At 71.0% G+C, this 57,671-nt stretch carries 49 protein-coding genes (2 of these 49 cut by a window edge); 34 read left to right on the forward strand and 15 right to left on the reverse strand.

Features of this window, described 5'->3' with window-relative positions; translation table 11 throughout:
• A protein-coding gene (locus tag AW274_RS32865; RefSeq protein ID WP_198169525.1) for an MFS transporter crosses the window boundary here: on the forward strand, positions 1–609 show its 3' portion. The gene continues 582 nt to the left of window position 1, outside the view; 609 of the gene's 1,191 nt are visible here — the last part of the coding sequence; the start codon falls outside the window, past its left edge; its stop codon occupies positions 607–609.
• A gap of 146 nt (positions 610–755) precedes the next feature.
• Here the strand turns inward: AW274_RS32865 and AW274_RS43210 are convergent, their stop codons facing one another.
• Positions 756–1,163 (reverse strand): DUF8143 family protein, encoded by a 408-nt coding sequence (locus tag AW274_RS43210; RefSeq protein ID WP_500786078.1) that lies wholly within the window; start codon positions 1,161–1,163, stop codon positions 756–758.
• Between the two features lie 293 nt (positions 1,164–1,456).
• Here AW274_RS43210 and AW274_RS40785 point away from each other — a divergent pair, with 293 nt between their 5' ends.
• Positions 1,457–1,732, forward strand: coding sequence for a hypothetical protein (locus AW274_RS40785; protein ID WP_062440853.1), 276 nt, complete (start codon positions 1,457–1,459; stop codon positions 1,730–1,732).
• A 67-nt stretch (positions 1,733–1,799) separates the two neighbouring features.
• On the opposite strand, the gene AW274_RS32880 is transcribed toward AW274_RS40785, so the two are convergent.
• Positions 1,800–2,453, reverse strand: coding sequence for a DUF305 domain-containing protein (locus tag AW274_RS32880; RefSeq protein ID WP_062440857.1), 654 nt, complete (start codon positions 2,451–2,453; stop codon positions 1,800–1,802).
• Positions 2,454–2,628: 175 nt separating this feature from the next.
• On the opposite strand from AW274_RS32880, the gene AW274_RS32885 reads away from it, so the two are divergent.
• Both AW274_RS32885 and AW274_RS32890 read left to right on the forward strand, forming a co-directional pair.
• Positions 2,629–4,392, forward strand: a complete 1,764-nt coding sequence (locus AW274_RS32885; RefSeq protein WP_083975228.1) for an LVIVD repeat-containing protein — start codon at positions 2,629–2,631, stop codon at positions 4,390–4,392.
• A 105-nt stretch (positions 4,393–4,497) separates the two neighbouring features.
• A complete protein-coding gene (locus tag AW274_RS32890) occupies positions 4,498–5,835 on the forward strand; it encodes a cytochrome P450 (protein ID WP_198169526.1) in 1,338 nt (445 codons plus the stop codon).
• Here the strand turns inward: AW274_RS32890 and AW274_RS32895 are convergent.
• The 5 genes from AW274_RS32895 to AW274_RS32910 all read right to left on the reverse strand — a co-directional run bounded on the left by AW274_RS32895 (position 5,832) and on the right by AW274_RS32910 (position 11,192).
• Positions 5,832–6,983 carry an acyl-CoA dehydrogenase family protein gene (locus tag AW274_RS32895; RefSeq protein ID WP_062440864.1) on the reverse strand — a complete coding sequence of 384 codons (1,152 nt, stop codon included), beginning with the start codon at positions 6,981–6,983 and terminating at the stop codon, positions 5,832–5,834. The genes AW274_RS32890 and AW274_RS32895 overlap by 4 nt on opposite strands.
• 39 nt (positions 6,984–7,022) lie before the next feature.
• Positions 7,023–7,187 carry a DUF5999 family protein gene (locus AW274_RS41585; protein WP_169806334.1) on the reverse strand — a complete coding sequence of 55 codons (165 nt, stop codon included), beginning with the start codon at positions 7,185–7,187 and terminating at the stop codon, positions 7,023–7,025.
• A 437-nt stretch (positions 7,188–7,624) separates the two neighbouring features.
• Positions 7,625–8,344 carry a phytanoyl-CoA dioxygenase family protein gene (locus AW274_RS32900; RefSeq protein ID WP_062440867.1) on the reverse strand — a complete coding sequence of 240 codons (720 nt, stop codon included), beginning with the start codon at positions 8,342–8,344 and terminating at the stop codon, positions 7,625–7,627.
• Entirely contained in the window at positions 8,341–10,392 is a 2,052-nt protein-coding gene (locus AW274_RS32905) for a spermine/spermidine synthase domain-containing protein (RefSeq protein WP_062441479.1), read from the reverse strand. Before AW274_RS32905 ends, AW274_RS32900 begins: the two co-directional genes overlap by 4 nt.
• 113 nt (positions 10,393–10,505) lie before the next feature.
• Positions 10,506–11,192 (reverse strand): RNA-guided endonuclease InsQ/TnpB family protein, encoded by a 687-nt coding sequence (locus AW274_RS32910; RefSeq protein ID WP_369408687.1) that lies wholly within the window; start codon positions 11,190–11,192, stop codon positions 10,506–10,508.
• Positions 11,193–11,697: 505 nt separating this feature from the next.
• Between AW274_RS32910 and AW274_RS43070 the strand changes: the two genes are divergently transcribed.
• On the forward strand, positions 11,698–12,699 hold the full coding sequence (locus tag AW274_RS43070; RefSeq protein ID WP_369408686.1) for a lytic polysaccharide monooxygenase auxiliary activity family 9 protein: 1,002 nt from the start codon (positions 11,698–11,700) through the stop codon (positions 12,697–12,699).
• 64 nt (positions 12,700–12,763) lie between these two features.
• On the opposite strand, the gene AW274_RS32920 is transcribed toward AW274_RS43070, so the two are convergent.
• Entirely contained in the window at positions 12,764–14,119 is a 1,356-nt protein-coding gene (locus AW274_RS32920) for an aldehyde dehydrogenase family protein (protein ID WP_062440873.1), read from the reverse strand.
• A 95-nt stretch (positions 14,120–14,214) separates the two neighbouring features.
• Between AW274_RS32920 and AW274_RS32925 the strand changes: the two genes are divergently transcribed.
• From AW274_RS32925 to AW274_RS32940, 4 genes are all read left to right on the forward strand, one after another.
• Positions 14,215–15,039, forward strand: a complete 825-nt coding sequence (locus AW274_RS32925) for a helix-turn-helix transcriptional regulator (RefSeq protein ID WP_062440876.1) — start codon at positions 14,215–14,217, stop codon at positions 15,037–15,039.
• Between the two features lie 196 nt (positions 15,040–15,235).
• A complete protein-coding gene (locus AW274_RS32930) occupies positions 15,236–16,501 on the forward strand; it encodes an ROK family transcriptional regulator (RefSeq protein WP_232320593.1) in 1,266 nt (421 codons plus the stop codon).
• 246 nt (positions 16,502–16,747) lie between these two features.
• The gene (locus tag AW274_RS38720) at positions 16,748–22,426 is read left to right on the forward strand and encodes a ThuA domain-containing protein (protein ID WP_063813813.1); all 5,679 of its coding nucleotides are present in this window, start codon (positions 16,748–16,750) and stop codon (positions 22,424–22,426) included.
• 102 nt (positions 22,427–22,528) lie between these two features.
• Entirely contained in the window at positions 22,529–23,086 is a 558-nt protein-coding gene (locus AW274_RS32940; protein WP_062440882.1) for a hypothetical protein, read from the forward strand.
• Between the two features lie 84 nt (positions 23,087–23,170).
• Here the strand turns inward: AW274_RS32940 and AW274_RS42805 are convergent, their stop codons facing one another.
• A complete protein-coding gene (locus AW274_RS42805) occupies positions 23,171–23,305 on the reverse strand; it encodes a hypothetical protein (RefSeq protein WP_269750641.1) in 135 nt (44 codons plus the stop codon).
• 144 nt (positions 23,306–23,449) lie between these two features.
• Between AW274_RS42805 and AW274_RS32945 the strand changes: the two genes are divergently transcribed.
• On the forward strand, positions 23,450–24,097 hold the full coding sequence (locus tag AW274_RS32945; protein ID WP_062440885.1) for a hypothetical protein: 648 nt from the start codon (positions 23,450–23,452) through the stop codon (positions 24,095–24,097).
• 23 nt (positions 24,098–24,120) lie between these two features.
• Entirely contained in the window at positions 24,121–27,135 is a 3,015-nt protein-coding gene (locus AW274_RS32950) for a CHAT domain-containing protein (protein WP_157520858.1), read from the forward strand.
• On the opposite strand, the gene AW274_RS32955 is transcribed toward AW274_RS32950, so the two are convergent.
• The 4 genes from AW274_RS32955 to AW274_RS32970 all read right to left on the reverse strand — a co-directional run bounded on the left by AW274_RS32955 (position 27,123) and on the right by AW274_RS32970 (position 31,812).
• Positions 27,123–28,493 (reverse strand): CATRA conflict system CASPASE/TPR repeat-associated protein, encoded by a 1,371-nt coding sequence (locus AW274_RS32955; RefSeq protein ID WP_157520859.1) that lies wholly within the window; start codon positions 28,491–28,493, stop codon positions 27,123–27,125. The two genes, AW274_RS32950 and AW274_RS32955, sit on opposite strands and share 13 nt — an antisense overlap.
• Positions 28,494–28,498: 5 nt before the next feature.
• Positions 28,499–28,774 carry a CATRA system-associated protein gene (locus tag AW274_RS40790; RefSeq protein ID WP_062440895.1) on the reverse strand — a complete coding sequence of 92 codons (276 nt, stop codon included), beginning with the start codon at positions 28,772–28,774 and terminating at the stop codon, positions 28,499–28,501.
• A 21-nt stretch (positions 28,775–28,795) separates the two neighbouring features.
• On the reverse strand, positions 28,796–29,824 hold the full coding sequence (locus AW274_RS32965; protein ID WP_062440899.1) for a COG1470 family protein: 1,029 nt from the start codon (positions 29,822–29,824) through the stop codon (positions 28,796–28,798).
• Between the two features lie 62 nt (positions 29,825–29,886).
• Positions 29,887–31,812, reverse strand: a complete 1,926-nt coding sequence (locus AW274_RS32970; protein ID WP_198169527.1) for a purple acid phosphatase family protein — start codon at positions 31,810–31,812, stop codon at positions 29,887–29,889.
• Positions 31,813–32,102: 290 nt separating this feature from the next.
• On the opposite strand from AW274_RS32970, the gene AW274_RS32975 reads away from it, so the two are divergent.
• From AW274_RS32975 to AW274_RS32995, 5 genes are all read left to right on the forward strand, one after another.
• Entirely contained in the window at positions 32,103–32,738 is a 636-nt protein-coding gene (locus tag AW274_RS32975) for a type 1 periplasmic-binding domain-containing protein (RefSeq protein WP_198169528.1), read from the forward strand.
• 279 nt (positions 32,739–33,017) lie between these two features.
• Positions 33,018–34,181, forward strand: a complete 1,164-nt coding sequence (locus tag AW274_RS32980) for a family 2 encapsulin nanocompartment cargo protein terpene cyclase (protein WP_062440908.1) — start codon at positions 33,018–33,020, stop codon at positions 34,179–34,181.
• A gap of 9 nt (positions 34,182–34,190) precedes the next feature.
• On the forward strand, positions 34,191–35,036 hold the full coding sequence (locus tag AW274_RS32985; RefSeq protein ID WP_062440911.1) for a geranyl diphosphate 2-C-methyltransferase: 846 nt from the start codon (positions 34,191–34,193) through the stop codon (positions 35,034–35,036).
• Between the two features lie 65 nt (positions 35,037–35,101).
• Positions 35,102–36,139 (forward strand): hypothetical protein, encoded by a 1,038-nt coding sequence (locus AW274_RS32990; protein WP_062440914.1) that lies wholly within the window; start codon positions 35,102–35,104, stop codon positions 36,137–36,139.
• A 40-nt stretch (positions 36,140–36,179) separates the two neighbouring features.
• On the forward strand, positions 36,180–36,488 hold the full coding sequence (locus AW274_RS32995) for a hypothetical protein (RefSeq protein ID WP_062440918.1): 309 nt from the start codon (positions 36,180–36,182) through the stop codon (positions 36,486–36,488).
• Positions 36,489–36,575: 87 nt separating this feature from the next.
• Here the strand turns inward: AW274_RS32995 and AW274_RS33000 are convergent, their stop codons facing one another.
• Both AW274_RS33000 and ribB read right to left on the reverse strand, forming a co-directional pair.
• Positions 36,576–37,217: an HAD family hydrolase gene (locus tag AW274_RS33000; RefSeq protein ID WP_062440921.1), complete on the reverse strand. Its 642-nt coding sequence runs from the start codon at positions 37,215–37,217 to the stop codon at positions 36,576–36,578.
• A gap of 1 nt (position 37,218) precedes the next feature.
• The gene (gene ribB / locus AW274_RS33005; RefSeq protein ID WP_439648803.1) at positions 37,219–37,848 is read right to left on the reverse strand and encodes a 3,4-dihydroxy-2-butanone-4-phosphate synthase; all 630 of its coding nucleotides are present in this window, start codon (positions 37,846–37,848) and stop codon (positions 37,219–37,221) included.
• Positions 37,849–38,047: 199 nt separating this feature from the next.
• On the opposite strand from ribB, the gene AW274_RS33010 reads away from it, so the two are divergent.
• The 18 genes from AW274_RS33010 to AW274_RS33095 form a co-directional block, all read left to right on the forward strand.
• Complete coding sequence (locus AW274_RS33010; protein ID WP_062440929.1) at positions 38,048–38,374, forward strand: thiocillin family RiPP; 327 nt, start codon at positions 38,048–38,050, stop codon at positions 38,372–38,374.
• Positions 38,375–38,614: 240 nt separating this feature from the next.
• Positions 38,615–38,929: a thiocillin family RiPP gene (locus AW274_RS33015; RefSeq protein ID WP_062440932.1), complete on the forward strand. Its 315-nt coding sequence runs from the start codon at positions 38,615–38,617 to the stop codon at positions 38,927–38,929.
• A 136-nt stretch (positions 38,930–39,065) separates the two neighbouring features.
• Positions 39,066–39,782 carry a hypothetical protein gene (locus AW274_RS33020; RefSeq protein WP_157520861.1) on the forward strand — a complete coding sequence of 239 codons (717 nt, stop codon included), beginning with the start codon at positions 39,066–39,068 and terminating at the stop codon, positions 39,780–39,782.
• Positions 39,783–39,940: 158 nt separating this feature from the next.
• Positions 39,941–40,228, forward strand: coding sequence for a hypothetical protein (locus AW274_RS33025; RefSeq protein WP_062440939.1), 288 nt, complete (start codon positions 39,941–39,943; stop codon positions 40,226–40,228).
• A gap of 94 nt (positions 40,229–40,322) precedes the next feature.
• A complete protein-coding gene (locus tag AW274_RS33030; protein ID WP_062440944.1) occupies positions 40,323–40,601 on the forward strand; it encodes a hypothetical protein in 279 nt (92 codons plus the stop codon).
• Positions 40,598–41,311: an efflux RND transporter periplasmic adaptor subunit gene (locus AW274_RS33035; protein ID WP_062440948.1), complete on the forward strand. Its 714-nt coding sequence runs from the start codon at positions 40,598–40,600 to the stop codon at positions 41,309–41,311. The genes AW274_RS33030 and AW274_RS33035 overlap by 4 nt, the downstream gene beginning before the upstream one ends.
• Positions 41,304–43,463, forward strand: a complete 2,160-nt coding sequence (locus AW274_RS33040; RefSeq protein WP_157520862.1) for a cysteine peptidase family C39 domain-containing protein — start codon at positions 41,304–41,306, stop codon at positions 43,461–43,463. Before AW274_RS33035 ends, AW274_RS33040 begins: the two co-directional genes overlap by 8 nt.
• The gene (locus tag AW274_RS33045) at positions 43,460–45,979 is read left to right on the forward strand and encodes an ATP-binding cassette domain-containing protein (protein WP_062440956.1); all 2,520 of its coding nucleotides are present in this window, start codon (positions 43,460–43,462) and stop codon (positions 45,977–45,979) included. The genes AW274_RS33040 and AW274_RS33045 overlap by 4 nt, the downstream gene beginning before the upstream one ends.
• A gap of 1 nt (position 45,980) precedes the next feature.
• Positions 45,981–49,106, forward strand: a complete 3,126-nt coding sequence (lanM, locus tag AW274_RS33050) for a type 2 lanthipeptide synthetase LanM (RefSeq protein ID WP_062440959.1) — start codon at positions 45,981–45,983, stop codon at positions 49,104–49,106.
• Positions 49,107–49,116: 10 nt separating this feature from the next.
• Positions 49,117–51,357 (forward strand): TOMM precursor leader peptide-binding protein, encoded by a 2,241-nt coding sequence (locus tag AW274_RS33055; RefSeq protein ID WP_063813815.1) that lies wholly within the window; start codon positions 49,117–49,119, stop codon positions 51,355–51,357.
• Positions 51,354–52,679 carry a SagB/ThcOx family dehydrogenase gene (locus AW274_RS33060; RefSeq protein ID WP_062440963.1) on the forward strand — a complete coding sequence of 442 codons (1,326 nt, stop codon included), beginning with the start codon at positions 51,354–51,356 and terminating at the stop codon, positions 52,677–52,679. The genes AW274_RS33055 and AW274_RS33060 overlap by 4 nt, the downstream gene beginning before the upstream one ends.
• A 105-nt stretch (positions 52,680–52,784) precedes the next feature.
• Complete coding sequence (locus AW274_RS33065) at positions 52,785–53,096, forward strand: hypothetical protein (RefSeq protein WP_062440967.1); 312 nt, start codon at positions 52,785–52,787, stop codon at positions 53,094–53,096.
• 115 nt (positions 53,097–53,211) lie between these two features.
• Positions 53,212–53,508, forward strand: coding sequence for a hypothetical protein (locus AW274_RS33070; protein ID WP_062337268.1), 297 nt, complete (start codon positions 53,212–53,214; stop codon positions 53,506–53,508).
• On the forward strand, positions 53,505–54,422 hold the full coding sequence (locus AW274_RS33075; RefSeq protein ID WP_062440971.1) for an ABC transporter ATP-binding protein: 918 nt from the start codon (positions 53,505–53,507) through the stop codon (positions 54,420–54,422). The genes AW274_RS33070 and AW274_RS33075 overlap by 4 nt, the downstream gene beginning before the upstream one ends.
• Positions 54,419–55,150 (forward strand): ABC transporter permease, encoded by a 732-nt coding sequence (locus tag AW274_RS33080; protein ID WP_062440981.1) that lies wholly within the window; start codon positions 54,419–54,421, stop codon positions 55,148–55,150. Before AW274_RS33075 ends, AW274_RS33080 begins: the two co-directional genes overlap by 4 nt.
• Positions 55,129–56,319 (forward strand): sensor histidine kinase, encoded by a 1,191-nt coding sequence (locus tag AW274_RS33085; protein ID WP_062440984.1) that lies wholly within the window; start codon positions 55,129–55,131, stop codon positions 56,317–56,319. The genes AW274_RS33080 and AW274_RS33085 overlap by 22 nt, the downstream gene beginning before the upstream one ends.
• The gene (locus tag AW274_RS33090) at positions 56,316–56,957 is read left to right on the forward strand and encodes a response regulator transcription factor (protein ID WP_062337274.1); all 642 of its coding nucleotides are present in this window, start codon (positions 56,316–56,318) and stop codon (positions 56,955–56,957) included. Before AW274_RS33085 ends, AW274_RS33090 begins: the two co-directional genes overlap by 4 nt.
• Before the next feature lie 68 nt (positions 56,958–57,025).
• Positions 57,026–57,671: the 5' portion of a sensor histidine kinase gene (locus AW274_RS33095; protein WP_062440989.1), read on the forward strand. The gene runs 503 nt beyond the window's last position; 646 of the gene's 1,149 nt are visible here — the first part of the coding sequence; its start codon is at positions 57,026–57,028; the stop codon falls past the right edge of the window.

Below are 57,671 nucleotides of genomic sequence, written 5' to 3' on the forward strand. Positions count from 1 at the left end.
CCCTACCACCGCCTGATCGCCTCGGTGTTCTCGACGGTCCGCCGCGAGCGTGTGGTCCGCTGGACCCTCGCCCTCTCCTGCACCGGCTTCGCGATCTTCACCATGTTCTGGACGTCGCTCACCTTCCTGCTGAGCGCCCCGCCCTTCGACTACCCGGTCTCGGTGATCGGCCTGTTCGGCCTCGCGGGCCTGGCCGGCGCGGTGGCGGCCCAGCGCGCGGGCCGCCTGCACGACCGGGGCTGGTCGCTGCCCGCGACCGGGCTCGGGTGGGTGCTGGTCCTGCTGTCGTTCGGCCTGGCCGGGTTCGCCGGCCGGTCGGCGGCGCTGATCGTGCTGGTCGTGGTGCTGGTGGACGCGGGCATGCAGGGCCTCAACATCCTCAACCAGGCCCGGATCTTCGCGGTGTCGCACGATGCGCGCAGCCGGTTGAACACCGCGTTCGTGACCGGCAACTTCGTCGGCGGCGCGATCGGATCGGCGGCCGCCTCGGTGTTGTGGTCGGTCGGGCAGTGGCGGGCGGTGTGCCTGGCGGGCGTGGCCGCGTCGGCCGTCGCCCTGGCGATCTGGGCCGTCGGCCGGCGGGGCGCCCTCGTCGTTACCGAGGCGTGAGAGGCGAAGCCCCTGCGCCGCACCGGAATTCAGCGTTCCGTCCGGCGTTTCCCTCGCGTGCCCTTTTCAAGGGTCAGTGAAAGGCAATCTGGGACGCCCCCAGGGAAATCAAACCCAACATCGCACACAACCTGCGCAAACCACCGTCAAAACGGCACATATCGCTCGCTATCTCGGCCGAACAAGAAAAAGGTAGAAGAGTAAACCAACGTCGGGACGATCCAGAGGAGAAGCCCATGGACGGAAAGCGGCGAATCGCGATCACGGGGGCGGGGTTCCTCGGAGCGGCGGCCCTGATCCTGGCCCCGGTGTCGATGGCGTCGGCCGCCGAGGCCGCGACCCCGGCGACCACGACCGCGGCGAGCACATCGGCGAGCGTGTTCCCGGCCCACGACCGTTGGGGCGACGGCCACCGCCACCATCACCACAACAAGCATCACAACCACAATTACAACTACAACAACCACCATCACCACCACCACGGCCACAACCACGGCTGGTGGTACTGAGGGTCCCGTCCACCGCCCGGGTCGTCGCCCCGGGCGGTGGATCATGTCGGGGGAGGCCCGGCGGCATAAGGGCCGCGTAAGTCCTTTACCGGCCCGTGATGGGCGGGAGCGCCGCCGCCCGGGGGCTTCCGGGACATGATCCCCATTCGGCCCCAATCCATCCCCATAAAGGTCGCACTTGGACGTAGGCCAATAAGCCGTACATAAAAGCACCCCCTCAACCCGCTCCCAGGACCTCGCCCCGCTCCCGTCAAATGAGCACCACGCCCTCTCGCGCCGCTTGCCGGTCGTCGGAAAGCCTGGAGGGGCAAGCCAGGCGAATCCTAGGAGGAGAAGCCATGAACGGTAAGCGAGTCGCGACGGTGGGGGCGGGGGTCCTCGGTGCGGCGGCCCTGGTCCTGGGGCCCATCTCAGCGGCGGATGCCGAGACGGCCACCACCGCGACCACTACCGCGGTGAGCACGGTCACCCAGCCGGCGTCCACGACCTACGACGACTGGGACTGGGACGACGACTACTACTACGACGATTACTACTACGACGACTACTACTACGACGACTGGGACGACTGGGACGACGAGTACATCGTCGAGGAGTACTACTACTGGGACTAGCCCCTAGCGGCTCCCGCCTCCACCGCCCGGGTGACCACCCGGGCGGTGCAGGTTTCTCCGGGGCCTCCTACTGGAGCGGGCCGCCCATGCGGGCCAGCAGCTGCTGCATCCGGTCGATCTCGATGCGCTGGTCGGAGTCGACGTGGGTGGCGAACACGTAGGTCTCGGTCTCCTGGCCGCCGCCGGCGGCGAACAGCTTCTCCACCATCTCCAGGGCGCCCATGTGGTGGCCGATCATGAACTGGGTGAAGAGCCGGTCGAACTCGCCGTCCTTCGCCTTCTCCAGCCGGTCGAACTGGTCCTCGGTGAGCATGCCGGGCATCAGCTCGCCGGCCCCGTGCCCGTGTTCGGCCGACGGCGCCTCCTGCCCCCGGGAGGTCAGCCACTTGCGCATCTGGGTCATCTCGTCCTCCTGCGTGGACGAGATGCGCTGCGCGATCAGGGTCACGTCCCGGTTCTTCGTCCGGGTGGGCACGAGCGAGGTCATCCGGAGCGCCTGGCCGTGGTGCGGGATCATCCCCTGGAAGAACAGGACGTCGGCGGCGGTGAACGGGGCCGCGCTGACGGAGGGCACCGCGGTGCCCGTGAGCGTCTTGGCGGCCTGCCCGGGGGCGCCCGGCTGGACGACCACCGGCGCGTTCGGCGCCGCGGGCGGGGGCTCCTCGCTGCACCCGGCGATGACCAGGCCGGAGACCAGTAGTGACGCGCTCAGTCGGCGCATGTGGCTCATGGTGTGGGGGCTGCTTCCGCTGTACCGTCGGCATCTGTCCGGAAAAGTAGATATGTCTACGTATAGAACATCAAGACCCTTTCGGTTACGGTACGCGGTGAAATACCACATAGGACCGCCCCCCTGAAACCCGGGGCGGGCGGTTCCGACCTGAAGGGACGGCCCCTTGCGACTACGCACTCTCGGGGTCATCGCCGCTGCCGGAGCGTTAGTGGCGGGCTTCCTGCCCACCGCCGCTCAGGCCGCCGATGATCCGCGTGTCGGGCTCGGAGCCGGCTGGCTGGACGCACAGTCCGCCGCCAGCGGCCTCGAACTGACCAAACACAACGACAAGCCCGCCGGGTTCGTCAACCCCGACAGCCCGGGCAGCGCCTCGTTCGCCAACTCCGACCTGGCGTTCAGCGGCGACTACGCCTTCGCGGGCAACTACCACGGGTTCAACATCTACGACCTCAGCACCGGCGCCGATCCGGTCCTGAAGACGTCGGTGGTGTGCCCGGGTGGCCAGGGCGACCTCTCCGTCTACGGCAACCTGCTGTTCATGTCGGTGGAGGAGACCCGCGGCCGGATCGACTGCGGCACGCAGGGCGCCACCGGAACCGTGAACGCCGAGAGGTTCCGCGGTGTCCGCGTCTTCGACATCAGCGACATCAACGCCCCCCGTCAGGTGGCGGCCGTGCAGACCTGCCGCGGTTCGCACACCCACACGGTCGTGACCAGCCCCAAGGACAAGAAGAACGTCTTCGTCTACGTTCAGGGCACCTCCAGTGTCCGGTCCGGTGACGAGCTGGCCGGGTGCGCCAACACCGCCGCGACCGACCCCAACACGTCGTTGTGGCGCATCGAGGTCATCAAGGTCCCGCTGAAGAACCCGGAGACCGCGGCGGTCGTGGCCCAGCCTCGGCTGTTCGCCAACCCGGAGACCGGCGCGATCGACGGCCTGCAGAACACCCCGCCGACGGCGACCCACCCGTCGGGCACCAACTGGTCGCCCCGCCCCGTGACCAGCGCGTGCCACGACATCACCGCCTACCCGGAGATCGGCCTGGCCGCCGGCGCCTGCTCGGGCAACGGCATCCTGCTCGACATCAAGGACCCCGAGAACCCCAAGCGTCTGGACGCGGTCTCCGACCCGAACTACGCCTACTGGCACTCGGCGACCTTCAACAACGACGGCACCAAGGTCGTCTTCACCGACGAGTGGGGCGGCGGCTCCAGCGCCCGCTGCCGTGACACCGACCAGCCGTCGTGGGGCGCCAACTCCATCTACAACATCGTGAACGGCAAGCTGGTGTTCCAGAGCTACTACAAGCTCCCGGCGCCCCAGACGACGGCCGAGAACTGCGTGGCCCACAACGGCTCGCTGGTCCCGATCCCCGGTCGCGACATCATGGTCCAGGCGTGGTACCAGGGCGGCATCTCGCTCTGGGACTTCACCGACTCGGCCAACCCGAAGGAGCTCGGCTACTTCGACCGCGGCCCGGTGAACGCCTCGGCGCTCGTCCTCGGCGGCTTCTGGTCGGCGTACTGGTACAACGGCCAGATCTACGGCACCGAGATCGCGCGTGGTTTCGACGCCTTCAAGCTGGTCCCGACCGCCGCCGTGGCCAAGGAGGAGATCGACGCCGCGAAGACCGTCAAGCTGAACCTGTTCAACGCGCAGGGTCAGCCGAGGGTGTCGTGGGAGTCGAGCTTCGAGCTCGTCCGCGCCTACCAGGTGCAGGCCGAGCGCAGCGGTCTGGGCAAGGTCCAGGCCAAGGCCGTCGACGCCCTGATCGACGAGGCCAAGCGGCTGAAGGACCGGAACCAGAAGCTGCTGGCTTCGGTGGCCCTGAAGACCGCCGCCGCCCTGCTGAAGAAGTCCGACCCCGCCCAGGCCCGTCTCCAGACGGCCCTGGTCGACCTGTCGAAGACCGTCCTGCGTAAGTGAGTAGGCGGGCGGGTCCTTCCGGGGGCCCGCCCGTTCACACGAAGTTTTCTTGATCGGGCCTCGGTGCGCGCATACGCTCCGCGTGAGCGGATGGAAGTGTGCGGCATGGCTAAGATGTTCGACACCTCGCTGCGCATCGACGCGGCCGGGCCACGTGGGATCCCGATCGTCAACAACCTCCGGTTCCTCCGGCACAACGCCTGGTACACCCTCGACCACCTGGCCGCCCACCCCGGCCCCGTCATCCCGCTGACCGGCGGGAACGGGTCGGCCGTGCTGCTGCGCGGGGAAGAAGGCGCACGCGTCTACTTCACCGAGAACGAGGTGTTCGAGCGGCTCGCCGACGGCATCTTCGCCCTGCCGGAGGGCCGCCCCTGGTCGAAGATGTTCGACGCGGTCATCACCTTCAACGGCGAACGGCACCGCCGGGCCCGCCGCCTGCTGATGCCGATCACCCACAAGAGCGCGATGGACCACTACGGAACGGTCTTCGCCGAGACGTTCAAACGTTCCCGCTTCGCGCGGCCGGACGGCGAGCCGTTCGACATGGTGGCCGAGTTCCTCGACGTCACCCGCGCCAACATGCTGGTCTGCCTGCTCGGCATCGACGTCGACGACGCCAACGTCCGGCTCGCCGACGACGTCGCCCGCCTGCTCCGGGCCTTCCAGAACCCGCTGGTCCTGCTGTTCCGCAGCGAGGCCGCCTGGACGCCGCACGGCCGCTGGTTACGCGACCTCGCCTCGGTCTACGAGCGGCTGGAACTGCTCATCGAGCGCAAACGCGCCGACGACCCGCGAAGCGACGCCCTGTCGATCCTCTGCCACACCGTCGACGAACACGGCGACCGGCTCAGCACCCCGGAGATCGCCGGCGAGCTGCACGGCCTGTTCGCGGCCGGGTTCGAGACCACCGCCATGTCGATGACCTGGGCGCTGCTGACCGTCCTCGGCACCCCGGGCCCCCGTCCGGACACCGAGGCCGGCCTCGACGCGGCCGTCCGCGAGTCGCAGCGGCTGCTGCCGACCGTGCCGTTCAGCCTCCCGCGCCGGGTCGCCCGCGACATCAGGGTCGGCCCCACCGTGATCCCGAAGGGCGCGCTCGCGTTCGCCGCGCCGCTGCTGGAGCACCACGACCCGGCGTCCTACCCCGACCCGCACGTCTACCGCCCGGACCGCTGGACCGGCGCGAAGGTCGGCCCCTACGCGTTCCTGCCCTACGGCGTGGGCCAGCGCCGCTGCCTGGGCGCGTCCTTCGCCGACCTCCAGATCCGCACCACCCTCGGCCTGATGCGATGGCCGTCGCTGCTCACCACCGAGGTCGACTACGTCATCAGGTCGGGCGCGACCGCGTTCCCCGGCAGACCCGTCTATGTACGAACCGGCCCGCCCGCCCCCGCCCCCGGCCCGGTGACCGGGAGCGTGCGGCGTCTCTGGGCGGCCTAGACGAAGGCGCCCTCGCCCGTGATGGCCCGTCCGACGATGAGGGTGTTGATCTCCCGGGTGCCCTCGTAGCTGTAGATGGCCTCGGAGTCGGCGACGAACCGGCCCATGCCGTAGTCGAGCACGATCCCGTTCCCGGCCATGATCTCCCGCCCCCAGCCGACCGCCTCGCGCATGCGGGCCGTGCAGAACGCCTTGGCAAGCGCCGAGTGCTCGTCGCGGTAGACGCCGTCGTCCTGGAGTTGCGCCAGGCGTACCACCATGCCGAGAGAGCTGGTCACGTTGCCGAGCATGCGCACCAGCAGATCCTGCACGAGCTGGAACGACGCGATGGGCCGCCCGAACTGCTCACGTTCCTTCGAGTACGCCAGCGCCCGCTCGTAGGCGCCGATCATGCACCCGACGGCCTGCCAGGCGACGCCGCCCCGCGTCTGCCGCAGGATCGTCGCGGTGTCCTTGAACGAGGAGGCCCCGGCCAGCCGGTTCTCCTCCGGCACGAGCACGTTCTCCAGCGTGATGTCGGCGTTCTGGACGGTCCGCAGCGCGATCTTGTTCTCGATCTTCGTGGCGGTGAAGCCGGGGGAGCCCCGGTCGACCACGAACCCCTTGACCTGTCCGTCGCCCTCGTCCTTGGCCCAGACGACCACGTAGTCGGCGAACGTCGCGTTGCCGATCCAGCGTTTGGCCCCGTTGAGCACCCACGTGCCGCCCTCACGGCGGGCGGTGGTGCGGAGTCCGGCGGCGACGTCGGATCCGCCGGTCGGTTCGGTGAGCGCGAAGGCGCCGATCTTCTCCATCGCGGCCATCCGCGGCAACCAGCGCTCGCGCTGCTCCTCGGAGCCCAGCCGGGCGACGCTGCCCATGGCCAGGCCCGCGTGCACCCCGAAGAAGGTGCCCCACGAGGGGTCGACCCGGTTCATCTCCAGAACCACGAAACCGGTCAGCAGGCTGCGTGCGCCCCGGAAGGCGAGGCCCGCGACGTCGAGCTTGGCGAACTCGGGCACGAGCTGGTGTGGGAACTCGGCCCTGGTCCACTGGTCGTCGGCGATCGGCGCGACCCGATCGGCCATGAACTCGCGTACCCGCTCGATGACCTGCTGTTCATCCCCGTCGAGCAGGTCGGCGTACGCGTAGAGATCCCCGTTCGTCATGCCTCAACCCTGCCCGGGAGGCATGGAGCGTAACGAGGGTCAGCGCGCGGCGCTGCCGTCGGGGAGCAGCAGGCCGAGGTCCTCGAACAACACGACGCCGTTGCACAGCAGGCTCCAGCCCTGTTCCGGGTGGGCCGCCACGACGTGGGCGGAAACGCGGTCGGAGGCGTCGGGGGACGGACATTGGGGCTGATGCTGACACATCATCTCGACCTCTCAGGTGGGCTCCTGGATCATCAAACGAACGAATCTGCGGATTTGCGCCCGCTCTTCCTACTTTGGACACCTAAAGAGTGACCTAAGCCACTATCACTCTGCTTTCCGTCCGCTGTACGCGGATTGCAAGCTCCACCCGGGGCAGTTGCGCGCATCATGACGCGCGTCGTGGCGTCGCCATGGGGGTCTGGGGCCTCGACCGGGGCTCGATGTGGCAGGACGAGGCGACCACCTTCGCCCTCGCCGACCGCTCGCTCGAACGTGGACGCCGTCCACGGCCTCTACTGCCTGATCGTGCACGTCGTGCCGCTGCTTCCGGGCACGGAGGTGCTGATCCGGCTGCCGTGGTGCTCGCCACCGGCCTGGCCGCGCTCGCCGTCGCCGGAGCCGCCCGGCGAATGGGCGGCAGCGGCCTCGCGATCCGGCTATACGTGCGGCGCGAAGCCGCGCAGCATCATGCCCTGGCCCCGTGACCGGTGCACGTCGTCGGCCGGTTCGTCCTCCGGGTCGCGGAACTGCACCAGGAACGTGGTGCGGTCGTCGCCGGAGGTGTTCACCCCCGACCCGTGCACCAGCAGGTAGCTGAGGAACAGCACGTCACCGGCTTCCGCCTCGACGGGCACGGCCGACGACAGCGGCCACTCGTCGAGCGGCAGGTGCCAGCCCCCCTCCTCGACGTGGGGGAGCGGGCCGCCGAGGTGGCTGCCGGGAACCACCCGTACACAGCCCTTCTCCTCGGGGGCGTCGTCGAAGTGGAAGATGGCGGCGGCCATCGTGTGGCGGGTGTGCGGGAAGTGCGCCGCGTCCTGGTGCATCGGGAACGGCGAACCGCGCTCGGCCGGCTTGATGAAGATCTTCGTATGGTGCAGCTGGACGTTGGGCGAGCCCACGACCTCGGCGGCGACGTCGGTGAACCGGGGGTCGACGATCAGCCGCGAGAACGCGCCGGCGTGGAACTGCGCGTCGTGGCAGTGCCGCAGCTCGGTGTGCCGCTCGGTCAGCCTGCGGGCCACCGCCCACGTGGGGTCGACGGCCCGCAGCCGGGAGATCAGCTCATGGGTCTCCCGGCGGTAGGCCGCCGCCTCATCGGGGGTGAGCAACCCCTTGACCAGCGCGTATCCGTTCTCGCGATAGAAATCGATCATGTGAGCGCGCGGGCCGTGCGCGGCAGCAGCACGAACGCCCCCAGGTAGAGCAGGCCCGCCACGATCAGCAGCGAGTTGTAGCCGAGCACCAGGGCGGCGTACTCCAGGCACCCGCCGACCATCGCGCCCAGCAGGTTGGCGCCGAAGGCGGTCGTCGAGTCGTCGGTCTCGGTGAACCGCTTCGCGAACACCACGTTGGCCGCGAAGATCGGCAGGAACGCGATGGCCACCGCCACCGGGATGCGCAGCGCCAGCGGCAACGACAACAACCACGAGTTCGGCACGAGCCACCCCACGACCAGGCCGACGGCGATCACGCCGTACATGACCGGAAGGGACGGGGTGCGGAACCGGCGCGTCACCTCGACCGCGGCGAGCACCGCGACCAGGACGCCCGCGAAGACGATCGCGTTCACCACCCAGGTGGTGCCGAAGAGCAGCGCGAAGCCGGTGATGCTCTTGGTCTCCAGCAGCATGAAGCCGACGCCCAGCAGGAACAGGTCGGCGTAGGGCCGCATCTGCCGGAACGGCCCCGCGACCATCCGCACCGCGAAGACGCTGACCAGCAGGATCAGCCCCAGCGCGAAGATGTAGAGCGACGGGATCGAGCCGGTGCTCAGGTAGAGGAACGGCCGGTCGTCGCTGGTCGGCGCGGGCGTGCCCGCCGCGGCTCCGCCCCACTCGCCGGCGCACGCCTGGTCGGCGGGGGTGAGCCCGGCGGTGATGACGGCCTGGCCGCCCCAGCCGGTGAAGTCGACGCACGGCTTGTGCCCGAACGCCGCCTGCGCGGTCGACGCGAGCCGGTCGATCAGCCAGGTCTCGCGGTAGTAGTTGTACATCGAGAAGGCGCCGCCCGGCTTCAGGTGCTCCTTCGCCGCCTGCATCGCCTGCTCGGTGAACAGGTAGCTCTCCAGCCGCAGCGAGCTCGCGCCCGACACCAGGGTCAGCGAGTCGGGCAGCGCGAACAGGATCAGGTCGTACTTCTTGTCGGTCCGCTCCAGGAACGCCCGGCCGTCGTTGATGTGCGTGGTCACCCGGGGGTCGCTGTAGGGCTTGTCGGGGTGGGACCGGCCGCCGATCTCCCGCAGCTTCGGGTCGATCTCGACGGCGTCGACGCTCTTGGCGCCCTTCAGCAACGAGATCGCCACGTCGGTGCCGCTGCCCGCGCCGACGATCAGCACGTCGTCGAGCCGCTGGCTCCCGGCCGCGACCGAACGCTGGTAGGGCATGCCGTACTGCTGCTCCCACTCCAGCCGCTTGGCCGCCGGGATCGCCTGCTGGTGGGGGATGCCGTTCACCTGGATGTCCAGGACGGGCACCCCCTGGTTCTGGAACGCCTCGGTGGTGACCTTGTAGTAGGGCGACCAGAGGGCCCCGGCCGAGAACGTCTCGAATGCCAGCGCCCCGATGACCAGCAACGACGGAACCGCCAGCAGCACCCCGCCGAGCACCCGCCGCGGCCGCATCACCACGAAGTAGCCGATCGCGACCACGAGCCCCCACACCAGCGGCGGCGCGCTCAGGAACGACAGCAGCGTGAACAGCCCGATCCCGCACAACGACCCGACGAGGTCCCACCGGTAGGCCTCAAGCCGGTCGAGCTTCGGGAAACACTGACCGACCAGCTCGGCCGGCCCCATCAGCACCAGCGCGACCACCACGAAGATGATCGGCAGGATCAGCCAGGCCGGCGGCCCGCTCGTCTCCAGGCTGGTGAAGTAGAGGATCCCGGACGCCTCCCGGTTGACGTGCACCGGGAAGAAGCTGATGACCAGCACCAGCACGGCCAGCAGGACCGGCGAGTAGTAGGGCTGCCGCTTGGTGCGCCCCACCCGCAGGAACCCGAGCCCGATGCCGAGGAACGACCCCAGCAGGACGAAGTTGGTGAAATAACTCAGATGGACGACGTTGGATCCGGTCCACCGGATGAGCGACAACTCCAGGAAGAGCATCAACCCACTGGCCACCACGAGGCGGGGCCGCACCGAGAGCCAGTGGCGGGGTTCGTTGTCGTCCTGACGGGCGGGAGCTTCCTGCTGGACAGTCACCTGGGGCACGTTAGCGAACCGGTCAAAGTGTGACCAGGGTCTGTCAACTGAACGATCGGGACGACCGAGCTTGCAGCTCCGGACCGTCGATGGCGTCGACGATTCGGGCCGCGTCAGGCAGCGTGACTCACTGCCCAACCCATGGCACCGCGTGAGGCGATGTCGCGGGCGGCATTGACGTCCGCATGCTCAGCGAAGCCGCAGGACGTGCAGGAGAAGGTGGCCTGATCCGGCCGGTTCTTGATGTCCACGTGCCCGCAGGTCGAGCATTCCCGGCTGGTACACGCCGGATCGACATGCACCAGAGGGACGCCCAGGCGGGCCGCTTTGTAGGCGATGAAACTTCCCAGTTGATGAAAGTTCCAGGAGTGCAAGGTGACCCGCTGGGGCTTTCGGAGCCGTACCCGTTCGCGGATCCCGCTCAGGTCTTCGAGAGAGATACCGCGCCCGGTGCGTTTCGCCTCGGTCACGATGCGATTGCTGATGACATGGTTGGTGTCGGTGGCGAAGCGGCTCTCTTTGCGGGAGCGGCGTTTCAGGAGTCGCTTCGCGGACTTGGTCTTCTTGGTCTGCAAGCGGCGGCGTAGTTCGCGATGACGGTGACGGACAGCCCTGAGGGTCTTACCGACGTAGAGGACGCCGTCGGAGGTGGTCGCTATGTTGGCGATGCCGAGGTCGACGCCGACGAACGCGACAGGGTTGACGACCTCGACGTCGGGCAGGTCGCAGGTGGCGTGCAGAAACCACATGCCGTCGCGGTGGATCAGGTCGGACTCGCCCTTGCGGTGCTCGCTGAGCATCTTCAACGTCGAGACGGAAGGTGATCGGTTTGGATTCGGCTCTGACCCGGCGGGGTGAGCCTTTCGGACCCAGGTTTCCCGCCCGGATGTCGCCGTTCAGGGTGGCGTAGGCGTCGACGACTTTCTTGATCACGTGCTGAGCGGCCTGCGCCGCGAGACCGAACTCCTCCCTAACGGTGCCGTAAGTGAGTTTTCTCAGGTCGTAGTGGCGACGTGTGTTCCGATTGAAGGCGACCCTCGACACGTGGTGAGCGGCCCGGTTGGCAATGTGCATGGTGGTGCCCAGGGCCGCCGCCTGCTCGGGCGTCGGCATCAATGGCGACGTGCTGGGAACGGCTGAACCGTTCAGCACGTTCGTCGTGAACTCACAGGTCGCGCATTCGCGGGTGGACATCACCGTTGTCCCTGACAACGAGTTAGGAGACGTTGGGCGCTCCCCCACACCTCTCCTAGGAGGAGCTCCGTGCACACGCTCTCCCGGACCTTATTCGCGGTATTGGGCGCCTTGGCGCTGCTCTCATCCGCCCTCGTCGTGACCGCGAACGCGCACGGCTCCGTCACCGACCCGCCGAGCCGCAACTACGGCTGCTGGCAGCGCTGGGGCGGCGACTTCCAGAACCCGGCGATGGCCCAGCAGGACCCGATGTGCTGGCAGGCCTGGCAGTACGACGTCCAGGCCATGTGGAACTGGAACGGCCTCTACCGCGAGCAGGTGGCCGGCAACCACCAGGGCGCCGTGCCCGACGGCCAGCTGTGCAGCGGCGGCCGGACCTTCAACGGCCGTTACAACGCCATGGACACCCTCGGCGCGTGGAAGACCGTCGACAAGCCCACCCGCTTCACGCTGAACATGTACGACCAGGCCATCCACGGCGCCGACTACATCCGGGTGTACGCCACCAAGCAGGGCTTCAACGCGCTGACGACGCCCCTGAAGTGGAGCGACCTCGAACTGGTCGGCCAGGTGGGCCGGGTGCCGACCGGCGCGACCACCCCCGTCGACGTCAACGCCGCGGGCCGTTCGGGCCGGCACATCCTGTTCACGGTCTGGCAGGCCAGCCACATGGACCAGTCGTACTACTTCTGCAGCGACGTGAACTTCACCGGCGGCTCCTCGACCCCGTCGCCGACCCCCACGCCGACCCCGACCCCCACCCCCACGCCGACGCCGACGCCCACCCCGACGCCCACGCCCACCCCGAACCCGGGCCAGGGCTGCTCGGCGGCGTACAAGGTGGCCTCGACGTGGGGCGGCGGCTTCCAGGCCGACGTGACGATCACGGCCGGCTCCGCGCCCATCACCGGCTGGCAGGCGACCTGGACGTGGCCGAGCGGCCAGTCGGTCACCCAGGCGTGGAGCGCCACGGTGACGAGCAGCGGGTCGAGCGTCACGGCCCGGCCCATGTCCTACAACAGTTCGCTGGGCGCGGGCGCGTCGACCACGTTCGGCTTCCTCGCCTCCGGCAACTCGGCCACCGCGCCCACGGTGACCTGCCGGACCGTCTGACCCCACGGTAGGGATCGATCGCCGCCGGCCTCCATGCGCGCATGGGCGCCGGCGGCGTCGTCTCTCAGAGCTGGATCGACTTGACCTCCAGGAACTCCTCCAGGCCGAAGCGGCCGAACTCGCGGCCGTTGCCCGACTGGCGGTAGCCGCCGAAGGGGGCCAGCGAGTTCCAGTGGCCGCCGTTCACGTCGACCTGGCCGGCCCTGATCCGCCGGGCGACCGCGCGGGCCTCGTCGTCGGGGCCGAAGACGCCGCTGGTCAGGCCGTAGCTGGTGCCGTTGGCGATGGCGACGGCCTCGTCGGCGTCGCGGTAGGGGATGATCGTCAGCACCGGGCCGAAGATCTCCTCCTGCGCGATGGCCGAGCCCGGGTCGACGTCGGCGAAGATCGTGGGGTTCACGTAGGCGCCGGTGCCGACGGGGCGTCCGGGGCCGCCGAAGACCAGGCGGGCGCCGTCGGCGACGCCGCGCTCGATGTAGCCGTGCACCTTGTCGCGGTGCTGCTCCGACGCCATCGGGCCGATCATCGTCGTCTCCAGCAGCGGGTCGCCGACGGTGTACGTCCCGGCGATCGCCACCGCCCGCGCGACGACCTCCTCCTGGAGGTGGGCGGGCACCAGCAGGCGGGGCCACGAGCCGCAGACCTGGCCGCCGTTGGTGAACGACATGGCCACGCCGTGGGCGACGGCCGCGTCGAGGTCGGCGCCGTCGAGGATCACGTTGGCGCCCTTGCCGCCCAGTTCCAGGGCGACCCGCTTGACCGTCTCGGCGGCGACCGCGCCGATGCGGCGGCCGGCCCGGGTCGAGCCGGTGAAGGAGATCATGTCGATGCCGGGGTGGGCGGAGATCGCTTCGCCGACGACGTCGCCGGTGCCGTACACGACGGTGAAGACGCCGGCCGGGAGGCCGGCCTCGGCGGTGATCTCGGCGAGCACCCGCGCGGTGAGCGGCGCGATCTCCGACGGCTTCCAGACCACCGTGTCGCCCGCGACCAGCGCGGGAGCGAGCTTGGAGACGATCTGCTGGAGGGGGAAGTTCCACGGGGTGATCGCGCCGACGACGCCGATCGGCTCCCGGACGATCAGCGAGGTGCCGATGGTCTCGGTCCAGGCGAAGTCCGCCGCGAGGGCGGCGAACGACTGGGCGACGGCCACCGGGAACTGGATCTGCGCCGTGCGCGCCAGGCTGATCGGGGCGCCCATCTCGGCGGTGATGAGGGCGGCGAGTTCGTCCGCGCGGGCGGCGATGCCCGCGCCGACGCGGCCCACGACCGCCGCCCTTTCGAGGGGATCGGTCGCGGCCCAGGCGGGGAGGGCGGCGCGGGCGGCGGCCACCGCCCTGTCGACGTCGGCGGCGGTGCCGGCGGGCACCTCGGCGACCACGTCGCCGGTGGCGGGGTTGAACACGGGGATGGTTGTCATGCGTCGAACCTGCCGGGCGCGGCGGCCCGCATCCAGGGACGAAGTGTCCGTGCCTGAGCGGAATCAGCGCAGGTCCGGGGCTTGTTGACCAGAACATGCAACGGGCCAGACTCGCCGACTTCCTGCGCACCCGGCGCGCGGCGCTCCAGCCCGAGGACGTGGGCCTCCCACGTGGCTCGCGGCGCCGGACGGGCGGGCTGCGCCGTGAGGAGGTCGCGGCCCTGTCGGCCATGTCGACCGACTACTACAGCCGGATCGAGCAGCAGCGCGGCCCGCAGCCGTCGGAGCAGCTGCTCGCCGCCCTCGCCCGTGCCCTGCGCCTCACCGACCAGGAGCGCGACCACCTGTTCCGGCTCGGCGGATACGCGGTCAAGCCGCGGGTGAAGACCGTCAGGGACGTCAATCCGGGGATGGCGCGGATCTTCGGCAACCTCCCGCCCGACGCCGCCGCGCTGGTCGTCACCGACCTGGGCGAGACGCTCCGCCAGACCCCGCTGGCCCGTGAGCTCCTCGGCGACGGCCTGGTGTACGAGGGCCTGTCGGCCAGCCTCCACTACCGCTGGTTCGACGATCCGGCCGTACGAAAGATTCATCCGGCCGACGATCACGCTACGGTGGGCCGGGAACTGGCCGCGGATCTCCTCCGGATCCACACGCGCGACGGCGAGTCGTCCCGCGCGGGCGAGATCGTGCGGGCGCTGCTCGGCCGCAGTGCCGAATTCGCCGCGCTCTGGCGTGCGCACCCGGTGCCCGGCCCGGTGTGCGCGCGGAAACGGTTCGTGCACGTCACGGCGGGGCCGCTGGAACTCGACTGCCAGACGCTGGTCGATCCCGACCAGAGCCAGTCGCTGCTCGTCTACACCGCCACAGCAGGCTCACCGGCCGCAGAGAAGCTCAGGCGGATTGGTTTGCACGGGTAGCCAAACTAAAGGGTTGCGCTCGACCCGCCGATGCACGCCTCATTTTGTAACGGTCCAGTTACGCGGAGCACAAGCCTGTGACCTGCGACTTTTCGTCGATGTCAACTCGTTATCCGTTCACACGGTGCGCTCCAGACACGTGCGTGTTACAAACCTCATTAATTGATTGCCGAGACAAATGAAAGGCGGTGACCGCGTGACGCATCCACACCGCAGCGCCCGCGCGGCCGGCACCGCCCTGCCGAGCAGCGCACCGATGCTCCGGCAGACCAACCTTTCGCTCGTCTTACGTCACCTGCGTGATCACCCGGCGCAATCCCGGGCCGACATCGCGGAGGCCACCGGTCTGCACCGGGCCACGGTCTCCAACCTGGTGGCCGAACTCCTCGACCGGCGGCTCGTCCGGGAGACCGGCACCGAGCACGCCGGCGCGATCGGCCGCCCCCGGCGGCCGGTGACGTTGCACGGCGCCCACGTCGGCGCGCTGGGTTTGGAGATAAATGTCGATTACATCTCCGCGCACGGGTCCGACCTCAGCGGCCAGGTCCTCGTCGAACGGCGGATCGCCTTCGACGCCATGGCCGGCGGTCCCGATCTCTCCCTGCGTCAGCTCGGCCGCGTGGCTCTGGAGGCCGTCGAGGCGATGAAGACGGCGGGGGCCACCCCCGCCGGACTGAGCGTGGCGGTCCCCGGCCTGGTCGACGTCGCGAACGGCGTCGTCACCCTCGCCCCGAACCTGGGCTGGCACGATCTTCCCCTGGCCGCACGGCTCTCGGCGGCCCTCGGACCTTGGCGCGTTCCCGTCACCGTCGACAACGACGCGAACCTCGCCGCACTGGCCGAACACACTTCCGGTGTCGCCGCAGGCACCTCCCACCTTGTTTACCTGACGGGCGAGGTAGGCGTGGGCGGCGGCATCGTTCTGGACGGGAAGCTGCTCCGCGGCGCGGACGGCTTCTCCGGCGAGATCGGCCACCTGCCGGTCGATCCGGGCGGCTCCCGCTGTGGTTGCGGGAGGCACGGTTGCCTGGAGACCAAGGTGGGACTCGCCGCCCTCATGAAAGCAGCACACCCTGAGACCTCGCTCCCGGCCTCCGATCCGGAGGAGCGGGCGATAGAGATCGCCAGAGGACTGACCGCGGGTGACAGCCGGATGGCTGAGGCGGTCGCCCAGGTGGGCAAATGGCTCGGGCTCGGCGGCTCGATCCTCGCCAACCTGTTCAACCCGCGCGTCATCGTCGTCGGCGGTTACTTCGCCACGCTCGCCGAATGGCTGCTGCCGCCCGCACAGACCGAACTGGAACGGCTGGTCGTCGCACGATCAGCCAGCCAGTGCCGGTTCGTCGCCTCCGACCTCGGCTTCGGCGCCGCCGCGCGTGGCGCCGCGAGCGTGGTCGTCAATCGGCTCATCGACCATCCGACGATGATCCCTGATCCGGTCCCCCGGCTGGCGCCTCACTGACGGCGCCGGTCCCCACAAGCCTGGAGGTGGCACCCTCCAGCCCGTGCAGTACCGCATCACCGCAACACCCCCCATGTAACACAAGTGGCACCAGCGAGGCGGCGCTCGCTTGCCTGACATCCCCAGTCAGGAAAGGGATTCCCCATGTCACCACGTTCTCGAACGTGGGCCAGGCTCTCCGAGATCCTGCCATTCAAGAGAAAAATCTCCCTGCGCCGGACCGTGGCGGTCGCGTCGGCAGCGCTCATGCTGCCCATGCCCGTCCTGGCCTTCTCCGCTGCTCCGGCCAGCGCGGCCGCCGACCCCGAGTTCAAGGTCCTCGTCTTCTCGAAGACGACCGGCTTCCGGCATGACGCGATCCCGGACGCGATCACGGCCATCCAGAAGCTGGGCACCGAGAACAACTTCGCGGTCGACGTGACCGAGGACAGCGCTCAGTTCACTGACGCCAACCTCGCGCAGTACCAGGCCGTCATCTTCAACTCGACCACCGGCGACCCGGTGAGCACGGCGGACCAGAAGGCCGCCTTCGAGCGTTACATCAAGGCCGGCGGCGGCTTCGTGGGCATCCACGCCGCCTCCGACGGTGGATACAGCTGGGACTGGTACCGCCAGCTCGTGGGCGCGTACTTCAAGTCGCACCCCGCGATCCAGCAGGCGACGGTCGTCACCGAGGACCAGGCGCACCCGTCGACCAAGCACCTGGCCACCTCGTGGACCCGGACCGACGAGTGGTACGACTTCCAGGCGAACCCGCGTAACAGCGTGCACGTCCTGCAGTCGATGAACCAGAAGTCCTACACCGGCTCCACCCAGGGCATCGACCACCCGATCTCCTGGTGTCAGGACTACGACGGCGGCCGTTCCTGGTACACCGGCCTCGGCCACACCAAGGAAAGCTACGTCGAGGCCAACTTCACCAAGATGCTGCTCGGTGGTATCCGTACCGCCGCCGGCGTCGAGAAGGCCGACTGCACCGCCTCCCTGACCGGGAGCTACGAGAAGGTCGCGCTCGACACCAACACGTCGAACCCGATGATGACCGACATCGCCAAGGACGGGCGGGTCTTCTACATCGACCGCCTGGGCGACGTCAAGATCATCAAGCCCTCTGGTGGCACCGTCACCGCCGGCAAGATGAACGTCTTCACGGCGAACGAGTCGGGTCTGCTCGGCATGGTGCTCGACAAGGACTTCGAGACCACCAACTGGATGTACCTGTTCTACTCGCCGGCCAACGGCGGCAACGTCGACCGGCTGAGCCGCTTCACCATCGTGGGCGACGCGATCGACTTCGCCTCCGAGAAGGTCATCCTCAACGTCCCGGTCCAGCGGGCCGAGTGCTGCCACCACGGCGGCGGCATGCTCATGGACCACAAGACGGGCGACCTGTGGCTGGGCACCGGTGACAACACCAACCCCTTCGCCTCCAACGGCTACACGCCGATCGACGAGGGCAGCGGCCGGTCCGCCTGGGACGCCCAGCGCTCCTCGGGCAACACCAACGACCTGAGCGGCAAGGTGCTGCGCATCACCCCGCAGCCCGATGGCACCTACACCATCCCCGCGGGCAACCTGTTCCCGGTGGGCACCGCGCAGACCAAGCCCGAGATCTACGGCATGGGCTTCCGCAACCCGTTCCGCATCGGCATCGACTCGAAGACCGGCAACGTCATGGTCGCCGACTACGGACCCGACGCCGGCTCCGCGAGCGCCACCCGTGGCCCGCGCGGCACGGTCGAGTGGAACGCGCTGTCGACCCCCGGCAACTACGGCTGGCCGTACTGCGTGGGCAACAACACGCCGTACATCGACTACAACTTCCAGACCTCGACTTCGGGCTCGGCGTTCAACTGCGCCGCGCCGGTCAACAACAGCCCGAACAACACCGGTCTGACCACGCTCCCGGCCGCCAAGGCCGCGAGCATCTGGTACACCAGCGCGGTCGACCAGAACAACTTCCCCGAGCTCAACGGCGGCGCGCCGATGGCCGGTCCGGTCTACCGCTACGACGAGGCGCTCGCCTCGCCGGTGAAGTGGCCGGCTTACTGGGATGGCAAGGCCATCTTCGGTGAGTGGAACAACAACACGCTGTTCTCGTTCCAGCTGAACGAGGCCGGCACCCAGCAGATCAAGATCAACCGGATCCTGCGCGACATGGGCTTCATCCGGCCCATGGACATCAAGTTCGGTTACGACGGCGCCATGTACCTGGTCGAGTGGGGCTCGGGCTTCGGCGGCGACAACGCCGACTCGGGCATCTACCGCATCGAGTACGTCAAGGGCTCCCGCCCGCCGATCGCCAAGATCACCGCTGACAAGACCGACGGCCCGGCTCCGCTGACCGTCAACTTCTCCAGCGAGGGCTCGCGCGACCCCGACGGCAACCCGATCACCATCGAGTGGGACTTCAACGACGACGGCACGGTCGACTCGACCGCCGCCAACCCCTCGTACACCTACACCACGGCCGGCAACTACAGCGCCGTCCTGACGGTGAAGAACGCCGAGGGCATCGCCGCGCACGCCAACGTCCCGATCGTGGTCGGCAACACCCGCCCGGTCGTGAACATCACCGTGCCCCCGCAGGGTGGTTTCTTCGAGTTCGGCGACCAGGTGAAGTACACCATCACGGTCGCCGACGCCGAGGACGGCACGATCGACTGCACCAAGGTGCAGCTGCAGGCCTACCTGGGCCACGACAGCCACGGTCACCCGCTCGACCAGAAGGCCGGTTGTGAGGGCACCATCCAGACGCTGTCCGACAGCGGCCACGGCATCGACGACAACCTGTACTACATCCTCGAGGCGACCTACGCCGACAAGGGCGGCCAGGGTGGCGCCGGTTCGCTGACCGGCCGTTCGGAGATCATCCTCCAGCCGAAGCGCAAGCAGGCCGAGCACTTCACCGAGACCGGCCGGGTTGAGGGTGGCACCGGCACCGACACCCCCGGTGTCGCGACCGAGACCACCACCGACCCGCTGGGCGGCAACCAGAACATCGGTTTCACCAACGACGGTGACTTCTGGGCCTACAACCCGGTGAACCTGTCGGGCATCGACTCGGTGAGCCTGCGCGTCTCGTCCGCCGGCCCCGGCGGCACGGTGCAGATCAAGGCCGGCAACCCCAACACGGGCACGCTGGTCGGTTCGGTCGACATCACCCCCACGGGTGGCTGGCAGACCTTCAAGGACGTCTCGGTCCCGCTGACGAACGTCCCGACGACCACCGCTCCGCTGTACTTCATCGTCCGCAAGCCGGCCTCCGCCGGTAACGGCGACTACCTGCTCAACTTCAACTGGGTCGACTTCGTCGGCAAGGGCGTCACCGACAACCAGCGTCCGACGGTCACCGCGACCGGCACCCCGCTGACCGGCACCGCGCCGCTCCAGGTGGCCTTCACCTCCACCGCGACCGACCCCGACGGCAACACCCCGCTCACGTACAAGTGGAACTTCGGCGTCACCGGCGCTCCGCAGCCCACCACCGCGAACGCGAGCTACACCTACAACGCGCCGGGCACCTACGTCGCCACCGTCACGGTGACCGACGCCAAGGGCTCGTCGAACTCCGCCTCGGTCACCGTCAAGGTCGAGTCGCCGAACGTCACCTGCTTCTCGGGCCGCTCGGACGACTTCCTCGGCAGCGACCTCAACCGCGACCGCTGGTCGGTTCTCCGTGAGAACCAGGACCTCAAGGTCGTGGACGGCTCGCTGGTCATCCCGACCTCGCTGACCGATATCTACGGCACCAACAACGACACGCCGGTGAACAACCTCGTGCTCCAGCCCCTCCCCTCGGGTGCCTGGACCGCGACCGCCAAGGTCACCATGCGCGCCGACCAGCAGTACCAGCAGGCCGGTCTGGTCGTGTACGGCGACGACGACAACTACGCCAAGATGGTCATCCAGGGTCGCGCCGCCAACGCCACGCCTGACCACGCGCAGCGTATCTTCCAGTTCATCCGCGAAGAGGCGGGCGTTCCCAACGAGGTCACCGCGAGCAACACCGCCAACCTCGGAGACGCCTTCCCTGACACGTTCTACGTCCGGTTCTCCAGCAACGGCAGCAACCTGAACGCCTCCTACTCGGCCGACGGCACCACCTTCACGGCGATGTCGGAGACCAAGCAGCTGGCCGGCATCACCAACCCGCGCATCGGCCTCGCGTCCTTCGCGAACACCGGCCAGCGCACGGTCGTGGACGCCAAGTTCGACTGGTTCAGCATCACGCCGGACGACACCGCCGGCAACATCGACCCGAACGACGACTTCAACGGCACCACGATCGACGCGTGCCGCTGGAACGCCATCGTCCGGCCCGACGCCGCCACCGCCAAGGTGACCGGCGGCAACCTGGAGCTCACCACCACCACCGGCGACATCTACGGCACCGGCAACTCCGGTCCGAAGAACTTCATCCTCCAGACCGCGCCCTCGGGCGACTGGACCCTGGAGACGAAGGTCGACGCCTCGACGCTGAGCGAGCAGTACCAGCAGGGCGGCCTGATGGTGTACACCGACGACGACAACTACGTGAAGTTCGACCTGCTCACCACCAACGCGCCTGGCGCGACCGTGGTGCGTGGCGTCGAGCTGCGTAGCGAGGTCGGCGGCACCGTTCAGAACCCGCAGCCCAACGCCAACCCGGGCACCGGTGTGGTCTGGCTGCGCCTGATCAAGACCGGCACGGTCTTCCAGGGTGCGTACTCGACCAACGGCACCACGTGGACCAACATGTCGGCGACCGTCAGCAACACCGCTGTCGGCACGCCGAAGGTCGGTGTCTACACCATCGGCACCAACCAGCAGGCTGCGAAGACGGTCAAGTTCGACTACTTCAAGCTGACCAAGGCCGGTGTCGCCGACACCACCGCTCCCACCACCACCGCCACGACCACCCCGACGGCTCCCAACGCCGCCGGTTGGTACACCTCCGCGGTTCTGGTCAACCTCGCCGCCACCGACAACTCGGGTGGCAGCGGCGTTGACAAGACCGAGTACCAGATCGACGGCGGCGCCTGGACCACGTACACCACCGCGTTCTCGGTCGCCGGCGACGGCAACCACACCGTGAACTACCGGTCGGTGGACAAGGCCGCCAACACCGAGACCGCCAAGTCGCTCGCGCTGAAGCTCGACGTGACCGCTCCCGTCACCACCGCGGACTTCCTCGCGGTCGGCCAGGGTTCGGTTCCGGTGGCTCTCGCGGCGACCGACGCCACCTCGGGTGTCGACAAGATCGAGTACGCCCTGGACGGCGGCGCGTGGACGACCTACACCGCGGCGGTCAACGTCACCGGTGTCGGCGACCACACCCTGCAGTACCGCGCCACCGACAAGGCGGGCAACGTCGAGGAGACCAAGGCCGCCACGATCAAGATCGAGGAGACTCCCACGGAGCCCACGATCCTGATCTCGGGCGTGTCCGAGGGCGCCTCGTACGGTGACAGCACCGACGTCACCGTGGCCTGGGAGGTGGCGGGCACCGGCATCAAGACGGTCGTCGGCACCCTCGACGGCCAGGAGATCGCCTCCGGCTCGGTCCAGCAGCTCTACCGTCTCGGCCTCGGCGAGCACACGCTCACCGTGACCGTCACCACCAACTCGGGTGGCACCTACTCGCAGTCCGTCAAGTTCAAGACGACCACCTCGACCGAGGACATCTCGGCCCTGATCTCGCGCTTCAAGGACGCCGGTCAGCTGACCGCGACCGCGGCCGCGAAGCTCCAGGACGACATCAACAAGGTCATGGTCTCTGAGGACAAGGGCCGCGAGCGGGACCAGAAGAAGATCGTCAAGAAGCTCACGCGCTTCATCGAGGCGGTCAACGACCCGAAGAACGTGACCAACGTCGTCGTGAAGGCCACGCTCATCCGTGACGCCAACGCGCTGATCGTTGAGAACGGCGGCAACCCGGTCTAACCGGTAGCCGCAGTACAACCTTGATAGAGGGTGCCCCGCGCGCCGTTGTGCGCGCGGGGCACCCGCTGTTTTCCCAGCTTTGCTTTGAAGGGACCCCCACGAATGAACAAGGCACTGAGGTACGCCCTGGCCGTCGTGCTGGCCGGTCTCGGCCTGCTGCTCGGCGCGCAGCAGGCCACGGCCGCGGCGGACGGCCCGATCAAGCTCCAGGTCGTCGGCGACGGCGGCCGTAACGTGAACGTGCTGGTGACCTGGAAGAAGGACGGCTCGCCCGTCACCGACGTGGTCGCCGCGACGCTGTTCGCGGAGAGCGCCGACGGGAGCCGCACGTTCGGCCCGGTGCCGCTGATGTCGGCGCCGGAGGGCCAGAACCTCTACAACCCGGCCGAGCTGCTGCCCGACGGGGAGTGGAAGGTCACCGTGAAGGCCACCAAGCCGAGCAAGGCCCAGGCCTCCGTAAAGGTGACCTCGGGCGAGGTCGCCAACGTGCCCACGACCGAACCGCTGACGACGGCCAAGATGGCCGAGCGCACGGTGGCGGCCGAGGAGAGCTCTTCGGGACTGCCGCTGCTCCAGATCGGCATCATCGGCGGCGCGGTCGTCGCCGCGGTCGTGGTGTTCTTCGTGCTGGTCCGAAGCCGGCGCGCCCCGGTTCGGTAGAACCGGGCGCAGATCGGCAAGTTTTCGGCGGAACCTCCGGATTGTGACGCTTCGTCTTCCAGACATGAGGCGTTACTCCGGAGGTCACGTCGTCGCGATCGGCGTGACCGTCATGACGCTCTGTCTGGGCGGCGCGCTCCTCGCGCTCGACCACGCGATCGCCCGGGAGCCCGCGTACTTCGGGATCACCGGCACGATCTCCCGCATCGGCCAGGACACCGGCCAGATCGACGTCGCCTACCGCGACGGACGGGGCGCACCGGCGTCCGTGCGCTTCACCGTCCGTGACCCGGCGCTGTTCAAGGCCGGCGACCGCTTCGGGCTCCTCCTCCTCGCCCCGGCGGCACGATCTATCCGGAGGAGGTGTACGGCCAGCACGTCACCGGCCATCCCCTTCCTCCGCCGCTCGACACGGCCCCGCGCGAGGTCAGGAGCGTGCTGCTCCCCGTCGCGATCTTCCTGCTGGCCTGCTGGGCGGTCCGCGCCTACTTCACCGCCTCGGCCACCGACGCCCCGGCGATCCGCGCCCGCGCCAGGAACCGCACCCCGATCGGCGACGAGGCCGCCGGGAACGGGAACCGGCTGCTCGGCCGCCATCTGGTCGAACTCGACACCCGGGACACCGGCCGGCACGTGACGCTGCTCCAGCCCGTGTTGTGGAGCCCCGACCTGCACCGGCTCGTCGACGGCACCGTCGTGCGCATCCGCCTCGGCCGGGGCCCGCTGCGCCGGGCCGTCATCGACCTCCCCGAGGGCGGCCGGTTGTGGCCGGCGGGCCGCGCCCGGCAGGTGGACGGCGGAGGGCGGGTCACGGCGGCGCCGCCCGAGTCGACGTGGCCGTCGTTGCTGCTCACGGTGGTGAGCCTGGGCTCGGGGGCGGCGCTGGCGTTCGTCCTCAAGGGGGCCCTCGGCCCGATGGCGATCCCGGTGGGCATGGCCGTGGGCGTCGGCCTCGGCGCGCACCTGTGGGCCTGGTCGGGCGGGTTCGCCGGACGCGTTCCCCATCCGTGATGCGCGCGGGTGAGAATCGAGCGATGTCGGCAGATCGGTTGAGCGAGATCGTCCGGTTGGTCACGGCGGGCGCGGCGGCGCGGGACGAAGGCCGCCTCGACGACGCCATTGGAGCGTTCCTGGACGCCTACGCCGCCGGCCCTCCCGACGCCCCCTGGCGGGAGTCGCTGGCGGAGGTCTACGCCGGGGTGCTCGACCAGGAGGAGGCCGCCGCGCAGTCGGCGCTGAGCGTGGTGTTCGCGATGCTCCACGAGGCCACGCTCGATCCCGCCCTGTTCGACCAGGCCCTCGCGCGGGCGCGGGCCGCCGTCGCCGCCGACGGCGCCGAGTTCAGGGTCCGGTGCCTGGCGAACCTGTCGCAACTCGCCCACCGCCGCTACGAGGTGTCGGGCGATCCGGCGGCGCTGGCCGAGGCGCTCGACGCGGCCCGGCGGGCGCTCGACGCCCTGCCGGGGCACGTGCGGCTGCGGCACGACTACGCCGTCATGCTGCGCAGCGCCTATCTCCGTGACGGCCTGGTCGAGACCCTTGAGGAGAACTGCGCGCTGCTGGCGGGCGTGGTGGCGGACGTACCGGACGAGCCTCTCTATCTGGTCAGCTGGGCGACCTCGCTGATGGAACGGCACCACGTCACCGGCGAGCTCGCCGACCTCGAGACGGCGGCGGGGGCGGCCGAGAAGGCGGTGGCCGGGGTCGATCCGGCCGACCCCCGGCTGGCCGCCTACCTGAACGTCGCGGGGGCGGCGCTGTTCGAGCTGGGGAAGGCGGCCTCCGACGAGGCGAAACTGCGCCGGGCGCTGGAGTACGGCCGGGCCTGCGTGGCCGCGACCCCGCCGGGCGCGCCCGAGCGGGCCGCCCACCTGAGCAATCTGGCCGCGCATCTCGGGCTGCTGCCCGACGCCGAGCTGCTCAGGGAGGCGGTGGTGACCCTGCAAGAGGCGTTCGGGCTGCTGCCCGACGGGCATCCGGCCCGCGCCGACGTGCTGGGCCGGATGACCGAGTGCCTGTTCGCCCTGTACGACCAGACCGGCGAGGCCCGCCTGCTCGACGAGGCCGAGGCGACCGGGCGCGAGACGGTCGCCCTGCTGCCCCCGGGCAGTCCGGTGCTCGGCGCGGTGCTCAACACGCTCAGCGTCGTCCTGCGGACGAAGAACAGGTTCGCCGAGGCCGTCGAGATGGGCCGGCGCGCGGTGGCGCAGCCGGGCGACGCGCCCGGTCTGGCCGTCCACCTCGACTCGCTGCGGCACTGCCTGTCCCGCCACGACGACGCGCTCGGCGGCGACGCCGGCGTGCGCCGGGAGATCGTCGAGGTCGCGCGGCGGACGGTGGAACTCTCGCCGGGGCACGCGCGGCGGCTCTCCTCGCTCTCGTGGGCGCTCTTACAGGCCGGCGACCTCGACGAGGCGGTGGAGACCGGGCGGCGGGCCGCCGCGTCGTCGGCCGACGCCGAGATCGCGTTCCGGGCCGGGTGCGCGCTGCTCGGCCGCGCGACCGAGGCCGACGCCCGGGAGGCCGTGGAGATCCTCACCCGGGGAGCCCGGGACGAGGGGTCGGCCCCGCAACACCGGATCGAGGCGTACCGGGCGCTCGCCTACGCCCACGCCGGGCTGGGCGACCACCCCGCCGCGCTCGACGCGATGGACCGGGCGGTCGCGCTGTTCCCCGCCGTCGCGCCGTGGCGGCTGGCGCGCGAGGGCCGGACCCGGGCGCTCGGCAGGCACGGCGAGCTGGCGTCGGAGGCCGCGGCGGCGGCGCTCGACGCCGGAGACCCGGGGCGGGCGCTGACCTACCTCGAACAGGCGCGGGTGCTGCTGCTCGGCGAGGCCCTGCGGATGCGGTCCGACCTGCACGACCTCGACCCCGGCGACGCGGCCGAGTTCCTCCGGATCCGCGACCTGCTCACCGCCGAGACCGAGGAGAAGCCGGGGCACCTGCCCCTGCTCGACTCGTCGGGGGAGCGGCTGCGGCTCTCGCGGGCGTTCGACGACCTGCTCGCCCGGATCCGGCGCGACCACCCTGGCTTTCTCGTCCCGCCGCGCCTCGACGGGCTGCTGGCACAGGCGGCTGAAGGGCCGATCGTGCTGGTCAGCGCCTCGGCCTGGCGCGGCGACGCGCTGATCGCGACCCCCGAGGGGGTGCGGCACGTGCCGCTGCCCGGCCTGCGCCACGACGACGCGGTCAGGTGGGCGCGGGGGCTCGACGCCGACTCCGCACCCGCCAACACGTTCCTGTTCCCGCTGCTGTCGTGGTTGTGGGACACCGTCGCCGGGCCCGTGCTGGCCGCGCTCGACCCGGCGCCCGGCTCGCGGTTGTGGTGGTGCCCGGCCGGGGCGCTGGCCTCACTGCCGCTGCACGCCGCCGGCCGTCACCTCGAAGGCGGGCCCCGCGTCGGCGACCGGGTGGTCTCGTCGTACACGGCGACGGTGCGGGCGCTCGGCCACGCGCGCACCCGCCGACCAGGTGTGGGCGGGGCGCTCATCGTCGCGGTGCCCGAGGCCGACGGCCACGTGCCGCTGCCCGGGACCGTGCGGGAGCTGGAGAAGGTGGCCGGCCATCTGGGCAGAGCCGGGATTCCGGTCGGTACGCCCACCCGCGCCGCCGCCATCCTCGAAGCGCTGCCGGCCAGTTCGGTCGTCCACGTCGCCGCGCACGCCTCGGCCGACGCGCAACCGTGGAACGGCGGAGTCCAGCTGGCCGGGGAACGGCTGACCGTCGGGGAGATCGCCCGGCTCGACCTGTCGGGCGCCGGGCTCGCCTACCTGTCGGCCTGCGAGACCGGCGTCACCCGCCTGGGCCTGGCCGACGAGGCCGTGCACCTCGCCGGGGCGTTCCAGGTCGCCGGGTTCCCCCAGGTGGTCGGCAGCCTGTGGCAGGTGAAGGACCGGATCGCCGCCAGGGTCGCCGACCGGGTCTACGACACCGCCCTGCCCGACCTCGGCCGCGTCCCGCACGCCCTGCACGCCGCCGTCGAGCGGATCCGGGAGGACTACCCGTCGTCTCCGGCGTTGTGGGCGGCGTTCACGCATCACGGCAGGTGAGGGCCGACTCCTCTCCGGTAGGACTCCTGGCCGCCGAAGTCGCCCGCCGTCAGCCAGTCGCCGCCCGACAGGTCGACCGGGCAGCCCGCCAGCTTGAGCCGGTGCGCCAGCCGGGTGCGGAACAGCACGTCGTCGGCGACGGTCACGAAGTTGCGGCCGTCGATGTCGCTGATCGGCCGCATCGCGCCGAACGTCAGCACGACCAGGTTCTTCGGCCGCAGCGCGAACGCCATGCCGAGCTCGATGAGCACGTTCGGCCGCGCCTGCGACACCTGGCGTTCGGGCCCGAAGTCGGGGTGCAGGTGGACCAGGTCGTCGGGCGTCATCAGCACCACGATCGCCTGCACGTGCGGCATCGTCTCCAGCAGCACGTCGCCGATGTACGGCCACGGATGCCCGCCCGTCCGCGCGACCAGCGTCTCCCACTCCAGTGGACGCAGGTCGAGCGCCCGCAGCAGCGTGAAGACGGCGTCGCGGGCCTGTAGATCGCGCCCGTGCACGACGAACACGTCCCGGCCGCCGCCCACCTCGGGCACGACGACGGCCGGGTCGATCGAGTCGTGCAGGTACCGCAGGTCGTCGTCGAGCCGTTCGGTCAGCGACCGCGCCAGGCCGGCGTCGTCGGCGAACGGGCCGCCCTGGAGCAGCAGCGCGGTCAGGTCGAACGACCGGAGCATGTTGTCGGCGGCGATGTCCACGGTGTGCCGCATCCGGCGGATGTCGCCGATGCGCCGCCCGGCGTCGAAGGTGCCGGGGATCGGCCGGCCGCCGCCGTCGCGCAACCAGACGCCCAGTTCGTAGCGCATCTTGGCGGCGTGCAGGAGGTAGCGGGCCAGCGGCGGGATCTCGGGGGTGCCCCGGCTCCAGACGAAGGCGCTGGCGACCGGGTCGTCCTCGAAGGCGATGAGGAACCGGCGGGTCCGGCGGTAGTCGACGTCGCCGCCGCGTTCCCAGATGGCCAGCCCGTCGGGGGTCGTCACCGGCCCGAGCCAGTGGGGCTCCGACTGGAGGCCGCCGCCGTGGGCGAGGAAGAGCCGGGCCTCGCCGAGGAAGTCGCGGTGCGCGACCACGGCCGACCAGGTGGCGTCCCAGGTCTGCCAGTCGCCGCCGGTCAGCCCCAGCGACAACACCAGCACGTCGTGGTGGACCCGTACGATCGCCTGGCAGTCGCCGCGCCCCGCGCCCGCGAGCGCCGCCTCGGCCCCGGCCGGATAGCCCCTCGACACGGGCACCTCGATGGGCAGGTCGAGGACCTTCTCGGTCAGGCCGAACGCCTTGCGGCACTCGGCCCAGAGTTGGCGGAAGGCGGGGGCCGCTTCGAGCACGGCGTACAGATGGACCACGAACTGCTGCTCCACGGCGCTCACTTCTTCGGGCCGGAGAGCGCGTGGACCAGCTGGTTCAGCCGATCGCGCACGGGCGGGGGCGGCGGCACGACCGGGGTGGCGCCGATCTTGGTGATCCGGCCCGGCCCTTCGTTCTCCAGCTCTTCGAGCACCGGCCGCAGCACCGCCGGTTCGCCGAGCGCCGCGGCGGCCAGTTCGAGCAGGCCGCCGATCTTCTCCCACTGCTCGGTGGGCACCCGCCACTGGACGATGTCGGCGGCGAGGTCGAGTAAGTCGTCGTGTGCGTCGGTCACAGTCTTTCGATCGGCGTGAGGCTACCCGGCGTTTCGCAGGGCCGCCTCGACCGCCTCCCGCACGCGGGCGTCCTCGCGCTCCCTGCGCCGCGTCTTACGGCCGCGCATCAGCACGAACCAGCCGGTCACGACGGCGATCAGCGCCACGAGGAGGGCGAGCTGGGTCCAGGGCAGCGCCCACGCGCCGGCGGTGGCCCGCACGGGGTCGAGCGAGGTCGTCGCGCCCGACGCGTCGGTCAGCAGCGGCATGACGACGGTCGTCGCGGCCAGCCGGAACGCCGGGGCCACGCTCTTCACCGGCACCGACATGCGCCAGCTCTCGCCCGGCAGCAGTTCCGGCGAGCCCGCGATGTCGCCCGCGTCGGACGGCAACCAGCCGAACGGCCCGGTCACCGACATGGTCTGCTTGGCCGACAGGACCGCGTTGCCGGTGTTGTGGAGCGTGTAGCTGATGGTGGCGTCGCCCGAGCCGAACGGGTTGACGGTGCCGGAGTAGTCCATCCGCACGTCCTCGACGGCCAGGGTGGGCTTGAGCGCGCCGCTGACGCGCAGCTTGATGCGGATGCCGAGCCGCCGGTCGACGTTGATGCCCTCGGCGGTGGCCGCCTGGGTCAGCGAGGTCAGGATGCCGCCGACGTAGTCGCCGGGCGGGGCGTTGCTGGGCACGTTCACCGAGAACGGGACCCGGGCCGACGCGCCGGGCCCGATCGTCACGGAGTCGCGGCCGGCGTGCACCCACGCGCCGATGCCGATCGACTTCTTGTCCTTGGCCAGCAGGTCGAGCTGTCCGGTGTCGGTGGTGTAGCCGTCGGCGGCGTACACGGTCAGGGTCAGCGGGGTCGTGCCCCGGTTGGCGACGAGGAGGGCGTCGTCCAGGCGGGCGCCCGGATTGATCGAGTAGGTGTAGCTGGAACGGTCGGCGCCGAAGGCGCCGGCGTCGGTCCGGACCGTCCAGGCGACGTCGCCGTCGTCGGCGAGCGCTTGGGCGGCCGGCAGCACGATGATCGCGCAGGCGGAGAACAGGGCCAGGGCGGTACGGAACAGGCGCATCTCGAATCCTCGGACGGAAAGACGGGGTGAGCGCCCGGCGGACGCCCACCCCGTGACTGCGACTAGCTGGACAACGCGGTGATGGTCAGGGTGGCGCGGTAGCCACCGTTCTCCACGTCGCCGGGGATCTTCAGGGTCAGGTCGGCGCCGAGCTTGGCGACTCCCTTCGGGTGGCCCTGGTCGGCCGAGCCGAGGCCGCGCGACTTCGCGAGGCCCTGGCCGTTGTCGTCGAACCCGGACACGACCGGGTTGCCGGCGCGGGCGCCCGCGCCCGCCTCGACGACCTTCGGGGTCCAGCCCAGGTAGGAGCCGGCGAAGGTCTTGGCGCCGTCGCTGAAGTCGCCGACGCTGGCCGAGATCGACCAGGGCGCCTGCGAGCGGCGGTTGTCGGAGACGACGATCGGGTTGATCGAACCGGCGGCCTCGAAGTGGTCGCCGTTCTTCTCCTCGGCGGTGCCGAGGTCGACCAGGCCGTTGTAGCCGTCGATGGTCCAGCCGAACTCACCCGGGGCGGCGTTCGGCACGTCGACCGAGAGGGCCTGGCCCTCGCCGTTGTAGGGGTGGACGGTGACCTTGTCGACGGTGGAGCCGACCGGCTTGGCGGCCGGGTCGTTGTCGCAGGACACGCCCTTCTCGACGGCCGCGTTCGGGGCCGCGCAGGTGCCGCTGCGGAGGTTCTCCACGACGAGCTTGTCCTTGCGGACGCCGACCTTGACGTAGGTCCGGACGTGCTCCTGGTTCTGCACGGAGTTGTACCAGTACGTCGAGGGGTTCAGCGGGTCGGGGCCGTTGCCGGCGCCGGAGCTGGGCTGGTCGGTCTTGGGCGCGGAGATGTCGTAGTACTTCGACCCGGAAGCGGAGTTCGAGGTGATGTACAGGACGCCGCCGGGACCGGCCGTGACGTCGGCCGCACCCGGCTGCTCGTCGGGGTTGGCCTTCTCGCTGTTCTTGATCAGGTACGACCGCGAGTAGCTGTGGTCGTGACCCTGCAGCACCAGGTCGACGCCGAGGCTGGAGAACGCGGTCGGGAAGTCGACCCGCCGCAGCTTGGCGTCTCCGTCCTGGGCGTGCGCGGCCGGCGAGTAGATCGCGTGGTGGAAGACGAGAACCTTCCACTTCGCCTCGTTGCCGTGCTGGTTGATGACGTCGGTCACGTACTTCACGTGGGCCGCGTCACCGCCGCCGCCCTGCGAGGTGGCGTAGCTGTTGCTGTTGATGTCGATGAACAGGACGTCCTTGTAGACGAACCAGTAGTTCCCGCCGGACGTGTTCGACGAGGGGTTGCCGTTGCCGTAGAGCGGGCCCGAACGGTCGGTGTTGGGCACGGTGAAGTGCTGCTCGTACGCCTTGCTGCCGACGTCGTGGTTGCCGATCGTGGCCACCCACGGGTACTGGCGCAGACCGTCGGGCGCGAGGAAGGCGTCCCACTGCGTCTCGGTGCCGGCGGTCTCGACCTGGTCGCCGCCCGAGACGAGGAGCTCGGCGTCGGGGTTGGCGGCGGTCGCGACGTTCACCGTGTCGACCCAGCCGGCCTGGTCCTTCGACGTGTCGCCGGAGGAGCCGATCTGCGGGTCGCCGAAGAACAGGAAGTCGTAGTCGCCCTCGAAGCTCTGCGTCTTGAACGCGTAGACGGGCGACCAGTTGTCGTCGGTGCCGACCCGGTAGGAGTAGGCGGTCGACTCCTTGAGGTTCGTGATGGTGGCGTGCCGGTTGAACTTGCCACCCGCGATGTTCGCCCCTCCGACGGCGTCGAAGGTGGCGGCGTCGGCCGGGAACTCGCCGTTGACGACCTGCTCGGTCGGCACGACCTGCACCTTCTGCGCAGTGTCGGCCGAGGAGTACCAGGTCACGGTCCGCTGGGCCTGGTCGGCGCCGACGCCCAGCACGATGCCGGTGAGCGTTGCGGCGTCCGCGGCGGCCGCGGGCACCGTGGCGCTGCTCAGGGCCACAGCCAGGCCCAGGAGCGCCGCGGTGGCGCCAGTGGCCACTCGTGTAACTAATGTCATCGCTTGTTCCTTATGTCGCAAAATGTTGCACAAGCGGCAAGAATGGTGGCCCTGTCCGGTTAACTGATCATGACGGGCGACTTGCGGGGTTATGGACTGTTCCAGAAGCTCCGCTCGACGGACCAGCTCAGCCGCTCCGTGCCGGGCGTGGGTGAACGGGAGCCGAACGGCTCGCTAAATCACCACAGAAACCCCCTGACAACCACAAAACGGAAAAACCGGGATAGCAGGATGTACGCGCACCACCCGCACCATCCCGGAGGACGATCGTCTTGCTCCGCACCGCCGCCCTGGCCGCCCTGCTGCTGCTCACCGGTTGCGGCGCAGACTGGTCCGAACCCCATCCCGCCCCCAGCGCGGTCGGCGCGCTGGCCCCAGGTTTCTTCGCCGCCCGCCCCCACCCCGAGGCGACCATCACGCCCGCGCCCGGCTCGTGGGACGCCGTCCGCCCCTCCGGCGGCTACCGCGTCGTCCTGGTCGCCGCCGGCTCCGACGCCCCGACCAAGAACCTGGTCGCCGCCGTCGAGGACTGGGCCGGCGAGGTGGACGCCGACCTGCGGACCGTCGCCATCACCCACCCGCACGACCTGGTCCCCGGCATCACCCGGGCGCTCGACTTGAAGCCCGACCTCATCGTCAGCGCCGGCAACGACCTCATCGACCCGATGGCCCTGGTGACCGCGAGCCACCTGTCGCAGCAGTTCCTCGTCGTCGGGGCCGAACTGGCCGAGCCGACCCACAACGTGACGGCGGTCGACTGGCCGGGGGCCTCGTTCCGGGGGGAGGGGCTCGGGACGTCGTCGGCGTACGACCCGGCGTCGTTCACGCCGCAGAGGTGCGCGGCGGCGATCAGGGCGGGCGTGGCGGCGGTGCTGAACGGGCTGACGGGAATCGTCGTCTGGCTCTGAAACCACATGGGGCGCCGGAGACATTCCACCCGCGCCGGCCCTCACCCGGCGTGGCGGCCGCCGAACCGGCCGATCTCGGCATCCGGCCGTGATGTCTATTAATGGTTTATATGGTGATATGGCGGGCGCGGTAATGACCATTGCGTGACCGTGGGGTGGCCTTTAGTATTGGCGGCGAGACGGGGGATCGCTTTTCTTTTCGGGGGCCTCATTGCGCATTCTCTTGCCTATGGAAGACGTGCCGAATAGAGAATTCGGCGAATTCCAGGAGGGGGCTTGATGCCTGAGACGAGCGAAACTCCATCGGTCCGGCTGCCGGGTCCCACCGGTCTCGGCACCTCCGCACTCCGCGTCCCCGCCGCCGCCGACCTGCCCGAGATCCCGGCGATCGTCGACGGGCACCAGCCGCCCTCGCCCTCGCTCGACCCGACCCTCGTCGTCCGGCGCGGGGTGACCCCGCTGCCCTACCGCGAGCGGGAGTGGGGCGACGGCAGCCACCCGCCGCTCTACGTGCCGGAGACCGTCCGGGTGAACGACGCCCTCGGCGACGAGGTCAACCGCCGGCTGGTCGCGTGGGCCGAGAGCGTCGGCCTCCACGAGGGCCGCATCGACACCTTCCGCGACACCGGGTTCGGCCGTCTCGCCACGCTGGCCCACGCCGACACCGACGAACCCGACCTGATCCTCATCGCCGCCCAGATGAACGCCGCCTGGTGGGCCGCCGACGACTACTACGCCGACGAGACCGACCTGGGGGCCACCCCGACCGAGCTGCCGCCCCGATTGGCGCTGGTCACCTCGGCGATGGACCCGCCGCCCCCGGCCGGGGCCTACACCGTCCAGCTCGAAGAGGCCATCGCGGCCGATCCGGTGCTGCGGGCGCTGCGGTCGGCCACGGCCCACCTGAGCCGCCACGCCACCCCGTCGCAGGTGATGCGGGCGTGCAACATCACCTCGCAGATGTTCGTGAGCTGGACCGCCTACGCCGCCTGGCGCTACTTCGAGGCGCCGCCTCCGGTGTGGCGCTACCTGGCGGCCCGGCAGCACGACAGCTTCTACACGTCGATGGTGCTCATCGACGTCGTGGGCGAATACCAGCTCCCCGCAGACCTCTTCGCCGACCGGCGGTTCCACACGGCGCTCATGCAGGCCGGCACCGCCAGCGTCCTCGTCAACGACCTCTACTCGGCGGAGAAGGAGGCCGCCGACGAACTGCCCGACTCCAACGTGGTGCTGCTCATCGCCGCCGAGGAGAAATGCTCCATCCGCGAGGCCACCGAACGGACCGTTGCCCTCCACAACGACTTCGTCCGGGGTTTCGAAGCCAGCCAGAAATCATTGGCCGCCGTTCCCTCCACGGAACTCCAGCGTTTCCTGCGCGGCGCCCAGGCATGGATGGCCGGCTGTCTCGAATGGCACGGATCCAGCGACAGGTACAGATAGCGAAAGGAAATTCGTTCGGTGACCATCACCCAAAGCGATTACCAGCGCTCCGTGGCTGATTATTGGAACACCGAGAAGAACCCAGTGAATCTCCGCCTGGGGGAGGTCGACGGCATCTACCACCATCACTACGGAATCGGCGACGTCGACTGGTCGGTCTTGGAGGGACCGAAGGAGACCCGCGAAGAGCGCATGACGAGGGAGCTCCACCGCCTGGAGTCGGCCCAGTCCGACTTCCTGCTGAGCCACCTCGGCGACATCAAGCCCCACCACCGACTCCTCGACGCCGGTTCGGGCCGCGGCGGTTCGTCGCTGGTCGCCAATCTCCGGTTCGGTTCCCACGTCGACGGCATCTCCATCTCCGAGTCCCAGGTCGAGTTCGCCAACGAACAGGCGAAGGTGCGCGGCGTCGACGACCGGGTGCGCTTCCACCTGCGCAACATGCTCGACACCGGCTTCGAGACGGGCTCCTACCAGGCGATCTGGAACAACGAGAGCACCATGTACGTCGAGCTCGCCCTCCTGTTCAAGGAGCACTCGCGCCTGCTGGCGCGCGGTGGGCGCTACGTCACCATCACCGGCTGCTACAACGACGCCTACGGCCTGCCCTCGAAGGCGATCAGCCAGATCAACGCCCACTACATCTGCGACATCCATCCGCGCAGCAACTACTTCAGAGAGATGGCCAACAACCGGCTGGTGCCGGTGAGCGTCGTCGACCTGACGGCGGCCACCATCCCCTACTGGGAGCTGCGGGCCAAGTCTCACCTGGTGACGGGGATCGAGGAGGCGTTCCTGAACGCGTACAAGAACGGCAGTTTCCAGTATCTGCTGATCGCCGCCGACCGCGTCTGACCTGCGTCTGACCTGAGGCGCCGAGGGCTCCGGATCCCCCTGCCGGAGCCCTTAGTGTTGCCCGGATGAACTCCTGGCGCGAGGCCCGCCGTCACCTCAACACGAACCGCCACACCCTGGCCCAGCGGGCCGACCTGCTCTATCCCGGCCTGGCCCGGGTGGGCTCGACCCGCCTGCTGACCCAACCCGCCTGGTCGTTGCCCGAGCCGCTCGACCTGCACGAGGTGGTGCTGCGCTGGACCGACGAGGCGCCGCCGGTGGCGACGCCCGAAGGGCCGGCCTACGCCGAGGCGATGCTCGCCCACGACAAGCCGAAGCTCTTCGAGAACCGCACCTGCTACCGCCTGCTCGACGTGACCTGGCCCGAGCTGACCTTCACGCGCGGCATGTACTTCGACGCGGTCAACGTGGGCGAGGCCATCGGCCACGAGTTCGCCGCCGCCGACCTCGCCGGGAGCGACGACCTGCCCCTGCGCGGGCGGGTGCCCGACCCGACCGACCTGCGGGCCCGCCCGGCCCATCCGGCGATCTCGATGCTGACCCTGCGCCACGACCGCGCGACCGGCGAGCTGACCTTCGTGCTCCACTGGCGCGACCCCGCGCTGGTCGCCCACGGGGGAGGGCTGTTCCAGGTGATGCCCGTCGGGGTGTTCCAGCCGTCGGAGGAGGACCCGCGGGCCGAGAGGGCCGACTTCGACCTGTGGAAGTGCGTGGTCCGCGAGTACGCCGAGGAGTTCCTCGGGCGCTCCGAGCACTACGGCCCGGACTTCGACTACGAGACCTGGCCGCTCTACCGGCGGCTGACCGACGCCCGTGAGAGCGGCGACCTGCGGTCGCTGGTGCTCGGCGTCGGCGTCGACCCGCTCACCTTCGCCACCGACCTGCTCGCCGTCACGGTCGTCGAGGCGCGCATCTTCGACGCCGTCTTCGGCGCGATGACCGGCGCGAACGACGAGGGGCACGCGACCAAGGGGGTTCCGTTCGACGCGGAGTCGGTCGACCGGTACGTCACCCGCGAGCCCATGCAGGCGGCCGGCGCGGCCGTGCTCGAACTCGCCTGGAATCAACTCTTGCGTGATTCCGTCACGCTGTTACGTTCATGACGTCAGTAGTTTTCGGCAGCACGCCAAGAAGGGAACAACGTTGCTGCGTAAGCGCATCGCCGCCGTGACGGGAGCGGTCGCGGCGGCCGCCGCCGTCCCGCTCATCCTGTTCGCCGGGCCGGCCCAGGCGAACCCGACCACCCCCTACATGTGCCCGTGGATGATCGTCGACGGCACCGACACCGCCCGCTACATCCACTCGTGGGTGCAGGGCTACGGCCAGATCATCTGCCACTACAACGCCACCGCGACCATCAGCTGCCGCTGGAACGCCTACAACGGCGACCAGTGGTGGGGCTGGACCAACCCGTCGTTCTGCCCGCCGCGCGCGATCCCGACCACGCCCTGACGGTCCGCGCCTGAGTGACGCTCCCGGACCGAGAGCGTCCCCGCCGGGGGGCCGGCGGCCGGTCCGGGCCCCGGGGAGGTCAGGACGTCACGGCACGACGGTGAAGGAGAGCAGCGAGAGCGCCTCCCGGGCGTTGCACGCCACGTGTGCGGCCAGCGCCGCGACGTCGGCCGGCAGCGGGTCGCCGTGGCGGGGGATCGCCAGCACCGTCAGCCCGGCGGCGTGCGCCGAGCGGATGCCGTGGGGCGAGTCCTCGACCGCCAGGCAGTCGGCGGCCTCGACGCCGAGTTCCTGGACCGCCAGCAGGTAGGGGTCGGGCGCGGGCTTGGGCCGGTCGACGTCCTCGCCGCACACGACCACCTGGAACCGGCAGGCCAGGCCGACGTGGACGAGCACCTTCTCGACGAACCGGCGCGGGCTGGCCGAGACGAGCGCCAGCGGGCCGAAGCGTTCCGCCTCCTCCGTCAGCTCGGCGGCCCCCGGCAGCAGTTCGATGCTCTCGATCAGGTCGAGCATGTTCGCGAGGCAGCCGTCGAGCACCCGCTCGACGGGCAGCCCGCCGCACAGGGCCGAGACGTAGGCCGTCCAGCCGCCGTTGCCGTGCAGGGCCGCCGAGTCGGCCGCCGTCCAGGCGTGACCGTGGGCGGCGGTGAAGGCGGCGCAGGCCGCCGACCAGGCGCCGCCGCTGTCGATGAGGGTGTCGTCGAGGTCGAAGACGGTCGCGCGCATGTCAGATCGCGGCCAGCTGCGGGATGGACACGAGCTTTAGATCGTGAATGTCGGCGAAGGCGCGCAGCTCGCGCAGCCGGGCCACCGACCCGTCGTCGTTGCAGACCTCGCTGAGCACGCCGACCGGCGACAACCCGGCCAGGCGCAGCAGGTCGACGGCGGCCTCGGTGTGCCCGCGCCGTTCGGCGATCCCCCCGGGACGGGCCCGCAGCGGGAACACGTGACCCGGGCGGACGAGCTGGTCGGGCCGGGTGGCGGGGTCGGCCAGCAGCCGCAGGGTGCGGGCGCGGTCGGCGGCGGAGATGCCCGACTCGATGCCCTCGCGGGCGTCGGCCGAGACCGTGTACGCCGTCTGCTCCGGATCGTCGCCGGCCGCCACCATCGGGGGCAGCTCCAGCCGCTCGGCCACCTCGGCCGCCATCGGCGCGCAGATCAGGCCGCTGGTCCAGCGGACGAAGAACGCCACGGCCTCGGCGGTGGCGAACTCGGCGGCCAGCACCAGGTCGCCCTCGTTCTCGCGGGAGGCGTCGTCGACGACGACGACCGGACGCCCCGCCTGGAGATCGGCGACGGCCGCGCTGACCTCGTCCATCCGGACGCGAAGCGCAGGCGAATGATCACTCAGAGTCACGACACGGAAGCTAGCACGCCGTGAGTGTCATGGCCTGCACATGACGCTTGTCACGTATGGCTGGTGTTAATCGTTTCTGGTGACGACGGTCGAACATGGCGAATCTGGACACGTGACGAAATGGCAGCGAGTAGTCCAGATGCCCGCTGCCGAAACCGCCGGAAACCGGTTATGCGCCGAGGCAGAAGGAGTTCCCCCAATGGCCGAAAGCATTTACGTTCTTGGTGACGAAGACCGCCAGAAGTTCGCCCGCCTGATCGCCGCCGCATGGTCGGACGAAGACGTCAAGACCCGCTTCGAGGCGGAGCCCCGCTCGGTGCTCGCCGAGTACGGCGTCGTCATCCCCGAGGGCATCCCGACCCCGCCGCTGCCCGCCCGCCCCGAGGGCGAGTTCAGCGTCGAGGAGCTGGAGATGGCGGCCGGCGCGCAGGCCGAGGGCACCGCCGGCACCGCCGGCACGCTGGGCACCATCGGCGGCTGCTTCGGCACCGCCGGCACCTACGGCTCGGCCGCCGCCGCCATGTAGTCACGCCGGCCTGATCCGCCCCGGCGGCGCGGTTATTCCGCGCCTCCGGGGCGTTTCGCATTCCGGTGTCATCGATTCCATATGACGGTCATCACATGGGTCAGGTGTTAATCGATTCTGTCGGCCGCGGCCTTTCGCTGCGAATCTGAATAGGACAGAAGCGCAGCGAGCAGTCCAGATGCCCGCTGCCACTCCCGTCGAATCTCGGCCGCGTGCCGAGGCGAATAAGGAGAGTGCCCGATGGCCGAAAGCATCTACATTCTCGGTGACGAGGACCGCGCGAAGTTCGCCCGCCTGATCGCCGCCGCGTGGGCGGACGAGGACGTCAAGGCCCGCTTCGACGCCGAGCCCCGCGAGCTGCTCGCCGAGTACGGCGTCGTCATCCCCGAGGGCGTGCCGACCCCGCTGCTGCCCGCCCGCCCCGAGGGCGAGTTCAGCGTCGAGGACCTGCAGGTGGCGGCCGGCGCCCAGGTCGAGGGCTGCGTCGGCACCGCCGGCACGCTCGGTACCATCGGCGGCTGCGCCGGCACCGCCGGCACCTACGGCTGCGCCTGACCGAGGTGACCCGTCCCGGCGGCGCGGTACCGCCTGCGCGCCCCGGGACGTTCACCGGCTGCCCGTTGCCTAAGCGGCACCGGGGGGTCATGATCCGTTTGTGAGCAGACCGGGAGAATCCGGGCAGCGGACGTCCGTGCGCGCACCCCTTGAGGTGCGGGTCGGGCGGGCCGCCATCATCGCGTTCGCGCTGTTCCTCATCAGCCAGACCTTCGCCCACTACATCCAGAACGACCCCGGCCGGGCCGTGCCCGCCGTGATCCTGGGCGCCGCCGTGGTCGCCCTCTACGCCTGGGCCGCCATGGGCGCCCGGGGCCGCAGACGCTGGTGGATCGCCGGGGCGATGTCCGTGCTCGTGTACGCGCCGCTGCCGCTGCTGGGCGAGTGGTGGGCCATCTCGGGCGTCTTCCTGGCCGCGACGGCGCTGGGCTTCCTGTCGCGAAAATGGGCGCTGCCCGCGTTCGCGCTGGTGCTCGCGGTGGAGCTGGTCAAGTCGCTGGCCCTCGGCGACACCATGGCCAAGGCCATGTCGTGGATCCTCATCGTCGCGGTGGCCTCGGTCCTGCTCGCCGCGCTCACCCGGTTCGCCGAGACGGCGCGGGTGCTCTACGAGACCCGGGCCGAACTCGCCGCCGCCGAGGTGGCCGCGCAGCGGGTGCGGGCCATGGGCGAGCTCGAAGGCATCCTCGGCAGCCGGCTCGACACCGTCGCCCGGCGGGGCCTGGCGGTGCTCGGCAAGGCCGGCGGCGACGCCGAGACCGCCCGGACCGAGCTGCGCGGCATGCTCGACGTGGCGCTGGAGGCCCAGCGCGAGATGCGGGAGTTCGCACACCGGGGTCAGCACCTCACATAGCGCGCCCCGTACATGATGAATATCACTTGATGTCCGTGATGGTCGTTTCTGGTTCGTGCCCAGGCCGATGACAAAACTGATGGCACAGGCGGTCCCCTTCCCCACCTCCGGAGGACGTGCGAAGCGCCCGACCGGAGCCGCCGAATGAGGTGACATCAATGCCGGAAGACTCGACGCTGCCCCCCGAACTCCGTACCCGGTTCGCCCGGTTCTCCGCTCTCGCCTGGTCAGACGAGGCGCTCAGGGAGGACTTCGAACGGGACCCCCGCGCCGCGCTCGCGGCGGCGGGCCTCGACTGGCCGGGCGACCTGCCGGTGCCGCGGTTGCCCGCACGGCCGGAGAACGCCATCGACCTGGAGAGCCTGGAGGCGTCGGCCGGCGCCGCCCTCAGCACGATCGGCACCGTGAGCTGCCCCACCGGGTGTTTCTCCCGCCAGAACAGCTGATCACGTCTGTCATCCGGCGCCGGGTGGTGGGCAGTCCAGATGCCCACCACCCCGCCATTGAAGCATCTCATACCACGCTGCGGGGAGACCTGTGATGACCCTAGACACCAACGGCCTGGACACCGCCCAGCGCAGAGTGTTCGGCGAGCTGACCGCCCGCTCCTGGTCCGACGCCGCTCTCCGGCTCCGCTACGAACGGGAGCCCGCCGCCGTCCTGGCCGAGTACGACATCCACCTCGCCGACGGCATGCCCGCGCCGGCGCTGCCCCCGAGGCCCGTCGCCGAGGTCGTCGTCGAGACCCTCAGCGACCCCGCCGCCTTCGTACCGCCCTGCCTGGACTTCTGCCTCTGCTTCATGCAGGTCTCCAAATGACGGCGACCGCCGTCGAGACGTCCGGGGGCGAGCGCATCGAGCAGCTCGTCTCCACGGTGCGGACCAAGGCGTGGCTGGCCGCGGTCGCCCTCGTCGTGGTCGCGGGCAGCGGGGCCGGCTGGGCCTGGCTCGGGCAGGTGCGCGACGTCGTCCTCGCCTCCGGCGTGCTGGTGGCGGGCGGCGGCCCGGCCCCCGTCGCGGCCCCGGTCGCGGGCAGCCTGGCCGAGGTGCTCGTCTCGGCCGGGCAGGAGGTGGCTCCCGGCACGTCGCTGGCCGTGCTGGCCGGCGCCGACGGGACCCGGCGCGTCGTGGTCGCCGCGTCGGCGGGCCGGGTGATCCGCACCGCCGTGCCGGGCGCGGCGCTGGCCGCGGGCGCGCCCGTCGCGGTCGTCGACCCCGCCGCCGGGCCGCTGAAGGCCGTGCTGCTGGTCGGCCCCGAGCGGGTCGGCGCGCTCACCGCCGGCCAGCCGGTCACGGTCACCGGCGCCGGTCCCGGCAGGGTCAGCGCGGTTGGCCCCTATCCCGTCTCGACCGACCAGCTGCGCCCCGTCTACGGCGACGCGCTCACGGCCGACGGCCGCTACCTGGTGACCGTCGACCTCGACCGCCCGGCCTGGCCCGGCGCCACGCTGACCCCCGTCGCCGGGGAGATCACGGTCGCCACCGTCCGCCCGGTGGACGCGCTGTTCCACGGAGGTTCCCGTGGCTAGGACCGCGACCCGGCCGGTCCGCACCGAGCGCCGCCCGCAGATGGAGGACGCCGACTGCGGGCCCGCCTGCCTCAGCATGGTCTTCGCCTATCACGGCCTACGCGTCCCCCTGCACGAGATCAGGGAGCGGTCGGGCGTCGGGCGCGACGGCCTGTCGGGGGCGGGGCTGAAGAAGGCGGCCGAGGAGTACGGCTTCGACATCACCGGCTTCCGCCTCGACGCCGACGAACTGGTCGACTACCCCGTCCCGTCGATGATCTTCGTCGACCAGCGCCACTTCGTGGTGCTGGAGGGCATGCGCAAGAAGTGGGCGTACGTCAACGACCCCGCCATCGGCCGGATCAGGCTCACCCGGCAGGAGTTCCGCAAGCGGTTCAGCGGGATCGTGCTGGTGCCGCGCCCCGGCGCGGGCTTCACGCCCGGCGGGAAGCGGTTCCCGCTGGTGCGCTCCGCGCTGGGGAAGGTCCGCCCCTACCTCTCCACGCTGCTCGCCATCGCCGTGATGGCCTTCATGCTCGCGCTGCCCGCCGTGGCGACCGCGCTGCTCACCCGGCTGCTGCTGGGCGAGGTGCTGATCGCGGGGGAGACCACCTGGTCGGCGCCGGTGCTGCTCGGCCTGCTGGCCTGCGCCGCGTTCACCCTGGCCGGAACCTGGCTGCAACAACGGCTGCTCGGCTCGGTGCAGACCGCGATGGCGGCCGACCTGTCGGGCCGGTACATGTGGCGGCTGCTGCGGCTGCCGGGCGACTTCTTCCACCGCCGGATGACCGGCGGCCTGGTGATGAAGACCTCGTTCGGCGCGGGCCTGGCCATCCTGCTGTCAGACCGGGCCGCCGCCGCGGTGGCGGCGGTGCTGACGATGCTGCTGCACTCGGCGATCCTGTACGCCTTCCACCCCGCCTTCGCCCTGGTCGCCGGCGCCCTGGCGGCGATCAACCTGCTGGCGATGCGCGCGGTCAGCCGGGCCGCCGCCCCGCACCAGCAGAAGCTGCTCTTCGACGAGCACCGCCGCGACGGCATGGCCTTCAACGGCATCTCGATGGCCGAGTCGCTCAAGGCCGACGGCGCAGAAGGCTGGTTTTTCCAGAAGTGGGCGGGCCTGTCGGCCAAGGCGCTGGCGACCACCCAGGACCTCATGCGGACCACCCAGGCGCTCCTGGCGGTGCCGGCCGCCCTCGGCTCGCTGGCCGGCGCGACCATGGTGATCACCGGCGCGGTGCTGATGGCGAACGGCGAGGTCACCCTGGCCACGGTCATCGCCGCCCAGCTCCTCGTCGGCGCGTTCCTGGTGCCGGTCACCGCCCTGGTCGGCATCGGCGCCGAGGCCCAGATCGCGGTCGCCCAGACCAGCATGTACGACGACGCGATCAGCGCCGAACCCGATCCCCAGTACGCCGCCCTCCCCGGCGCCCCCGAGGTCGACGGCGGCCTGCGCGGCGCGGTCGAGTTCCACGACGTCAGCTTCGGCTACGACCGCCAGCGCGGCCCCGTCATCAGCGGCCTGTCGTTCCGGGTCGAACCCGGCCAGCGGGTCTCGGTCGTCGGGCGTACCGGCAGCGGGAAGTCGACCGTGGCCCGGCTGCTCACCGGCGCGGTCAAGCCGTGGTCGGGCCAGATCCTCCTCGACGGCATCCCCCGGGAGCACTGGCCCAGGGAGACGCTCACCACGTCGATCGGCTACGTCGAGCAGAACCTCCAGGTCTTCGAGGGCACCGTCGCCGACAACCTGACGCTCTGGGACCCGACGATCCCGCAGTACCGGCTGCACCGGGCCCTGTCGGACGCCGGCCTCGCCGACGTCGTGGCCCGCCGCGGCGGCCTGTCGGGCGGCTGGATCCAGGAGCGGGGCCGCAACCTGTCGGGCGGCGAACGGCAGCGGCTGGAGATCGCGCGGGCGCTCGTGCTGTCGCCCTCGGTGCTGGTGCTCGACGAGGCCACCAGCGCCCTCGACGCCGAGACCGAGGCGAACGTCGACGCCAACGTGAAGTCGCGCGGCTGCACCAGCGTGGTGATCGCGCACCGGCTCAGCACCGTGCGCGAGAGCGACCTCATCCTGGTGCTCGACCGGGGGAAGGTCGTCCAGCGCGGCACCCATGCCGAGCTCATCGCCGTCCCCGGCCACTACCGCACGCTCGTCGAGGAAGCGTCATGAGCGGATACCCCGTCACCGAGATCGAGCTGATCGACCCCTACGCCTGCTGGACCGTCGTCAGCGGCTCGGTCGACGTCATGCTCTCGCCCGTCGACGGCGCCGGACCCCGTCACCGCGTGGTCCGGGTGGAGAGCGGCCAGCTCATGCACGGGTTCGCCGCCACCGACCTGCCCGGCGGCTACACCGTCGTGGCCTCGCCCGCCGAGGGGACCTCGGTCCGCCGCGTCCGGCGCGACGCCGACGCCGTCTCCTCCTGGGTACGCCGCCTCAACGGCCCCGCCGGCGGCGACGCCCCCAGCCTGCGCGACCTGCATCGCGGCACCCTCACCCGGGTGCTCATGCTGGCCGAGGCGGAGGAGGCCGATCGCGACCACTGGCGGAAGGCCCGCGCCCAGGCGGCCGACGACATGCTGCGCCGCTCGTTCGCCGACATCGCGGCCGCCGCCGGGGTGGCCCCGGTGCCGGGCAGCCCGCGTACGGCCGCCGACCGGGCGATGGAGGTCGTCAAGGCGCTCGGCGACCACTGCGGGTTCGAGGCGCACGCCATCGACCCCGCGTCCACCGACCCGCTCGGCGCGGCGCTCGACCTGGCCAGGGCCCGGCACCGGAAGGTGCTGCTCGACGACGGCTGGTGGCGCGCGGCGACCGTGCCGCTGGTCGGCTTCCTCAAGGCGGGCGGGCGGCCGGTCGCGCTGCTGCCGCACAAGGGCGGCTACCTGATCGCCGACCCGACGGAGGAGACGCGCAAGGTCACCGACGAGGTGGCCGCGACCCTCGACGCGCGGGCCTGGCAGATCTACCCGCCGCTGGAGGAGGGCGTCACCTCCCCGCTCGCGCTGCTCCGCTACGGGCTGCGCGGCGCGGGCCGCGAACTGGCCTGGCTGCTGGCGGCCGGCGGCGGGGCGGCGCTGCTCGCGCTCGGCGTGCCGATGCTGACCTTCGTGCTGCTGACCGCCGCGCAGAACCCGGCCGACCAGCCGGCCATGATCTGGATCGCGGTCGTCATCGCGGGCGCGGTGGCCGCCAGCACCCTGCTGCTGGCGGTGCGCAACGCGGTGCTGGTCAGGGTGCAGGGCCGGTTGCAGGAACGGCTCGAACCGGCCATCTGGAGCCATCTCGTCTCGCTCGACCTGCCGTTCTACTCCCAATACAGCACCGGCAACCTGGTCCACCGGGCCAACGCGGTGGCCGACATGCGCAAGGCGCTCGGCGAGGCGGCCGTCAACTCGCTGCTCGGCGGCGTGTTCTCGCTGCTGGGGCTGCTGATCCTGGTGACCGTCGACTGGCGGCTCGCGCTGGTCGTGCTCGGCGGGGTGCTGGTGCTGCTGGCCGTGCTGGCCGCGCTCGCGGTGCGCCAGCAGAAGCACGAGCTGGTCATGCACGAGGAGTACGGCCGGATCTACTCCCTCCTGTACGCCTGCCTCAGCGCCATCGACAAGATCCACGTCGCCGGCCGGGAGGCGCAGGTCTTCGGGCTGTGGTCGCGGGCGTTCTCCGCCCAGCAGGGCGCGGCCTCGGCGGCCCGGCGCGAACGCGCGCTGTCGGCGGCCATCGGCGCGGCGGCCCAGCCGCTGCTGCTGCTCCTGCTCGCCTTCACCGGGTTGTCGCTGGGCGTGCCGGCCGCCTCGTTCGTGGTCGCGGCCGTGGCGCTGGGCCAGTTCGTCCTGGCGCTCGGCCAGGTCAGCCGGGCGGTGGAGGCGGCGTTCGCGCTGCTGCCCCGGTTCGAGCGGCTGAAGCCGCTGCTGGAGCGGGCGCCCGAGACGCCGCCGGGGGCCAAGGACCCGGGCGAGCTGGCCGGGCTGGTCCGGCTGCACGACGTGTCGTTCGCCTACCCGGGCACCGCCAAGCAGATCCTCGAAGAGGTCTCCATGGTGTTCCGGCCCGGCGAGTTCGTCGCCGTCACCGGCCACTCGGGGGCGGGCAAGTCGACGCTCGTGCGCCTGCTGCTCGGCTTCGAGCCGCCGCGTACCGGACAGGTCCTCTACGACGGCGGTGACCTGCGCGACCTCGACCTGCGGCGGGTGCGCACCCAGGTGGGCGTGGTGATGCAGCAGGCCCGGGTGCTGCGCGGCTCGGTGCTGGAGAACATCATCGGCGACGTGCCCGGCGCCCGCGAGGAGGACGCCTGGCGGGCCGCCCGCCTGGCCGACCTCGACGGCGACATCGCCCGGTTGCCCATGGGCATGCACACGATCATCAGCGAGGACAACGCCTCGTTCTCCGGCGGCGAGCTGCAACGGCTGCTCATCGCCCGCGCGCTGGTGAAACGGCCCCGGGTGCTCATCCTCGACGAGGCGACCAGCGCCCTCGACAACGTCACCCAGGCGCTGGTCAGCCGCCGGATCGCCGAACTCGACATCACCCGGATCGTGATCGCGCACCGGCTGAGCACCATCAGGTCGGCCGACCGGATCTACGTACTCGACCAGGGCAGGGTCGTCGCCAACGGCACCTTCGAGCAGCTGATGGAGGACGACGAGCTGTTCGCCCGGATGGTCCGCCGACAGGAGGTCTGAAATGCCGGTCACCATCCCCCAGCACGAGGGACTGCTCTCGGTACCCGGCGGCGACGCCCGGCTGATGGCGGTGATCGCCGCCGCCGCGCCGTTCCACGAGCGGGTGGCGGGCGACCACTTCGTGCCCGTCGCGGGCCGGTCGCGGCGGCAGGCGTCCGAGCGCACCCAGCGGTGGCTCAGGGCGGCGGTCGGCGACGACGAGGACGCCAAACGCGCCGTGCTGCACCACCGCAACCGGTCGGGCCGCGACCTCGGCGCCGGGCTCGTCGACGTCCAGCTCGCCGACCCGCGACGGCTGCCCGACTGGGGATACGCCCTGGTGGACTTCCTGCTCGCGCAGCCGCCGACGGCCGCGGCCGACCCGGCGACCGGACGCCCCGGAGCCCCGTTCGTGGCGTTTCGGCGCGCCATGAACCGGCTCGTGGACGTCAAGGACGGGTCGGTCCGCGGCGTGCCCGTCACGGCGGAGGCCCGGGAGGACATCGCGGGCCAGCTCATCGAGCGGCTGACGCAGGCGTGCTGGGCCGGGTTCGCGTTCGAGGCCCAGCTCGCCGGCACGTCCAACGACCTGTCGTCGTGGTTGCAGAGCCCCGGCCTGGACGTCAGCCAGTCGGGCTGGCTCGACCGGCTGGAGACCCTGCCCGGCCTCGCGTACGTCATGGGCACCACGTGCCTGCAGTGGCGGCGGGTCGTGCACGAGCTGTTCGACCGGCTCCGCGCCGACCTGCCGAGGCTGCGCCGCACGTTGTGGGGCTGGGCCGCGCCCGGCCCGGTCACCGGCTACTCGGGCGACTCGGGCGACCTGCACAACCACGGCCGGGTGGTCACCCTGCTCACCTTCGCCTCGGGCGAGCGGGTCGTCTACAAGCCGAAGGACCTGCGGTCGGTCGCCGGGCTGATGGACGTCTGCACCCTGCTCAACAACCACGGCCTGCCGCTGGCCCTGCACACGCGCGAGGTCGTGCTGCGCGACGGCTACGGCTGGGAGGAGTACGTCGTCGCCGAGCCCGGCACCGACGAGGACAGCGTGCGCCGCTTCTACACGCGGCTCGGCATGTTCGCCCGGCTCGCCCAGTTCCTCGAGTGCCGCGACCTGTGGGCCGACAACCTCGTCGCGATCGGCGAGACCCCGGCCTTCATCGACCTGGAGAACGTGCTGCAGGGGCGCATCAGCCAGCCGGCCGTCATCGGCGAGCGCATCGAGGCGTTGTGGGGCAAGGTCGAGGACACGGTCGTCAAGACGGCCGTCGTCTCCTTCCCCCGCCCGATCGCGGGCGGCGTCCAGGCGCAGGACGTCGGCTGCCTGGCCGCGCTGCGGGAGCAGATCGCCGAGAACTCCGCCGGCTTCCCCGCCGGGTGGGAGGAGCCGCCCTACCGGCCGACCTGGGGCGACGGCGAGCTGGCCGACCCCCGCGACTACGCCGACGAGGTGGCCGAGGGCTACCGGCAGATGCAGGCGTGCCTGGAGCGCAACCAGGAGCTGCTCGCCGACGACTACGGCCCGCTGGCCCTGCTGGAAGACGCCCCGGTGCGCTACATCTGGCGCAGCACCTTCGACTGCGGCGACATGCTGCGCCTGAGCGTCAGCCCGGGGGCGCTGGTCGACGGCGTGGCCCGCGAGGTCTGCCTGGCCCACCTGTTCCGCAGCGCCATGGGCACGCTCCGGGTCGACCCGGGCCGCACCGACATCCTGGAGATCATCGAGCAGGAGATCGACGCGTTCCGGCGGATGGACATCCCGCTGTTCCTGTCGAAGCCCGCCTCCGACTCGGCGTTCACCCCCGACGGCGTCGAGATCCCCGGCCACTTCACCGGCACCGCCTGGCAGCGACTCCAGGACCGGGTCGCCGACCTCGCCGGGTTCCCGCTGGAGGAGCACCTCGGCGTGCTCCAGACCTGCCTCGACATCACCGGCGCGGCCGAGATGCCTGTGGAGTTCCCGGGCGCGGCCCCCCGGCCGAAGACGATCCGCGAGATCGGCCTGCACGCCTACGAGCAGGCCGCCCGGGGCGACGAGCCGCCGGTCGAGGAGCTGCTGGCCCGCGCGGGCGACCTCGCGAACGAGATCCTGGCCGCCGCCGTCCCGGTCGGCGGCGACCGGTCGGCCTGGCTCGGTGTGGTCACCTACCCCGCCCACGGCCTCGACCAGGTCGAACCCCTCCACGGCGACCTGCTGACCGGCACCGCGGGGCTGGCCGTCTTCCTTTCCGAGCTGTACGCCAACACCGGCGCCCCCGGCCACTGGACCGCCGCCCAGGAGGCCCTCGACGCCTCGGTCGAGTTCGCCGTGTTGTCGGCGCAGTCGGCCGTCTACCGCCGGATGTGCGGCGGCCTGTCACCGGTCGGCGCCTTCGTCGGCGTCGGCTCGGCCGTCTACGCGCTGAGCCGCTGCGGCGAGGCGCTGGGCGACACCCGGCTGATCGAGCGGGCCGCCGAGCTGCTCCCGCTGGCCGAGGCGCAACTGGCCGGGACCACGTCGGCCGAGCCGGTGCTCGGGCGGGCCGGCCTGCTGCTGGCCGTGCACAGACTCCGGGCGGCGTCGGCCACGGCGGTGCCGGCGGCCGACGCGCTGGCCCGGCGGCTGCACGAGGAACTGCTGGCGGAGAGCCCGGCCCGGCTGCCCCACCCGCCCGGCGTGGCCGCCCTCGCCGGGGTGCCGACCGGCGCCGACGGGCTCACCTGGGCGCTCGCGAGCAGCACCGCGGCGTTCGGCGACCCCCCGGCCGAGTCGCTGACGGCCCACCGGTTCGCCCTCGACACCCCCGGCTCGCTGCTCGCCGCGGTCGCCACCGCCCACGCCCTGACCGGCGAGGTCCCGGCCGGCCTACGCGACCACGTCGCGCGCCACTGCGCCCCCGACCCCGCCCGCACCTGCGCCGGGCTCGTGGCCGACGCCGAGATCGCCCTGCACACCGCCCGCCTGACCGGCGACCAGGGGCTCGCGCGCACCGCCCGCGACCTGGCCGCCGAACTGATCCTCCGCCGTGACCACACCGGCCGCTGGTTCGCCGACCGGCGCCGGGCCGACCGGCTCTCCCTGTCCGCCGTCAACGGACTGGCCGCCGCCGGTCTCACCCTCCTGCGGCTGGCCGACGACGAGGTCGCCTCCATCCGGCTCGTGCACTGAAAGGAACATCATGGACGCCAGGCCAGGATTTCGCCGGCACTTCCGCGTGGAGGTCATCGAGGGCGAAGGGGTCTTCCTCGTCTCCGAGCGGGACCTGCACCTGCTCACCGGACGCTCCATCGAGGCGGTGGCGGGCCTGCTCGACGGCAAGCACACCGTCTCCGACATCCTGTCCGCCGTCGAGGCCGACATCCCGCCGGAGCACGTCTACTTCGCGCTCCACCAGCTGAAGGAGCGCCGCCTCCTGGTCGACGTCACCCAGGACCTCGACCGGGGGACGGCCGCCTACTGGGAGATGGCCGGGCTCCAGGGCGAGACGGCGGCCGAGGGCGTGCGGACCGGGCGGGCCGAGGTGGTCACCGTGGGCGACGTCCAGGGGGAGGAGCTGCGGGCGCTGCTGGCGGCCGAAGGGGTCGAACCCGGCGAGGGCGCGCTGACCGTCGTGCTGACCGACGACTACCTCCGCGAGGAGCTCGCCGAGATCAACCGGGCCCACCTGAAGGACGGGCGGCCCTGGTTGCTGGCCCGGCCGGTCGGCCCGGTGCTCTGGCTCGGGCCCGTCTTCCAGCCCGGCGAGGGCGGCTGCTGGCGCTGCCTGACGCAGCGGCTCGAAGGGCACCGGCAGTCGATCTCGTACCTGGAGAACCGGCTGCGCAGCAACCGGCCGCTGGCCCTGCCCACCGCCGACCTGCCGCTCACCCGTGACGCGGCGCTGCGGCTGGTCGCGGCCGAGGTGGTGAAGTGGCTGGCCGGGGCGCGCACCGCGCAGCAGGGCGACGTGATCACCCTGGACACGCAGCGGCTCGGCACCGACCGCCACCGGCTCCGCGCCCGCCCGCAGTGCCCCGAGTGCGGCGACCCCGGCCTGGTGGCCGCCCAGACGGAGCGCCCGCTCGTGCTGGAGTCGCGGCCCAAGTCGTTCACCGCCGACGGCGGCCACCGCTCCCGCCACCCCGAAGACACCTTCGACCGGTACGGCCACCTCGTCAGCCCCGTCACCGGCGTCGTCAAGGAGCTCATCAAGATCGACACGGGCACGCCGTTCGTCAAGACCTACGCCGCCGGGCACAACTTCTCCCGCCAGATCCGCGACCTGAGCGGGCTGCGGGCCGGCCTGCGCAGCCAGAGCGCCGGGAAGGGCACCACCGACCTCCAGGCCAAGGTCAGCGCCATGTGCGAGGCGATGGAGCGCTACTCGGGCATGTTCCAGGGCGACGAGTCGCGCCGCGCGGCCAGCCTGCGCGAACTCGGCTCCGACGCGCTGCACCCCAACGCCTGCTCGCTCTACAGCGACGAGCAATATCGCACCCGCAAGGACCGCAAGGCCACCGCCGGCTACGACTTCGTCAACGACCCCCTCGACGAGGACGCCGTCATCGACTGGACCCCGGTCTGGTCGCTCACCGAGCAGCGGCACAAGTACCTGCCGACCGGCTACCTGTACTACTACCACCAGGAGAAGGACCCTTCCGGGCCCAACTACGCCTGGGCCGACTCCAACGGCAACGCCGCGGGCTCCTCGCTGGAGGACGCGGTCGTCCAGGGCTTCATGGAGCTCGTCGAACGCGACGCCGTCGCGGTGTGGTGGTACAACCGCCTGCGGCGGCCCGCCTTCGACCTCGCCAGCTTCGGCGACCCGTGGATGAGCGAGTTCCAGGAGGTGTACGCCGGTCTCGGCCGCGACATCCAGGTCCTCGACCTCACCAACGACCTGGGCGTCCCGGTCGCCGTCTCGGTCAGCCGCCGCGTCGACGGGCCGACGGAGGACATCGTGATGGCCTTCGGCGCCCACTTCGACGCGCGCATCGCCGTCCAGCGGGCCCTCGCCGAGATGAACCAGTTCATCCCGGCCGTCATCGACGTGGGCCCGGACGGCCGCACCCGCTACCGCTTCCACGAGGGCGACCAGGTCAACTGGTGGAAGCACGCGCGCATCGACGGACACCCCCATCTCGCGCCCTCGGGCCCTGCGGTGCCCGCCTCGGCGTACGACCGGCCGGCCACCGGCGACCTGCTCGACGACGTCGCCGCCGCCCGCGCGCTGGTCGAGGAGCGCGGCATGGAGATGCTCGTGCTCGACCAGACCCGGCCCGACATCGGGTTGCCCGTGGTCAAGGTCGTCGTGCCGGGGATGCGGCACTTCTGGCGGCGGCTGGCCCCCGGCCGCCTCTACGACGTGCCCGTCCAGCTCGGCTGGTTGCCCGAACCGACCCCGGAGGACCAGATGAACCCCATCACGATGTTCCTGTGATCGGCCTGCGCGCGGACGCCGTCGTCACCTGGCACGACGGCGTGCTGACGATCGCCCACGGCTTCGGCGCCCAGGCCGCGCGCGGCCTGACCCCGCGCATCGCGGCGCTGCTCGGCGAGCTCCCCGGCGCGCTCGTGCACGAGGACGACCTCGCCGAACGCCTGCTGGCGCGGGGCGGGTCGAGCGAGGAGGTGGCCCTGCTCTACCTGGTGCTCGACCGGCTGCACCAGGTGCTCGTGCACACGGTCGAGCCGCTGGTGCGGGTCACCCCGATCGCCCGCGACGCGACGTTCCGGCTGCCGAAGCTGGCGCCCGACGACACCGTGCGGTTGTCGCGGTTCGCGCTGGTCCGCCGCTCGGACGACGGCCTGATCCTGGAGTCGCCGCTGTCGCGGCACCGGGTCACCCTGACCGAGGAGGCCATGCCGCTGATCGCGGCGCTGGCCCGCGGGGTGCTGGTGAAGGAGGCCCCCGAGGCGCTGGCCCATCTGGTCGCGGCAGGTCTGGCGGGCGACGACCTGGTCGAGGACGAGCACCCCGCGCTGCGCGCCTGGGAGTTCCACGACCTGCTCTTCCACAGCCGCTCCCGGGTCGGCCGGCACGACCAGCCCGTCGGCGCGACCTTCCGCTTCCGCGACGAGACGCCGCCGGAACCGGCGCTCAAACCGCTGCCCGAAGGCCCGGTCACCGCGTTGTTCCGGCCCTCGCTCGACGAGCCGAGCCCGGCGTTCACCACGGTGCTCGAAGGCCGCCGGTCGGTGCGCTCCTACGCCTCGGCCCTCACGGCCGACCAACTGGGCGAGCTGCTCTACCGGACCGCCCGGGTCAGGGCCGTCTTCGCCCCGACCGAAGGAGCGCCGTACGAGACCAGCAGCCGCCCCTACCCCGGCGGCGGGGCCTGCCACGAGCTGGAGCTCTACCTGACCGTCCGCGAGTGCGAGGGGCTGGCGGGCGGCGTCTACTACTACGACCCGCTCGGCCACCGCCTCGTCGGGCTGGAAGCAAGGGCCGAAGACCAGCGGGCGATGCTGGCCGTCGCGAGCATGTCGACCGGCTACACCGCGCAGCCCGACGTGCTGATCACCGTCACCTCGCGGTTCCAGCGCATGTCGTGGAAGTACGCCGGGCTGGCCTACGCCGCGTCGCTGAAGAACGTCGGCGTGCTCTACCAGACCTTCTACCTCGTGGCCACCGCCATGGGCCTGTCGCCGTGCGGCCTCGGCGCGGGCGACGCCGAACTGGCGGCCCGCACCTTCGGGCTCGACTGGGCGACCGAGTCGTCGGTCGGCGAGTTCCTCATCGGCGGTACGCCCGGCTTGTGATGTCCGTCATGGGAGATGAATGTCGTCTGCATCTGCCGACCGCCGCCCGAATTCCGGATCGTTGCAGGTGAGAGAGCCACGTACCGACAGGATGAGGAGCGTCTGATGGCCGAGAGCATGTACGTGCTCGGAGAAGACGACCGAAAGAAACTGGCCCGCCTGATCGCCGCGGCGTGGTCGGACGCCGAACTCCAGGCGCGCTACGCGAGCGAGCCCCGGGCCGTGCTGCGGGAGTTCGGCATCGTCTACCCGGCCGGGGTGCCCACCCCGCCGCTGCCGGCCAAGCCGGAGGGCGAGTTCGAGATCGCCGACCTGGAGAGCGCGGCCGGGGCGGCCGGCCTGACGACCGGCAGCGTCGGCGAGCCGTGCGCGTCGTGCTATTCGCAGGGCGCGACCTGGATCACCGGCAACCACTGACCGGTGCCCGGTTTGTGATGTCCGTCATGGGCGGCCGGTGTCGTCTGCATCTGCCCGCCGCCGCCCGAAATCCGGATCGTGGCAGGTGAGACCCTCGAAGGAATGAGAGTGTGCGATGGCCGAGTACCTGTACATCTTCGGAGATGAGGACCGCAAGAAGTTCGCCCGGTTGATCGCGGTCTCCTGGTCCGACGGCGAGCTCCTGGCCCGCTACGAGGCCGAACCCCGCGTCGTGCTCGGCGAATACGGGATCGCCTACCCCGAGGGCCTGGCCACCCCGCCGCTGCCCGCCCGGCCGCGCGGCGAGTTCGACATCACCGAGATGGAGTTCGCGGCCGGCGCCGAGAACGGCGCGCTCGCCACCATCAGCACGGTCGGCTGCATCGCCCTGTGCCACTCGGATCCGCGATGAACGACCCGGTGATCGAGGTCGCCGACCTGCGGAAACGGTACGGGGACTTCACCGCGGTCGACGGGGTCTCCTTCGACGTCCACGCGGGCGAGGTGTTCGCCCTGCTCGGCACCAACGGGGCCGGCAAGACCACCACGATCGAGATCCTGGAGGGCTACCTGCGGCCCACCGGCGGCACGGCGAAGGTCTTCGGCCACGCCCCCGCCGACCGCGGCCCGTTCCGGTCGCGGATCGGAGTGGTCCTCCAGGAGTCCGGCCTGTTCGGCGACTTGTCGGCGGCCGAGACGGTGACCGCCTGGCGGCGGTTCACCACCGGCGCCCGGACCGTCGCCGAGGCCCTCGACCTGGTCGGCCTGTCGGGCCAGGCGCACACGCGGGTCAAGCAGCTGTCCGGCGGCGAACGCCGCAAGCTCGACCTCGCGCTGGCCACGCTCGGCCGTCCGGAGTTGCTGTTCCTCGACGAGCCGACGACCGGCCTCGACCCCGAGGCGCGCCGCCGCATCCGCGACCTGGTCAGGGAGATGGCCGACGCGGGCACGACGGTGCTGCTCACCACCCACTACCTGGAGGAGGCCCAGGAGCTCGCCTCCCGGGTGGCCATCATGGACAAGGGCCGCGTCGTGGTGCACGGCACGATGGCCGAGGTGCTCGGCCGGGGCACCGGACGGGTCGCCTTCGACCTGCCCGAGGGCGCGACCACCGACGGGCTGGAGGTCGGCCCGTCCGATGTGGTCACGGTGACCGGGCGCAGCTGCCTGATCGTCACGGCCGAGCCCGAGTCGGCCGCGCACACCGTGCTCGGCTGGTCGGTCCGGCGCGGGGTGCGCATCAGCGGCCTCGACGTGCGCCAGGCCACGCTCGAAGAGGTCTTCCTGGACGTCGCCGCGACGCGCGGGCGGGAGGTGCGGGCGTGACGGCGTACACGATCGCGCACTTCCGGTTGACCCAGCGGTTGTTCTGGCGCACCCCCGTGTCGATCTGGGTGGCCCTCGGCTTCCCCGTGCTGTTCGCGTGGTTGCTGCCGCTGGCGGTGCCCGACCCCGAGCGGCTGATCGTGGGCGTCATCGTGATGGGGGCCGGGCTGCTCGGGTTCGCGACGCTGCTGGAGTCGTTCGTCGTGAAACGCCAGCAGCTGATCCTGAAGCGGCTGCGCGGCACCGAACTGCCCGAGATGGCGATCTTCGGCGGTGAGATCCTGACCGTGGTGTCGATCGGGCTGGTCCAGCTCGTGGCCATCGTCGCCGTGGCGAACGGCGTGCACGGGCTCGCCCTGCCGGCGCACCCGGCGCTGCTGCTGGTGACCATCATGCTCGCGCTCGCGGTGTTCGCCGCGATGGGCGTCGCGGTGAGCGGCCGGACCCCCTCGACCGGGGCTGTCATCGCGGGGAGCCTGCCGTTCCACCTGCTCACCATGGGCCTGTCGGGGTTCGCGATCCCCTATTCGGCCTTCCCCGGCTGGGCCCTGACCGTCAACGGCTTCCTGCCGTTCGCGCGGGTCGCCGAAGGGGTGTCCCTGTCCTACTTCGACCCCGAGGCCGGGCTCCCGGAGCTCGGGCCGGGGTGGCTCGTCCTGATCGTGTGGTCGGTCCTGTCGCTGCTGGCGGCGAGGAGGTGGTTCAGATGGGAACCGCGCAGAGGCTGACCGGCGTCGGCCCCGGCACGGTCCGGCTCGCCCGCATCGCGGCGGCCGTCTTCACCGTGGGCATGGCGATCTTCGCCGTGCTGCCGCTCGCGGAGGTCCTGGGGCGGTTCCCCGGCCTCCGGGGCGCGCTCGCGGTGCTGCTGCTGACCGGGCTCACCGGGGCCTACCTGTGGCTGGGTGTGCGGGCCGTGCTCGGCCGGGGCGGCCGGCCCGACCTGGTGGTGCTGGCCGCGATGACGGCGGTGGCCGCGGCGCTGCCGTTCGCCGCCGGGCCGTCGTGGCTGAGCCTCGGGTTCATGCTCCCGTACGCCTATGCGGTGACCCTGCGCGGCAGGGCGGCGTGGGCGGGCTTCTTCGCGGCGCTGGTCCTGGAGGTCGGGCTGTCGGCGGGCCCGAATCCGAGCTGGGTGTTGTTCAGCGGGCTGCAGAGCCTGCTCACGGCGGCCGCGCTCGCGGGCCTGACCATCTTCGCGACGCTGCTGAGCGAACTGCAGCGCACCCGCGAGGAACTGGCCCGGCTCGCCATCACCGAGGAGCGGCTGCGGTTCGCCCGCGAGCTGCACGACGTGCTCGGGCACAACCTGTCGGTCATCGCGATGCGCACCGAGTTGTCGATGCGCATCCCCGCCGACCAGCGGCCCAAGCTGAACCGCGAACTGACGGAGATCCACGACATCGCGCGGCGCTCCCTCCACGACGTGCGCGCCGTGGTCAAGGGCTACCGCGAGATGTCACTGGAGAAGGAGCTGAGCGGGGTCAGGAAGGTCCTGGAGAGCGCCGGGGTCAAGTGCGACTTCGCCGCCCTGCCGGTCACGTTGTCGGCGGAGGTCAGGGTCGCGCTGGCCTGGGCGGTCCGCGAGGCCGCCACCAACCTGCTGCGGCACAGCGACGCCACCGTGTGCCTGCTCGACGTCGAGGAGGACGGCGACCGGATCAGGGTCACCGTCTCCAACGACGGTGTACGCCCGTCGCCGCCCGAGAAGGCGACCGACGCCGCCGACGCCGCTGTGGGCGGGAGCGGCCTGGCCGGGCTCGACGAACGCCTCGCGCAGGTCGGCGGGAACTGCGACCGGCACCTCGAAGACGGCTGGTTCACGCTGTCGCTGGACGTTCCCGGCCGCCCGACGGCGGCGGCCGCTCTCACCTCTGCCACAGGAGACCGGAAATGATCAAAGTTCTGATCGCCGAGGACCACGATCTCATCAGAGGAGCCCTGATCGCCCTGCTGTCGGAGGAGCGGGACATCCGGGTCATCGAGGAGGTCTCCCGGGGCGACGAGATCCTGCCCGCCGTCGTCGACAGCAAGCCCGACGTGGCCCTCCTCGACATCGGCCTGCCCGGCATCGACGGCCTGGAGGCGGCCGGCCTGATCAAGGAGCTGGAGCAGCCGCCGCCGGTGCTGATCCTGACCAGCGTCGGCTCACCCGGCAACTTCGACCGGGCGATGGCCGCGGGCGTGCGCGGCTTCCTCGTCAAGGACGCGCCCGCCCACCGGCTCACCGACGCGATCCGCGCAGTGGCCAGGGGCGAACGCTACATCGACCTCGACCTGGCCGACGACGACGGCGACGGCGGCCGGGAACCGGAGATCACCACCAACCCGCTGACCGCGCGGGAGATCACCGTGTTGTCGGCCCTCGCGGCCGGCGGGCGCGGCAGCGACCTGCGCGGCAGCCTCGGCCTGTCGGCCCACACGATCCGCAACTACCTCGCCGCCGCCCGGCTGAAGACCGGCGCGCGCAGCGACGAGGAGGCCGTCCGGATCGCCCGTGCTAACGGGTGGTTAAACGACAATGCCGACTGTTGATCCTGAATCGCTTAAGCGTCACGATCAGTAGGAAACTTGACGCCTCGGACACGTAGCGGAGACCACTCGTGGCGCAGGAGAACGAAGCGCAGGTCAGGGGGCTGTCGATAGGTGTCGTCGTGCCAACGGGCGCGCTCTGGGGTCTCACCCCCATCGCGTTCCTGCTCAGCGGCGACCCGCTCCGGGCACTGCTGTCGGGCGTCCTGCTCGCCGGCCTCCTCGTCGTGTACTGGAAGGTCGTCGTCGGCCACATCGCCGGAACGGGCCCCGGGCCGCACGCCGGCCGGACCTTCGCGCTGTTCGCCGTCGTCGTCTACGGCTCGTTCCCGCTGCTGGGGCTGGCGTGGGCGTACATGCCCCTCATCGTCGGCAGCGCGGCCCTGCTGCTGCTCCGCTTCCGCCTCGCCGCGCCCGTGCTCGCCGCCGTGACCGCCGCCGAGATCCCGCTGACGCTGACCATCGGCGGCCTCGCCCGCAACGCCGCCCTCCAGGCCGCCGCCGCCGTCTTCGTCGCCTCCGTGGTCGCCGCCGGGATCGTCCACTACGCCAGGTTCATCAGGGAACTGCGTGAACTGCGGGCCGTCCTGGCCGAGATGGCCGTGGACGAAGACCGCGTGCGCCTGGCCGCCGAACTGCACGACCTGCTCGGGCAGACGCTGGCGTCCATCAGGCTGAAGACCGAGGTCGCGCTGGCCCTGTTCGACCGCGACCGCG

Source organism: Herbidospora daliensis (assembly GCF_001570585.1).
Taxonomy (GTDB): Bacteria; Actinomycetota; Actinomycetes; order Streptosporangiales; family Streptosporangiaceae; genus Herbidospora; species Herbidospora daliensis.

What these genes read in the sequence shown, in the direction of transcription:
- AW274_RS43210 (WP_500786078.1), bottom strand. Translation starts at nt 1,163, where the DNA reads ATGATCCACCGCCCGGGGCGACGACCCGGGCGGTGGACGGGACCCTCA.
- AW274_RS40785 (WP_062440853.1), top strand. Translation starts at nt 1,457, where the DNA reads ATGAACGGTAAGCGAGTCGCGACGGTGGGGGCGGGGGTCCTCGGTGCG.
- AW274_RS32880 (WP_062440857.1), bottom strand. Translation starts at nt 2,453, where the DNA reads ATGCGCCGACTGAGCGCGTCACTACTGGTCTCCGGCCTGGTCATCGCC.
- AW274_RS32890 (WP_198169526.1), top strand. Translation starts at nt 4,498, where the DNA reads ATGGCTAAGATGTTCGACACCTCGCTGCGCATCGACGCGGCCGGGCCA.
- AW274_RS32895 (WP_062440864.1), bottom strand. Translation starts at nt 6,983, where the DNA reads ATGACGAACGGGGATCTCTACGCGTACGCCGACCTGCTCGACGGGGAT.
- AW274_RS41585 (WP_169806334.1), bottom strand. Translation starts at nt 7,187, where the DNA reads ATGTGTCAGCATCAGCCCCAATGTCCGTCCCCCGACGCCTCCGACCGC.
- AW274_RS32900 (WP_062440867.1), bottom strand. Translation starts at nt 8,344, where the DNA reads ATGATCGATTTCTATCGCGAGAACGGATACGCGCTGGTCAAGGGGTTG.
- AW274_RS32910 (WP_369408687.1), bottom strand. Translation starts at nt 11,192, where the DNA reads ATGCTCAGCGAGCACCGCAAGGGCGAGTCCGACCTGATCCACCGCGAC.
- AW274_RS32920 (WP_062440873.1), bottom strand. Translation starts at nt 14,119, where the DNA reads ATGACAACCATCCCCGTGTTCAACCCCGCCACCGGCGACGTGGTCGCC.
- AW274_RS32925 (WP_062440876.1), top strand. Translation starts at nt 14,215, where the DNA reads ATGCAACGGGCCAGACTCGCCGACTTCCTGCGCACCCGGCGCGCGGCG.
- AW274_RS38720 (WP_063813813.1), top strand. Translation starts at nt 16,748, where the DNA reads ATGCTGCCCATGCCCGTCCTGGCCTTCTCCGCTGCTCCGGCCAGCGCG.
- AW274_RS32940 (WP_062440882.1), top strand. Translation starts at nt 22,529, where the DNA reads ATGAACAAGGCACTGAGGTACGCCCTGGCCGTCGTGCTGGCCGGTCTC.
- AW274_RS32950 (WP_157520858.1), top strand. Translation starts at nt 24,121, where the DNA reads ATGTCGGCAGATCGGTTGAGCGAGATCGTCCGGTTGGTCACGGCGGGC.
- AW274_RS32965 (WP_062440899.1), bottom strand. Translation starts at nt 29,824, where the DNA reads ATGCGCCTGTTCCGTACCGCCCTGGCCCTGTTCTCCGCCTGCGCGATC.
- AW274_RS32980 (WP_062440908.1), top strand. Translation starts at nt 33,018, where the DNA reads ATGCCTGAGACGAGCGAAACTCCATCGGTCCGGCTGCCGGGTCCCACC.
- AW274_RS32990 (WP_062440914.1), top strand. Translation starts at nt 35,102, where the DNA reads ATGAACTCCTGGCGCGAGGCCCGCCGTCACCTCAACACGAACCGCCAC.
- AW274_RS33000 (WP_062440921.1), bottom strand. Translation starts at nt 37,217, where the DNA reads ATGCGCGCGACCGTCTTCGACCTCGACGACACCCTCATCGACAGCGGC.
- AW274_RS33010 (WP_062440929.1), top strand. Translation starts at nt 38,048, where the DNA reads ATGGCCGAAAGCATTTACGTTCTTGGTGACGAAGACCGCCAGAAGTTC.
- AW274_RS33015 (WP_062440932.1), top strand. Translation starts at nt 38,615, where the DNA reads ATGGCCGAAAGCATCTACATTCTCGGTGACGAGGACCGCGCGAAGTTC.
- AW274_RS33025 (WP_062440939.1), top strand. Translation starts at nt 39,941, where the DNA reads ATGCCGGAAGACTCGACGCTGCCCCCCGAACTCCGTACCCGGTTCGCC.
- AW274_RS33030 (WP_062440944.1), top strand. Translation starts at nt 40,323, where the DNA reads ATGACCCTAGACACCAACGGCCTGGACACCGCCCAGCGCAGAGTGTTC.
- AW274_RS33035 (WP_062440948.1), top strand. Translation starts at nt 40,598, where the DNA reads ATGACGGCGACCGCCGTCGAGACGTCCGGGGGCGAGCGCATCGAGCAG.
- AW274_RS33045 (WP_062440956.1), top strand. Translation starts at nt 43,460, where the DNA reads ATGAGCGGATACCCCGTCACCGAGATCGAGCTGATCGACCCCTACGCC.
- lanM (WP_062440959.1), top strand. Translation starts at nt 45,981, where the DNA reads ATGCCGGTCACCATCCCCCAGCACGAGGGACTGCTCTCGGTACCCGGC.
- AW274_RS33055 (WP_063813815.1), top strand. Translation starts at nt 49,117, where the DNA reads ATGGACGCCAGGCCAGGATTTCGCCGGCACTTCCGCGTGGAGGTCATC.
- AW274_RS33065 (WP_062440967.1), top strand. Translation starts at nt 52,785, where the DNA reads ATGGCCGAGAGCATGTACGTGCTCGGAGAAGACGACCGAAAGAAACTG.
- AW274_RS33070 (WP_062337268.1), top strand. Translation starts at nt 53,212, where the DNA reads ATGGCCGAGTACCTGTACATCTTCGGAGATGAGGACCGCAAGAAGTTC.
- AW274_RS33075 (WP_062440971.1), top strand. Translation starts at nt 53,505, where the DNA reads ATGAACGACCCGGTGATCGAGGTCGCCGACCTGCGGAAACGGTACGGG.
- AW274_RS33085 (WP_062440984.1), top strand. Translation starts at nt 55,129, where the DNA reads ATGGGAACCGCGCAGAGGCTGACCGGCGTCGGCCCCGGCACGGTCCGG.
- AW274_RS33090 (WP_062337274.1), top strand. Translation starts at nt 56,316, where the DNA reads ATGATCAAAGTTCTGATCGCCGAGGACCACGATCTCATCAGAGGAGCC.